This is a genomic window from Janthinobacterium lividum, from assembly GCF_034424625.1.
Taxonomy (GTDB): domain Bacteria; phylum Pseudomonadota; class Gammaproteobacteria; order Burkholderiales; family Burkholderiaceae_D; genus Janthinobacterium; species Janthinobacterium lividum.
Genome location: NZ_CP139976.1, coordinates 3,025,241 through 3,080,947, shown reverse-complemented (window position 1 = coordinate 3,080,947; position 55,707 = coordinate 3,025,241). Strand labels below are relative to the sequence as shown.

Genomic DNA, 55,707 nt, shown 5'->3' with positions numbered 1-55,707 from the left:
ATTGCCTCGCCCCAGCCGCTGGGCCAAATCGACTTTGCCACGTTGCAGAACGTCTTCGATCTGAACGTGCGCGCCGCCATCCAGGTGACGCAGCAATTCGTGGAGGCGATGAAGCAGCGCCGGTATGGCCGGATAGTCAATATCTGCAGCCGTGCCATCCACGGCAGCGTGAACCGCACGGCCTATTCCGCCGCCAAAAGCGCCCTGGTCGGCTGCACGAGAACCTGGGCCCTGGAATTGGCCGAACACGGCGTGACGGTCAATGCGGTCGCGCCAGGCCCCGTGGAAACGGAACTGTTCCGCAAGACCCGTCCCGTCGGCAGCGAGATGGAACGCCAGATTCTTGCAACAATCCCGATGCGGCGGCTGGGACAGCCCGATGAAATTGCCGCCGCTGCCGGCTTCCTGCTATCGGAACAAGCCAGTTACGTGACAGGTCAGGTGCTGGCGGTGGATGGGGGCGGCAGCTTGGGTGGCCGCGCCTGACAAGTCAGAATCAGCAGCAAGGCCAGCGCCAGCATGGCAGAGGCGCTGCCCAGGGCCACCGTCACGCGATGCGCCAGCAGCGGCGCGCCCGCCAACTGGCCAGCGCCCAGGCCGGCCACGGCCACCAGCGTCGCCAGCCCCAGCGAACTGCCCAGCTGGTGCGCCACGTTGACAATGCCTGAGGCGGCGCCCGCATCCTGCGCCGGCACGCCAGCCACGCCGGCCGCCGTCAGGGGACTCAGGGCCATGCCCTGCCCCGCGCCGATCAGCAGCATGGGCAAGGCCACGCCCAGCCAGTAAGCCGTGCCCGTATCGACGCGGCTCAGCCATGCCATGCCCAGCAGGGTCAAGCCCAGTCCCATGGCCAGCAGGCGCGCATTGCCCAGGCCACGCGTCAAACGCGGCACGCACAGTGCCACGCCGAAGTTGACCAGGGTCATGGGCAGGAAAGCCAGGCCAGTCAATGATGGCGGATAGCCGAGCACCACTTGCAAAAATTGCGTGCTGAAAAAGAAAAACCCGATCATGGCGCCCAGGAACAATACCCTGGCCCCATACGCGGCATTGCGCTGCGCATCGGCAAACAGGCGCAGCGGCAGGACGGGCTGCGCGGCGCGCCGCTCGATGAAGATGAAGGCGGCCAGCAGCAGCACACCCGCCGCCAAGGCACCTTGCGTCAAGGCATCGCCCCAGCCGGCGCCGGCCGAGCGGATCAGGCCATACACGAGGGCCGACAGGCCGAAGGTGGAACTGGCAGCGCCGGCCACGTCGAACTGTCCCCCGCTGCGCGCACTTTCCGCAACGAAACGGCGCGCAGCCACCAGCATGACGGCGCCAATCGGCAGATTGATGAAGAAACCCACCCTCCACGACAGCCATTCGGCCAGCACGCCGCCCAGCACCAGCCCCACGCTGGCGGCGATCCCCGCCACGGCGCTGTACAGGGCGATGGCCCGCGTGCGTTCGCGCCCCTCCGCAAACGTGGTTTGCAGCAAGGCCAGGGTCGACGGCGCCAGGATGGCCGCGCCCACGCCCTGGATGGCGCGCGCGGCAATCATCATGGCCGGCGACCGCGCCAGACCGATGGCCAGCGACGCCAGCGTGAACAGCGCCAGGCCCAGCTGCAACAGGCGGCGCCGGCCATACGCATCGCCGGCGCGCGCGGCCAGCAGCAGCAAGCCGCCAAACGTCAAGGTGTAGGCGCTTTGCACCCAGGCCAGGCCCGTATCCGTAAAGCCCAGTTCCTGGTGGATTTTCGGCAAGCCCGTCAGTACGATGGACGTGTCGAGCACGATCATCACATAGCTGACGAGGATGATGGCAAGGATGGCCGCCTTGTGCGGCGCGGCGGGGATAGCGGAATCGGGAGCAGTTTTCATGCCTACACTGTAAGGCTGGCGCATTACCATGAATAGATGCTAAAGTCCGCATGAACTTATTAGCGCAACTAATGAATTGGAAAGACATCCGCCATGGCACAAACCAACTTCAACGACATCCTCGCCTTCGTGGCCGTGGCCCGCGAAGGCAGTTTCACCCGCGCGGCAGCCAAGCTGGGCGTGTCGCAGTCGGCCCTGAGCCAGACCGTGCGCGCGCTGGAAGAACGGCTCGACTTGCGCCTGCTGGTGCGCACCACGCGCAGCGTCTCGCCCACGGAAGCGGGCGAACAGCTGCTGCGCACGGTGGCGCCCCGCTTCGACGAGATCGAGGCGGAACTGGCCCTGCTCAGCGAGCGGCGCGACAAGCCGGCCGGCAACATCCGCATCAGCGCGGGAGAACACTCGGCGCTGACGGTGCTGCAGCCGGCCATCGCCCGTTTGCTGCCGGACTATCCCGACATCAACATCGAAGTCGTCGTCGACAACGGCATGACCGATATCGTGGCCGCGCGCTGCGACGCTGGCGTGCGCCTGGGCGAGCAAGTGGCCAAGGACATGATCGCCATGCCCATCGGTCCCGATTTCCGCATGGCCATCGTCGCTTCGCCCGCGTATTTCAGCCGCCATGCGCCGCCCGCCACGCCGCAGGACTTGATGGCGCACAACTGCATCAACATGCGCCTGCCCACCCTGGGCGGCCTGTTTGCCTGGGAGTTTGCCAAGCATGGGCAGGAACTGAAAGTGCGGGTGGAAGGGCAGATGATCTACAACAACATGGCCATGCGATTGCATTCGGCGCTCGATGGACTGGGCGTGGCTTGCATGGCCGAAGACGTGGTGCTGCCCTATGTAGCCGATGGCCGCCTGGTCCGCGTGCTGGACGACTGGTGCCCCACGTACGCGGGCTACAAGCTGTATTACCCGAGCCGGCGCCACCCTTCTCCCGCGTTTACCTTGCTGCTCGACACCTTGCGCTATCCCCGGGTTTGAGCCAGCGCAATCCCGCACCGGGCATGCGCAGTCACCAAACGAACACGCGTTTACCGTGCGGCTGCGCAGGACTATAGTGGCATCTTTCCCACCTGTTCAAGGATCGCCATGAAACTCTTTTACTCGCCGGGCGCCTGCTCGCAGGCACCGCACATCATCCTGCGCGAAACGGGGGCGGCCTTCACCCTCGTGAAGGTCGACCTGGGCCAGCACAAGACGCAGGAAGGCGGCAATTACTACGAACTCAATCCGAAAGGCCAGGTGCCGCTGCTGGCGCTCGACGATGGCACGACCTTGAGCGAAGGCCCCGTCATCGCCCAGTACATCGCCGAACAGGCCGGCAGACAGGACCTGCTGCCGCCCGTGGGCAGTTTTGCGCGCTACAAGGTGCTGGAATGGCAGAACTACATCACGTCCGAGCTGCACAAATCGTTCAGCCCCCTGTTCGATCCCCGCATCGACGCCGCCACCAAGGCACTGTTCATCAAGCAACTGGGCAAGAAATACAAGTGGGTGGACAGCCGCCTGGAAGGCCAGGCTTACCTGACCGGCGACACGTTCACGGTCGCCGACGCCTACCTGTTCGTCATCACGGGCTGGGCGCCAGGCGTGGGCGTGGATTTGTCCGCGCTGGCGCAGGTGCAAGCTTTCCTGGCGAGAGTGGGCCAGCGCGACAGCGTCAAGGCGGCGCAGGCAGCGGAAGCATAGACCCGGGCGTCTTAAAAGCAGTGTTGCGGGGCGGGGAAAGACCGCTCCTTGACGGCGCCGACATAGGCCGTGAAAGCGCCGCCGATGCTGGCCTGCCCCGTCATGAAGTCGCGCACGAAGCGCGCCTTCTTGCCGGGAAACACGTTGAGCATATCGTGCATGACGAGGATCTGGCCCGAGCAATCGGGCCCGGCGCCGATGCCGATAGTGGGAATGGCCAGCAGTGCCGACACTTCCCGGCCCAGCATGGCAGGGATGGCTTCGAGCAGCAGTAGCGCAGCGCCAGCCGCCTGCAGGGCCAGTGCGTCGGCTTTCAACACCGCCGCGCCTTCCGCCGTCTTGCCCTGCACCTTGAAGCCGCCCAGCTGATGCACGGATTGCGGCGTCAAGCCCAGGTGGGCGAACACGGGTATGCCCCGCTCGGTCAGGAAACGCACCGTGTCGCACAACCAGCTGCCACCCTCCAGCTTGACCATATGTGCGCCCGCCTGTATCAACTGGACGGCGTTGGCATACGCCGCTTGCGGCGTGGCATAGCTGCCGAACGGCATGTCGGCCGCCAGCACGGCCGTACGGTTACCGCGCGCCACGCTTGCCGTATGGTAAGCAATGTCGGCCACGCTGACAGGCAAGGTCGTGCCCTGCCCCTGCACCACATTCCCCAGCGAATCGCCGACCAGCAGCAGCTCCACGCCACAAGCGTTCATCAGGGTAGCGAAACTGGCGTCATAACAAGTCAGTGCGGCAATCTTTTGCCCCGCATCGCGCATTGCCAGCAAGGCTGGCGCCGTCAACGGCTTACTGTGCAGCAAGTGTGCATTGTGGTCTGGCGCGGGCATGCTTTCTCATTTCATTAAGTTAAGTTTTTTCGGACTTGCCGTGCATCACCATGATGGTTTGCTGCATCAGCGCGCACAAGGTTTCCTTGCCATCGCGCACGGCGAACACTTCGGCTTGCGTGACGATCAGGGTGCGCCCAGGGCGCACCACCTTGCCGCGCGCGATCAGTTTCTCGCCGTCGGCGGGCGCCAGCAAGTTCATCTTGTATTCCACCGTCAGCACGGATGCGCCGTCAGCCACCATGGTCATGGCCGCGTAGCCGGCGGCCGAGTCCGCGATCATGCCCACCACGCCGCCATGCACGAAGCCATGCTGCTGCTCGATGCCGCTCCAATGCGGCACATGGATTTCCGTGCTGCCATGCGCCACCACGGGCAGGCTGGCCTGGATCAAGGTCATGGCGTTCTGCAAATCAAAACTGGCGCGAACTTTGTCGGCGAATTGCGGATCGGGAAGTCGGGTCATGGCGGACTGCTTTCTCAAGTGAACAGGGAAAAATGACTACGGCTCCACTCTACCCTGCTTCTGACGCGCTGCGAACAACAGCGTCAGCGGGCCGCTTGCACTGACCAGCACGATGCCAGCCAGCACCAGCGCCGCGCCAAGGAGAAACGCCATCGATACATGCTCGTCCAGCAACATGGCGCCCAGCAGCACGCCGAACAGCGGCGTCAGGAAGGAAAAAATGCCCAGGCGCGATGCCAGGTAGCGGCGCAGCAAATGAAACCACGCCAGCAGGCTGGCAAACGAGACGATCACGGACTGGAACACCAGGTTGCCGATCACCAGGGGCGTGGCCGCGAAGTCCAGCTGGCCGAGCAACGCTGCCGCGCCCAGCAGCAGCACGCAGCCCGCCGTCAACTGGTACAGCACCACCTGCGTGGCAGGCACGTGCGCCAGGCGTGAACAGCGCACCACCAGGGTCGTCGCGCCCCAGGCCGCGCCAGCGGCCAGGCACAGCAGGTCGCCCAGCAAGCCGCGCGGGTTGACCGGCGCGCCCGCTGGCGCGGTGCCGGGCAAAAAGGCGACGACGATACCGGCAAAGGCCAGCGCTACGCCAGCCCATTGCAGCGGGGCCAGGCGCTCCGACGCCAGCCTGAAATGCAGGCCCAGCGCCACAAACAGCGGACCCGTGTAGAGAAACACCACGGCATGCGCGGCGCTCGTATATTGCAATCCAGCTCCCAGCAGCACGTATTCGAGCGCGAACAGGCTGCCGGCCAGCAAGCCCGGGCGCCAGGCGGCGCGCGCTTGCGCCAGGTTTTCGCGGCGCGCCAGCATCAGCAGGCCCACCAGCATGGCCGCCAGGCCCGAACGCAGCGCGATCTGCAGTACGGGCGCCATGTCATGCGCGACCGCCTTGATACCCACCTGCTGCAAACTCCATACGAGGCACAGCAGGGTCATGACGACCACTGCCTGCCCATCCATTGCCTTGCGCGTTTCCACAGTATTCCTTCAGATAGTCGGCAGCAGGTAGTATGGCGGGTGCAGCTTTTCTTGATATAGTGAGAAACCGACAGCACCTCGCGCAATACAGCCACCCGCAAACATTTTCATGCCCGCTACCAAACACTTGCTGACCGCGCCCTACAGCGGCGCCCTGCCCGCTCCCATCTGCTTTCGCAGCGCAGCCATGCCCGCTGCGGCCATGTATCCCAGCCACAGCCATTCCTGGGGCGAATTCGTCTATGCGCTTGGTGGCGTGGTGGAGGTGCTGGTGGCAGGAAAACACTATTTGGTGCCGCCCCAGTACGGCATCTGGCTGCCGCCGCGCGTGGCGCATACGGGACAAAACCGCCATCCCGCCTTCCACAGTTCGCTGTATGTAAGCGAAGAACTGTGCCGGGCGCTGCCTCCCGCGCCCTGCGCGCTGGCCGTCACGCTCTTCGTGCGCGCCATGCACGAGCACTTGCGCGCCCACCCACCCGGCTTGCCGCAGACTATCCATGAAGAGCGCCTCTTGCAGGTCTTGCTGGACCAGCTGGCGCGCGCCACGCCCGTGGGCAGTTACTTGCCCAGCTCGGATGACCCCATGCTGGGCAAGGTACTGGCCATGCTTGACAGCAACCCCGGCGACCACCGCCCGCTGGCCGCTCTGGCACAGGCTGTCAACACCACCGAACGCACCCTGATGCGCCGCTGCCAGCGCGACCTGGGCATGAGCTTTGCCCAATGGCGCGCGCGGCTGCGCGTCATCAAGGCCATGGCCATGCTGGAAGCGGGCCAGACAGTCGAAAGCATCGCGTTCGACCTGGCGTATGCCAGCTCCTCGGCCTTCATCACCATGTTCCGCAAGGTGACGGGAGAGACGCCGGACGAGTACCGGCGGCGCAGCACCTAGCCGAACTCGTCCTTCCCCCGCAAGCGTGCCCGCTGTGCGAAAATGCCCGCCTCTGCCATTGCCGGATTCCGCCCATGCCGCACGCTGTCCTCGCTACCCTTGCCACCCTTTCCGGGCGCGACGCGCGCCGCATCGCGCGCCATGCGCCGGCGGCCGACGCCGCCCGCTTCCTGCATCCGGCCCAGCAAGCCTTGCTGCACCGGCGCGGCTGGCTGACGATGCTGGCGCCGCGCAGCGCGGGCGGCGCCGAGCTGCCCTTGCCGCAAGTGGTGCGCCTGGAAGAAGCCGTGGCTGCCATCGATGGCAGCATGGGCTGGGTGCTGACCCTGTGCGCGGGCGCCGGCTGGTTCGCAGGCTTTCTGGCGCCCGACATGGCGCGCGCCATCATCGGCACGCCCCGGGTCTGCCTGGGCGGCAGCGGCGCTGCCACCGGTGATGCGGAAGAAGAAGGCGACGGCTACCGCATCTCGGGCAGCTGGGACTACGCCAGCGGCGCGCCGATGGCCACCCACTTCACCCTGAACGCCAGGCTGCAGCGCGATGGCCAGCCCCTGCTCGATGCGGATGGCAAGCCGCGCATCCGCGCCTTCCTCGTGCCCGCCGCGCTGGTGCAACTGGTGCCCTCGTGGAACAGCATCGGCATGCGCGCCAGCGCCTCGCACAGCTACCGCATCGATGGCCAGTGGCTCAGCAAGGAACATGGCTTTGCGATCAGTCCCGACACCGCGACGGCCGACGGCCCCCTGTACCGCTACCCGTTTTACTCGCTGGCCTACGTGACCCTGGCCGCCAACGTGGCCGGCATGGCCGCGCATTTCATGCAGCTGGCAGAGGAATGCATGCGCCACCGCCGCCATGCGCGCGCCGGCTTGCCGCTGCTGGACGTGCCGGAAGTAGCCGCATTCCTGCAAGGCAAGCAAGACGCCTGCGCTGCCGCCCGAGCCCGTTTTTACGCCGTGCTGGACAGCAGCTGGGCGCAGGTGGCGGGCGGCGCGGCCCTCGACGCGGACGGCATGCAGGCCGTGCAGGCCAGTTCGCTGGACCTGGTGGCCGCGTGCCGCGCCGCCGTCGATGGTCTGTACCCTTATTGCGGCCTGTACGCGGCCCGCGAAGACAGCGCCATCAACCGCGTGTGGCGCGATTTCCATACGGCCAGCCAGCATTCCTTACTGCTGCCCTGACGGCCGCAGCTTCAACGGTTCGACAATCGTCAGCACCACCAGGAAGGTCAGGCAAGAAATGGCCGCCATGAAGCCGAAGACATAATCCCAGCCGTAGTGGTCGAGCAGCATGCCGACGATCCACGGCGTGGCGGCGCCGCCCAGCTGGCCGCCCATGTTCACGACCGCATTGGCAACGGGGAATTTTTCCTTCGATACGAATTGCATCGGATACACCATGTAGGCGGAAAAACCTATGCTCAGCAGCACGCCCGTGAGGAACAGCAGCGCGCCGTATTGCAGCGGGTCGGCTGGCGCATGGATGAGCAAATACATCATGACGGCCGTCGACAGGGCGGAAATGAGCATGCCGGGTTTCCTGCGCTTGTCGAGCACGCGGTCGGCCAGCAAGCCGCCGAGGATGTTGCCGAAGACGGCGCCTACCCACGGTGCGGCCGCCACCATGCCCATGTTCATGATGGAAAACTGCTTTACCGTCAGCAAATACGTGGGGATCCAGGCCAGCAGCACGCTGGAAATGCCCAGCTGACAGCAATAGCCGAGCGCGCAACCGAGGATATTCCACGAAGCAAACACGCCACGGCTGGTGCTGACGATGGGCACCGCGCGCACGCGGATCAGCCTGTCGAGCCAGGGCATAGACCGCGACGTGGCCGCCGCGCCGGTGCTGCTGCCATCAAGCGCCTTTTCTTCGATGACGGCCAGTTCTTCGGCATTGACGAAGCGGCTCTCCAACGGCTTGTTGGTCACCAGGAAATACCAGAAGATGGCCAGGATTACGCCGGGCACGGAAAACCAGATGAACACTTCGCGCCAGCCCCAGGCGGCGATGATGGCAGCACCGAGGATCGGCGTGATGACGGGGCCGAACTTGACGGCGGACAAGAACAGACCCGACGCCGTGCCCTTCTCGCGCGAAGGAAACCAGTGATTGATAGTGGTCGTCACGCCGATCGGCAATGGTCCTTCGGCCAGGCCCAGGCCGATGCGGCACAGTTTTAATGACAGCAAGGAGCCCACGAGCCCCGTCAGTCCCGTGGCAATCGACGTGAGGATCATGGAAATCGTAAACACCTTGCGCACGCCAAACTTCGACAGCAGCCAGGCGGAAGGCAGTTGCGCCAGCGCATAGGCGACGAGGAACAGGCTGACGAGGCCGCCCGCGTCGGTATTACTCATTTCAAATTCCTTGCGCAAGAACGGCAAGACCACGCCCAGGTTGGCGCGGTCGGCGGCGGCAATCGTGTAAACGATGAAAAACAGGGCCGCAACGACCCAGCGGTAGCGCGTGGGACGCGATGCGACGGGCGCCGCAGCCGAGGCGGTGATGGTGGTATGCATGGGGTGTCTCCTGGTTTTTATAGTGGTGTTCGCGTATCAGCCCAGCTGCAGCCGGCGCAGCGTCTCGTCCAGGCCCAGCAGTTCGACGGTCGTGGCGCCGTCTCGGATCTGCTGGCGGAATTGCGCTTCCTTCTCTTCGCGCTGGCGGCTTTTCAGCAGCACGTCGTCCACCTCGTGGCGCCGCACCACCACCACGCCATCCTGGTCGCCGACGATGATGTCGCCGGGATCGATGCCAACGTCGCCGATGGTGATGGTCACGTTGAGGCGCCCCGGCTGGTGCTTGCCCGTGCCCTTGATCGACAGGCCCCTGCTAAAGACGGGAAAGCCGGCCTGTGTCATGGCGGCCGCGTCGCGCACGGCGCCGTGGATCACCAGGCCGGCCAGGCCGATCCGCTGCGCTTGCTCGGTAAACACGTCGCCCCACACGCCCGCTTCCATGAAACCCTTGGCGTCGACCACCAGCACGTCGCCGGGCCGGGCCTTGAGCATGGCGTAGTGCAGCATCAGGTTATCGGCCGGCCGCGTATCGACGGTCAGGGCGGGGCCGGCCAGGCGCATGCCGGGCGCAATCGGCTTGATGCCGCTGTCGAGCGCGCCTTTCGCGCCCTGCGCTTCATAGATGGTGGCCGCGCCCAGCTGGCGCAGGGCGTGCAGGGTGGCAATGGAAACAGTCTGATCCATGGTGTGCTTTCAGGTAAGTGGGGAAGATGACTTGCTTCAGGCGGCGGGCACGGGCTTGCGCTGCAAGGTGTGATAGCCGAACTGGCGCCGCGCGTCGCGCAGGGACATGCCGTCCAGCGCGGCGGCGACGATGGCGTGTTCGACCGCCTGCATGGCCAGGGCGCGCTGGAACACCGCATGTGCCCTGCCCGCCGGCACGATGACGACGCCATCCTGGTCGGCCACGACGATGTCACCTGGCGCCACGCGCACGCCGGCCAGGCTGACGGGGGCGCCGACGGCGTCCACCTGTACCCGGTCCTTGCCGGTGCGCATGAAATGTCCCAGCGCAAACAGCGGGTAGCCGGCGGTGTCCGCTTCCGCCGTGTCGCGGCACACGCCATCGATGACCGTGCCCGCCACGCTGCGGTGCGCCGCCAGCTGGCTCATGATGCCGCCCCACACAGTGCAATCGCCGCGGCCGGTGTTATCGAGCACGGCAATGGCGCCAGCAGGAATATCGTCGAGGTAATCGCCCACCGTGCCGGGGCACTGGCTGTCGATGGGGGCGAAACGCACGGTGAAGGCGGGGCCGAACAGGCGCTGCGGTCCGGCCACGGGAACGATGCCGGGCACGCTGCCGGGCAAGCCGAAATAGTCGAGCGCGTCCGACACTTCCGCGCTGCTCAAGCCCCGCGCCTGCGTGAATACACTGTCTTCCATGAAACGTCTCCAGATCTTGTTGTCGTGGAACTCAGTTTCATATAAAGTGTTTTCAATATCAAACATCGATTATTGACTCTTAAATCAATAAAAATGAACTTAAGACAGTTGCGGTATTTTTGCGAGGTGGTGGAAGCGGGCAGCGCCGCGCACGCGGCCGAGCGCCTGCACGTGGCGCCGACGGCCATCAGCATGCAGCTGGGGCAGCTGGAAACCCACCTGGGCGGCGAGCTGTTCGACCGTTCGCGCCGACCCATGGAGCCGACGCCGCTGGGCCGGTTTTTCTATCCGCGCGCCAAGGAGCTGCTGCAGCAGACGGCGCGCCTGGACGACGAGGCCAAGGGGCTGGCGACGGGCAGCCACGGCTGGCTGGGCATCGCATTTACTCGCTCGGCCACATTTTCCGTGCTGCCGCGGGCCATCCGGCAATTTCGCGCCGCCTATCCCCAAGTGCAGCTGGACCTGGTCGAGGCGCTGTCCGAATACCAGCCGGCGCAGCTGCGCCAGGGGCGCATCGATATTGGCCTGTCGCGCTTCATCGGTCCCTGCGAAGCGCCGCCCGACCTGTGTCACGCGGTCACACTGGACGACCCGCTGGTGGCCGCCCTGCCCCTGCACCATCGACTGGCGGGACGGACATCGCTGCGCGCAGCCGAACTGGCGGACATTCCCTTCATCCTGTATCCGAAAGATCCGATCAGCCCGTTTGGCCAGCAGATTGTCGCCGCGCTGAAGGCGGCGGGCGCCGAGCCGGCCGTGGCGTATTCAGCCGTGGAAATCTACACCGCCCTGTCGCTGGTGGCCGCCGGCCTGGGCGCCACTCTTGTGGCCCGCTCGATCGCGGAAAACAACCGCACCGATGTGGTCTTCTTGCCCGTGGACGATATCGCCACCAGCACCACGGTGGTGGCCGTTACGCGGGCCGATGAAAAAAGCCGCCTGGTGGCGGCTTTCCTGGAGATCCTGGCGCCCGGCGGGCAGCCCTGACTATCTGAGGTAGCTGTCATCCGCCACCTGCTCCAGCCACGTCACCGCCGTGCCATCTTGCGCCTCCGCAATCGCAACATGCTGCATGGCGGACGTGGCCGTGGCGCCATGCCAGTGCTTGACGCCGGGCGGTATCCACGCCACGTCACCGACCGCCAGCGCCTGCAGCGGGCCCTGCCAGTGCTGCACCCAGCCACTGCCTTGCGTGACGATCAGGGTCTGACCCAATGGATGCGTATGCCAGGCCGTGCGGGCGCCGGGCGCAAAGGTGACGATGCCGCCGCCCACGCGGGCCGGAGACGGCCGCTGGAACATGGCGTCAACTTCGACCGTGCCCGTGAAATAGGCGGCGTCGCCCGTGATGGTGGGCATGGCGGCGGCGCGCGTGACGGTGACGGCGGCGTGCGTGGCAGCGGCCTCGGCAGACGCGGAGGCAGAAACGGCCCCGGCGGGCAGGCAAAGCGGCAAGAGTGCCGCGGCGTATCGATGCATGTGCGTTTTCCTTTCTTGCCGGTAAGATCGGCTCCCGGAATGGGCGTGCCGCCGGGCAGCCGGCTTCGCCTGTCCTGGCCATACAAGCTTAACAGCGCTGGCCCGCGCTGATTAGCGGCGCAAAGCCACTAGGACCTATAAGCTGGGCTGATGAATGGACCGATGCGCGGCCGATGCGCAACTTGTTTCGCAGGAAAGGCAGGCGGACGCCATGCAGGCCGCATTGCCTGATAATATGCAGACATTGCTACTTCTCGCTTCCCTACCCATGCACGTCAACACGCTCAGCAGCCTGGCGCAACTTTTGGCCAGCGCCGAAACGGAAACCCTGGCCTTTCCCACCAGCATCAATACGGCCTTACTCCTGCAAAAGGAACTGGCCAACCCGGATTGCCACTCGGCCGATATCAGCCGGCTGCTGCTGTGCGAACCGACCTTGTCGGCGCGCGCCGTGGCGCTGGCCAATTCGGCCCTGTTCTCGCCCGGCCATACGCCCGCCATCACCAGCGTGCGCGCCGCCGTCGAGCGGCTGGGACACCGTAACCTGTATTCGCTGGCGACGGCGGCCGTCATCCGCCAGCTGAACGCGGGCATCCGCGACGACGCCTTGCGCGCCCGCGCCACCCAGTTGTGGGCGCACACCGTGCACGTGGCGGCGCTGGCGCATGGGCTGGCCAGCGCCGTCACGCATACGGATGCCGATACGGCGCTGTTTGCCGGCATCGTGCATGAAGTGGCCGGCTTTTATTTACTGGCCCAGGCCGACAAGACCCCGGGCCTGTACGCCCACCTGGAAACGCAGATGGCGTCCGCCCTGGAAGTGATCGGCCGCGCGCTGATGCGCCAGCTGGGCGTGCCGCAGCCGGTGGCCGATGCCGTCAATACCTTGCCCGGCTCGACCATCATGCTGCCGCCCGAGGGCTTGCGCGACACCCTGCTGCTGGCCAAGGCGCTGGCACCCGTTCCTTCGCCACTGCCGCAGGCCGGCATCACCGTCAGCGCGCAGCTGCAAGCCTACCTGGAACACGATCCCGTGCTGCAGGCGCTGCGCACGCAGCCGTCGGCCGAAGCAAAGGGCCTGATCGAGGTGCTGCTCAGCTGATGGCCGATCTGCTATGATGGCGCAGGCCGGGATGGACCCGGTCCGCTTTCATTGATGTCCACTGGAAAACTGCCTTGACTACCTCCTTACGCATGCTCGGCCTGGCCGCAGCTCTGACCATGGCGTGCAACGCCAACGCCGACAGCTTCGTTTCCTCGGCCTCCAGCGCCGGCTCCCAGTCGAGCGGCAGCATTTCCGACTCGCTCAACGGTTCGAGCAACAGCTCCTCGCGCGACAACAAGGTGGCCAATGGCCCCTACCGCATCATTGACGTGGCCGCCGTGCCGGGCCGCGACGGCATGACGCGCCTGACCATGCAGGCCGACGCCACGGCAACGCCGCTGGTGCTGGACTTGCCGCAAGCGGCGCTCGACAAGCAGCAGCTGGCGCAGGGCGACGTGGTGCATGCGCAAAACCGCGCCTACGGCATTGAATTCTCGCGCAACGACACGCGCGCCGCCTTCTTCCTCGTGCTGGCCGACGACTGGTACGGCGAAATGGCCACGCGTCCCGTCAGCCTTTGATTCGTTTTATCCCGCGCCGCCCGGCGCTGATGCTGGGCGTTTGCGCCATCTTCAGCATGGGCGCCGCCCAGGCGGGCACCTCGCTCGCCTCCTCGCGTTTTTGCGACCGCGCACAGGAACTCACGGCCACGGAACAGGATCGCCTGTTGCGCTTTGCCGCCGTCGTGCGCGAGGAACTGGCCGCCAGCGAAGGCAGCGTGGCCCTGATCAGCCGCTCCGGCCTGGACCTGGCCCGCTTCGGCATCCGCTATTCGCATGCGGCACTGGCCTGGCGCCACGACAACGACAGCGGCTGGTCCGCGCGCCAGCTGTACTACGCCTGCGACGAGGGCCGCCCGCGCATCTTCGACCAGGGCACGGCCGGTTTCGCCATGGGCACGGAAAACCCGGCGCTGGGCTACATCTCGCTCGTGAAACTGCCGGCCGAAACCGTGCCGCACCTGCGCCGCGCCCTGCTCGACCCCGTGCGCGTGCAGCAGTTGCTGGCGGGCCGCTACAGCGCCAACGCGTATGCCTTCAGCCTGAAATACCAGAATTGCAATCAGTGGGTGGTGGAATTGCTGGCCTCGGCCTGGGGTGAGCTGGCCGCCGGCAGCGACTTGCGCGCGCGCGCCCAGGACTGGCTGCGCGCCGCGCCCTATGCGCCCGCCCCCGTGGACGTGGGTGCGCGCTGGCTGATGCTCGGCTCGATCTTCGTGCCCCTCGTGCACATGGACGACCACCCGCCGGAAGCCATCGGCACGATGCAGCTGGAAACGAGCCTGCCGGCCAGTCTGGAAGCATTCGCGCGCCAGCGCCTGCCCGCCAGCGAGCGCGTGGAAATCTGCCACGACGGCAAGCGGGTGGTGGTGCATCGGGGCTGGGAACCGATCGCCGACGGCTGCGTGCCCGGCGCAAACGACCGGGTCATCGCCCTCGACGATACCTAGCGCAGCATTCCCCAGGCAGACTAAGCGGCCAGGGCCGCTTCGACGTGATCCAGCAGGCGCGCTGATTCGAGCCCCTGCCCCATCTGGCGGGCCACCTCGCCGCACGCCAGCTTGACCTCGGGCGCGGCGAGCAGGCGCGCCAGCTGCCGCTGCATGCTCCCCGCCGACAGGCGCCTGGCCAGCAAGACATCCCCCACACCGAGCCGTTTGGCGCGCCAACCATTGTCGAACTGGTCGTACGCGAACGGCACGATCAGTTGCGGGATACCAGCGCGGAAGGCGTCCGCGCTGGTGCCGATGCCGCCATGGTGCACCACGGCCGCCACGCGCGGCAATAGCGCCGCAAACGGTGCGTGCGCCTGCCACATGACGCTGGCCGGCATGCGCTGCGGCAGTTGCGCCGCATGGGGCGTGAGGAACAGGCCGCGCCGTCCCAGCCGCCGCAAGACTGCGAGGGCGATGCTGAAATAGCGCTGCGCGTGCTGGTGCCCGGTACCGGGCGTAAACACGATGGGCGGCTCGCCCTCGTCCAGAAAACGTTCCAGCTCCGGTGGCAGCGCTGCAGCGCCATGCATGGCGGCGCCGGTGAAATCGGCTTGCGCGAAGTGCGGCGGCCAGTCCGCCTGCGGGGCGGCGAACCACGCGGGAAACAAGCCGAGCGACGCGTCCGGCGCGGCCAGCATGTGTGCAAAAAAAATGCGCTTCCGGCGGCAAGCCGTGCTGCGCGCGCGCCGTTCAGGCCAGGCAGCATGACCGGATCGATCATGCCGCGGTGGATCATGCGCCACAGTGCCTGGCGCCAGGCCAGCGGCACCCAGGCGGGAATGCGCAAGGAGCCGGCTGTCAGGAAATCATGGCTGCTGCACAGGTTCGATGGCGCCAGATACGCCGCGACGATGCGCAAGTCCGGCCGCGCGGAGCGCGCCAGGGCCGCCATCGGCACGAGGATGGGATGGCACAGCACCACGCAAGCCTCATCGGCCGGCAAGCCTTGCACGACGTCGCGCACGGCGCCCAGGTGCGGCACGAGGCCATTCCACACCACACCCCAGCCCTTGCGCTCATCCCACAGGCCGGGGTCGCCCAGCATGGCCTGGCCCTCTTCCTCGCTGCCGAAGGTGCGATATGGCAGCCGCGAGGCTTGCGCGGCCGCTTCCTGCCAGCCCGGCACCAGCAGCAGCACGCGCCGCCCCCGTTGCTGCAAACCCTGCGCCAGTGCGATAAACGGCTGCATGTCGCCGCCGGTGCCGCTGCTGGCGACGATGACGAGCGGCGTGGTGGCGACCTGGCCCGCCAGCAGATCAGCTCGGGGCAGCATCGAGCGCCTCGCCGATCGCATAGAAGCGCCCGCCGGCGATGTAGTGCAGGCTGCGCCAGGATGGATCGGCCTGTTCGAAATGCCAGTGCCCGTCGCGGAACACGCGCGTGTCGGCCCAGGCGCCCACCACCTCGCCGATGAACAGGTCATACGCAGTCTGGTTGTGCGCTTCGGGGATCAAACGGCAGGCCAGCCAGGCGGAACAGCCAGCCACAAACGGCACATCAACGCCGTCCATGTGAAACAGCTGCACGCCAGCGCGCGCCAGTTTATCGGGCTGCGCATCGAGGCTGTGCGTGCCGACGGCGTGGGTCAGTTGCAACTGCGCCGCCGTCGGCACCTGGATGACAAACGTGCCGCTGCCTTCGACCAGCGCGCGCGTGCGCGTTGCCTTGTCCAGCACCACGGTCAGTTTCGGCGGCGCGAAATCGAGGGCGCAGGCCCAGGCGGCGGCCATTACGTTATCGATGCCGCCATGGCGGGCCGAAACGAGGATGGACGGGCCGTGATTGAGCAGGCGGTAGGCTTTTTCCAGCGGCACCGGGGCGATATGGTGGTCAGCGGCTTCCATCAACGCCCCCGGCGCGCGGCAGCGGCAAAACCATATCCCACTGGTCGAGGCCGGGTCCGATGCCATCCGGCGTCACCTTCACGGCCACGAAGCCGAAGCGCGCATAAAAACCCTGCGTGTGCTGGCTGGTATTCATGGTCACACTGGTCAGCTGCGGCATGGCGCTGATCGCATCGAGGCGCGCCTGCGTCAGTGCCTGGCCCAGCCCCAGGCCGTGCAGATCCTGCGCCACCATGCCCCAGGACAGGCTGGCGGTCATGCCGTCCGCCTCGATGGCGTGGCCGCCGCAGGCGACGATGCGCGCGTTACCATCGATGACGCGCTCGATGACAAGATAGGGCTGCGCCGCTGCATCGATCCAGGCGGCAAAGCGGACGCGCTCCGAAGGGTCGAAAAAGCGCGGCGTATTGCCGTCGAAGAGGGCCAGGCAGGCGTCGCGGTCGCTGGCCTGGTAAACACGTACTGTCTGCATTGTCTGTACTCGCAAGTAGATGAACGAGAATTATACGGGGGCGCGTTCACAAAAGGTGCTCGGACGTCACCATGTGCACGCCCGGCGCGGCGACAATCGCCGCTTCCAGCAAGGCGCTGGCGATGCGCGGCGCGGGATTGATGCGCCAGCGGCGCGGCAGCACCGGAGCCAGCACGCGCAGGATGCGCAAGGCGGCGCCCTCGCCCGCCCGCGCCTCATCGCGTTCGCCGCCGATCAGGCCCGGCCGCACGTGCGTGAGCGATCTGAAACCCAGCACTTCCAGGTCGCGTTCCAGCTCGCCCTTGACGCGGTTGTAGAAGAAACGCGAGGCCGCGTCGGCGCCGGCGGCGGAATTGAGCGCATACGTGGGCGTACCGGCCGCCAGCGCCAGACGCGCCGCAGCCAGCGGATAGTCATGGTCGACCCGCCGGAACGCCTGCCGCGTGCCCGCCACCTTCATGGTCGTGCCCAGGGTACAGATGACGGCGTCCGCCTGCCACCAGGGCGCATCCGTCGGCAAGCGGTCGAAATCGACAAGGGGCGCGTCCAGCTTGGGATGCGCCGGCAAGGCTTTGCGCACGGGCGCGACGATGGCCGTGACGCGCGCATCACTCAGCGCCAGGCGCAGCACTTCGCGGCCCACCAGGCCAGTGGCACCTATCAGTATCAGTTTCATTGCTTCTCCCCGCATGCTGGACGCCACACGATACAGCATCGGGCGCCCAGCCAGTGCATCAGGCGCCCGCGTGCGTGTGATAGATCTTGCTGACGATGGTCCACTCGCCCTGCACCTTGAGCAAATTGAAAAAGTCGGTAAAGCGGAAACCCGAGATATCGTCCGTATCGACGCGCGCGCTGGCCGCCGTGCCCACGATGTCGACGCGCACGATGGCCGCCTTCGCCTGCGGCGATGGCCGGAAGGCGCTGTCGATGATCTCGAACAGGCCTTCGATGGGCCCGCCCGTCAGTTTATCGCCGCCATCGACGCCGAAAATGGTGGCCTGGCTGCTGAAAGCCGGACGCATGATGCTGCTGTCGGCCTGTGCGCCGCCCGCATTGTATTGATTCAGCACGGCGACAATCGCCTGGTAATCCTGCACATACGTGGTGTTGTTCATGTTGCGCTCCTTGGGTGGGTAAAAAAGAAATCAGAACTGGCTGGCGGGCCAGTCGGTGTAGCCGTTGGCGCCACCGCCGTAATACGCCTCGCGCGGCGCCACGGCCAGCGCCACGCCATGGCGCAGTCGCGCCACCAGATCCGGGTTGGCGATGAAGGGACGGCCAAACGCCACCGCATCGACCTTGCCTTGCGCGCGGCGCGCCTGCGCCAGCGGCAGGTCATAGTGGTTGTTGCCGATGTAGGGGCCGTTGAACAGCGCCCGCAGCGCATCGAGGTCGACGCCATCGGGCACATCGCGCGAGGTGGCCGTGGCGCCCTCGACGAAGTGCAGGTACGCCAGTCCATGCCGGTTCAACTGTTCGATCAGGTAGCCATAGGTGGCCATCACGTCGCTGTCGACCGGCGTGTTGCCCGCGTCGGGCGTGACGGGAGACAGGCGGATGCCGACCCGCGCCGCGCCCCACACGTTCACCACGGCGTGCGTTACTTCGAGCGTCAGCCGCGCGCGGTTTTCGATGCTGCCGCCATAAGCGTCCGTGCGCCGGTTGGTCGAGTCCCGCAAGAACTGGTCGAGCAGGTAGCTGTTGGCCGAATGCACTTCGACGCCATCGAAACCGGCGCGCAGCGCGCATGCGGCCGCATGCGCATACTGCGCGACGACCCCGGCGATTTCCCCCGTTGCCAGCGCGCGCGGCATGGACACGGGCTGCATGCCGCTGGCGGTGTAGGTGCTGCCCTCGGCCCGGATGGCCGATGGCGCGACGGGCGCGGCGCCATCGGGCTGCAGGCTGGCATGCGAAAACCGTCCCACATGCCACAGCTGGCAAACGATCTTGCCGCCGGCCGCATGCACGGCATCGGTGACCAGCTTCCAGCCGGCCACCTGCTCGTCCGTCCATATCCCCGGTGTCAGAGCATAGCCGCGGCCCTGGGCCGAAATATTCGTCGCTTCGCTGATGATCAGGCCGGCGCTGGCGCGCTGGGCGTAATACTCGGCGTGCAAGGCGTTCGGCACGCCATCGTCGCCCATGCGGCTGCGCGTGAGCGGCGCCATGACGATGCGGTTGGCCAGGGCCAGCGCGCCCAGATCGACCGGGGAAAATAAATCGCTTTCATGCTGTTCGGTCATCGTATTGCTTTCATGTTAAGTCAGAAAAAAACCGGAAATAACTGACCGGTCGTCTAGTTAATAGTCAAAAAAACGGCTACGACAGCAGCCGTTGCGTGGTCGCCATGGCAGCGTCGAACGGTCCGCCGCTCCTGGCCACCTTGACCATCAGGGACGCGCCCAGCCACAACTGGTAAAGGGATTCGGCCAGCACGCGCGGCGGCGCCGGCGTCGTCGCCGCCGCCAAGGAACCGTCGAGATGGCCCGCTTCCACGCACTGCGTCAGGCGGTCCAGGATGGCGCCCGTACCGTGCTGCAGCACGACGCCCATGTCCACGGACAAGTCGCACACTTCAGCGCCCAGCTTGACCACCAGGCACTTGCCTTCCGGCGCGCTGCTGGCCTGCGTCGCGCGCCAGTAGTCAAAATAGGCCAGCAAACGCTCGCGGGCATTGCCAGGCCCCGCCAGCAAGGCGTCGACCGTCTGCAGATAGGTGGTGAAATAGTCATCGAGCAAGGCTTGGCCAAACTCTTCCTTCGACTTGAAGTAATAGTAGAAGGAACCCTTCGGCACGCCGGCCGCCGCCACCAGTTCGGCCAGGCCCACGGCCGTATAGCCCTTCTCGGCCATCAAAGCCTTGGCGATGTCGATCAGGTGCTGGCGCATGTCGGCGGAAGATTTTTTGCTCATGCAGCCAGTATAGCAAAAAATCTGACCGGTCGTCTAGTAAACTATCTTCCCCTCTGACATCACCCCAGGCGCAGCGCCAGCGCGGCCAGGGTCACCAGCAGCACGGGCACGGTCAGCACGATGCCGACGCGGAAATAGTATCCCCAGGAAATGTGGATGTTCTTGCTGTCGAGCACATGCAACCACAGCAAGGTGGCCAGGCTGCCGATAGGCGTGATCTTCGGGCCCAGGTCGCTGCCGATGACGTTCGCGTAGATCATCGCCTCGCGCACGGCCCCCTGCGCCGTCGTCGGGTCGATGGCCAGCGCGCCGACGAGCACCGTCGGCAGATTGTTCATCACGGACGACAGCAAGGCCGTCAGCACGCCCGTGCCCATGGCCGCGCCCCACACGCCGTACTGCGCAAAGTGGTTCAGCATGTCCGTCAGGTAAGCCGTCAAACCCGCATTGCGCAAGCCGTACACGACCAGGTACATGCCCAGCGAAAAGACGACGATGTGCCACGGCGCATGGCGCAGCACGTGGCGCGTGGAAATCACGTGGCCCTTGCCGGCCACGCCCAGTAACAGCGCGGCGCCCACGGCGGCGATCAGGCTGATGGGCACTCCCAGGTGTTCTTGCGAGAAGAATCCCACCAGCAGCAGCGCCAGCACCAGCCAGCCGGCGCGGAAGGTGCCCAGGTCGCGGATGGCGGCGTCCGGGCGCTTCAGCTGCGCCACTGCATAGTCGCGGGGAATATCCCGGTGAAAAAAGAGCAGCAAGGCCCCCAGGGTGGCGGCCACGGCGACGACGTTGACGGGCACCATCACGGACGCATATTCGGCAAAGCCGATCTTGAAGAAATCGGCCGAGACGATGTTCACCAGGTTCGACACCACCAGCGGCAGGCTGGCCGTGTCGGCGATGAAACCGGCCGCCATCACGTAGGCCAGCGTGGCCTTGGCGGAAAACTTCAGCGCCCGCAGCATGGCGATGACGATGGGCGTCAGGATCAGCGCGGCGCCGTCATTGGCGAACACGGCGGAAACGAGCGCGCCCAGCAAGACCAGCAGCACGAACAGTTTTCGTCCGCTGCCCCCGCCCCAGCGCGCCACGTGTAGCGCGGCCCATTCGAAGAAGCCGGCCGCGTCCAGCAGCAGGCTGATGATGATCACGGCGATGAAGGTGCCGGTGGCGTTCCACACGATATGCCAGACGACGGGGATGTCGCCCCAGTGGATCACGCCGGCCAGCAAGGCGACACAGGCGCCGATGACGGCGCTCCAGCCGATGCCCAGGCCGCGCGGCTGCCAGATGACGAGGATTAAGGTGGCGAAAAAGATCAGGAAAGCGGTGAGCATGCGGTGAGGTTCCGTTCGATGCGGCGTCGCGGGCACCATGCGCCGCAGCCTGCGTATGTCAACAATATTTCCATAATACTGGAATTATTGAATCAAAGCAAAGCTGCGGCGCATTTTCTTACTTGAGCGCGATGGCGATATCCACCAGTCCCACCGTGCCGTTGCCGATGACGGACGCCGCCGGAGTGGCCGCGCCGCCGCTCAGCACTGCCGCGCCTGTCGCCAGGTCGATGCGGTACAGGGAGCTCGGACCCGTGGCGGCAGTGCGCAGGGCCGCCAGCGCCAGGCCGTTGGCGCCGCCCGCGATATCGAAGCCCACGTCGCCCGCCGCAGCCACGCCCAGCAGCCCCACATTGACGAGGGTACCGTCATTTGGCGGATTTTGCAGGGCGAGACTGGCGCTGGCTGTGTCGATATCGAACAGCATGGTGGCCGTCGTGCCGGCAAAGCTGTTGCTGTAGGCCGCCGCCGTGACCACCGGCGTCGCGCCTGCCCGGTTGACGGCGCCATCGGTGGTGGTGGCGCCCGTGTCGACATTGATGCGCAAGCTTTGCCCCGTGCTGCCGATCACGCGCAGACGGTCGGCGACGGGATTGAAATCGACGCCAAAGGCTGTGCCGGCGATGGCCGTGTAGGGCGCGCTGGCGTCCGCCGCATCGGCGGCCAGCGTCGCCTTGACCGTGGCCGCGCCAGTGGCCGGATCGATGGTGACGATGCGCCCCGCCGAGGAGATGCCGTACAGCAGGCCATCCTTGGGACGGATGTCAAAACCCAGCAGGCGTTCGCCCGCCGCCAGGCCCGTGACGGCTACGTTGGCGTCCAGCGTGTTCGGCGTGGCCGTCTTGAAGGTGACGATACGGGCGTCGTCCGTCAAGCCATAGGAGATGGGCGCGGCCGGCGCTTTCAAGGCGATGCCGCGCAATTCTTCCGTCACGCCGATGGCCGCCACCAGGGCCGCCGGGGCGGTGGTCGCCGCCAGGTTCAGGGTGTACAGGTTGCGCACGCCGGCCACCGTCATGACGGCGTAGCCCGTATTCGTGCGCGCATCGATGTCGAAACCGGCCACGCCGGTGGCCGCCACGCCCAGCGGCACGGCACTGGCCAGGGTGCCGTTGTTGGGCGGATTTTGCGTGTACAGGGTGGCGTTGGCAGCGTCGATGACAAATAAAGTGGTACTGGCCGTGCCGGCGAAGCTGTTGGTATAGGCGGCGGCCGTGATGGCGGTGCTGGCCACGCCGCCGTTGATGCTGCCATCCGTCGTGGTCGCGCCCGTATCGACATTGATGCGCAGGCTTTGCCCCGTGTTGCTGACGATGCGCAGGCGGTCGGCCACCGGATTGAAATCGACGCCGAATTCCGTGCCGGCCAGCGCCGTGTACGGCGCCGTGGTGTCGCCCGCATCGGCCGACAAGGTGGCTTTCACGGTGGCGGCGCCCGTCACGCCATTCAGGGTGTAGATGCGCCCCGTGCTGCCGACGCCATACAGCTGGCCATCGGCGGGACGGACATCGATGCCCAGCAGGTTTTCGCCGGCCTGCAAGCCCGTCACGGTGGCCGTGGTGCGGATGGTGGCTGGCGTGGCGCGGTCGAACGACAGCAGCTTGTTGCTGGCGGTGAGCACGAAGACATCGCCGGCCACCACCACGGGCGGCGGTGGCGTGACGACGACATCATCATGGTCATCGCCGCCGCAAGCGGCGAGCGACATGGCGACGGCGGAAACAAGCAGCAGCTTGGCAAATGGCAAGGTCGGTAATATCGGCATGATCGTGGCCCCTGAAAGAGTGGAAGTGCCGCTCGTGCCGCCGTTGCGGTGAGCGCACCCCTTTACTACGCGCCGTGCCGGCGTTTGGATGCAGTGGCACAAAAAAAGTTATTTCGGCTCGATTTATGGTTGTGTTTAGGCAACTTTTTCGGTGTATAGTCTTTGGCAGGAAAATCAACAACATGGAGCGGACCGTGGCAATCGTGTATCAGACAACAAAGTTGGAGGAAGCGCAGCTGAGCGTGGCACTGGTGGAACGCAGCCAGGCTGACCTGCTGGTGCGCCGCGTGGACAGCATCGGCCAGGCGCAAGGCGACGCCCTGTGGTACATCACCCATGACCGCCAGAGCGCCACCGTCATCGTGCGCTTCACGTCACCGAATACGGCGCAGGTAAAAGTCTGTCTTGTCGACGACGACGGCGAGGAGGGTTGGCAAGGGCGACGCCCGCGCAATATCCACCTGTAGCGCATGAAGGCCCGTGTACACTGACTTGAAGGAAGCATCGCCATGGATTTGATCTTGCTGGAACCCGGCAACCCGGAACTCGTGTTCGGCAAGACGCCGGACGGTGGCAGCGCCGGCATCGACGCCATCTGGCGCGATGCCGGCGCCCTGCAGGACCTGGGCCCGTGCATCGAGCTGGTCTCGCTGCACCAGGGCATGAAACAGCAGGTGACGACGGACGTCAGCAATTCGGCGCGCACGTCCGGGCGGCCCGTGATCACGGAATTTACCTGCGTCAAATATGTCGACCAGACGTCCATCAAGCTGTATGAACTGTGCCTGCGCGCCGAGCCACTGGGCAGGGGTGCGGCCCAGCCGACCAGGCTGTACATCGCCCGTTATTCGAGCGGCAAGACGGCCAACATCATCACCATTGCCCTGCGCGACGCCCTGATCAGCGAAATCCAGCTGCAAACCCATCCCGACGACATGCCCACCGAGCAGTTCAAGCTGAGCTTTACGGAAATACTCTGGAGCCACAGCGTGCAGCAGGCGGATGGCCAGCCCGGTACCCAGTACACGACAGGCTGGAGCCTGGCGCGCAACCGCCCTATTGGGGCGTTTACAGCGTAACAGACGGGATAAACGCATGGACGACGCTGCAAATTCGCCTGACATCGCCGGCATCAGGAACGCCGGCCTGGTGCTGCTCCACCCGTTCCTGCCAGCAATGTTCCAGCGGCTGGACTTGCTCGCCACTGGCGGCGATGGCAGGCCGCAGCTGCGCGGCGAACACGGCGCGCACGCCGTTCACTTGCTGCAATACCTGGTCGATGGCAGGAGCGATGCACCGGAGCAGCAATTGCTGCTGAACAAGCTGCTGTGCGGCCTGGAACCGGACTTCCCTGCTCCACCCGTCGACCTCGGCGAAGAAGAACGGGCCCTGTGCGAACAAGTGCTGGCCGCCGTGATGCGCCATTGGCCAGCGGTGGGACAAACCTCGCCCGAGGGATTGCGCCAGGTCTTTCTGCAGCGCGAAGGCCGACTGCAAAAAGGCGACGGGAAATGCACGCTGGCTGTCGCGCGCAATCCCTTCGATGTACTGCTGAGCCGTTTGCCGTGGAACCTGGCTGCCATCCGGCACCCGTGGATGCCGCAACCGCTGTTGATCGACTGGCCCGGCGCGTAGCCTGGCAAGCCCACGCCCGGCTGGCCGCCCCCCCCGCAAGGCGGGCTACTCCGCCAGCCCTCCCCCCAGCGCCTTGTACAGGGCCACGGACGACTTGAACTGGTCGCGCCGCACGTCGAGCAGGGTTTGCTGGGCCGCATACGACTGGCGCTGCGCGTCGAGCAATTCCAGGCGGCTGTCCTGGCCCGCGTCGTAGCGCAGCTGCGACAGCCGCTGGCGCTGCTGCGCCGCGACCACTACGCGCTGCTGCGCATCGATCTGCTGCGCATACGTGGCGCTGCCGGCCAGCCCGTCGCGCACGTCGCGGAAGGCCGCCTGGATGGCCTGCTCGTATTGCAGCACGGCCACGTCCTTGCGCAGGCGCGACAGTTGCAATTCCGCGCGCAGCTGGCCGCCCTGGAACAGCGGCTGCGTCACTTGCGGCGCGAACGACCAGCTTCGCGCGCTGCCACGGAACAGGTCGCCGAGCTCAGGGCTGGCAAAGCCCAGCGACGCCGTCAGCGACAGACGGGGGAAGAAGGCGGCGCGGGCCGCGCCGATTTCCGCATTCGCCGCCACCAGCGCGTATTCCGCTTGCAGGATGTCGGGACGGCGCGCCAGCAAGTCCGACGGCAGGCCGGGCGGCAGCTGCGTCAGCACGGGCTGGCCATCGAGCGGCCGGCCCGCCGGCAAGTCCGTTGGCAACGGCGCGCCCAGCAGCAGTTCCAGGCTGTTGCGGGCCAAGGCGCTGGCCCGCTCGCGGGCCTGTACGTCCGCTTCCGCCGTGGCCGCCTGTCCTTCCGCTTGCGCCACGTCCAGGCCGCTGCCCTGCTGCGCGCCGTGCAGGTGCTGCGTCAGGGTCAAAGCCTGGCGCCAGTCAAGCAGGGTTTGCCGCGCCAGTGCCAGCTGCTCCTCGGCCAGCCGCTGTTCCAGGTACGCATCGGCGACGGCGCCGATCAGGGCCATGTGCGCGGCGCGCTGGCCCTGCTGCGTGGCCAGGTAGCGCGCAAACGCCGCGTCCGACAAGGAGCGCAGGCGGCCGAACAGGTCGATCTCGAACGCGCTCATGGCGATGCCTGCAGTGAACTGGTTCTGGGTCACCGCATCGGCGCCGCGCTGGCGCACGCCGCCGGCATTCGCGCCGATGGCCGGATAGCGGCCCGCATCCTGGATCTGGTACTGCGCCCGCACGGCTTCCACGTTAAGGGACGCCACGCGCAAATCGCGGTTGTTTTCCAGGGCGATGTCGACCAGGCGCTGCAGGCGCGCATCGAGCAGCATCTGGCGCCAGCCCAGGTCGGCCGCAGAATCGACCATGCCTGGCGCGGCGACCTCGCCATAGCTGGCCGGTATCGGCGCCGCCGGCTTGACCAGCGGCGGCGTCAATGAACACGCCGACAACAGCCCGGCGATCGGTAACAGATGAAACCAACGCATTACAACTCCCCTTCCACCGCCTTGACGGCGATGCGATTACTGCGTTTGTTGAAATAGCTGCCCATCTTGTCGACGGCGCCCAGCACCACGACAAAAAACACGGGCACGAAAAACACGGCCAGCACGGTGGCGGTAATCATGCCGCCGAACACGCCCGTGCCGATCGCATGCTGCGTTTCGGCGCTGGCGCCCGTGGCCAGCATCAGCGGCACGACGCCCAGTGCAAAGGCCAAGGACGTCATCAAGATCGGACGCAAACGCAAGCGGGCCGCTTCCACCGTCGCCTCGACCAGTCCCTTGCCCTGCGCCTGCAGCTGGCGCGCATATTCGACGATCAGGATCGCATTCTTCGCCGACAGGCCGATGATCGTGATCATGCCCACCTTGAAGAACACATCGTTCGGCATGCCGCGCAACATCACGGCCAGCACGGCGCCCAGCAAGCCCAAAGGCACGACCAGCATCACGGACACGGGAATGCTCCAGCTTTCATACAGGGCCGCCAGCACGAGGAAGACCACCAGCATCGACAGCGCCATCAGCATGGGCGCTTGCGACGCCGATTCCTTCTCTTGCAGCGACTGCCCCGTCCACGCCAGCGCGAAGCCGGGCGGCAGCTGTTTCACCAGGCGCTCCATTTCCAGCATGGCGTCGCCGCTCGATACGCCCGGCGCCGCGCTGCCTGAAATGCGCGCCGCAGGATAACCCTGGTAGCGCACCAGTTGCAGCGGCGACTCGCTCCACACGGGGCGCACCAGTTCGCCCAAGGCCACCATGCCGCCCGCGTTATTGCGGATGCGCAGGGCCAGTACGTCGTTCAACTGCATGCGCGACGGCGCATCGGCCTGGATGATCACCTGCTGCATGCGGCCCGCATTCGGGAAATCGTTGACATAGGTCGACCCCATGGCTGCCGTCAGCATGTCGGCAATGGCCGTAAACGACACACCCAGCGCTTCCGCCTTGGTGCGGTCGATATCGAGGCGCACGCTGGCGCCCGGCGGCAAGCCGTCCGGATACACGCCCGCCACCTTGCTGCTTTGCGCGGCCAGGCCCAGCAGCTGGTTCTGCGCCGCCTGCAGGGCGTTGACACCCTGGTTGGCGCGGTCTTGCAAGCGCATGGAAAAGCCGGACGAGTTGCCCAGTTCATCGATGGCGGGCGGCATCAGGCTCATGATCACGCCCTCCTTCGCCTGCGACATGGCTTCCTGCGCCAGCGCCACTTCTTCCTGCGCCGTGGCGCCGTTGCGCTGTTTCCAGTCCTTCAGCATGGTGAAGGCCAGGCCAGCATTCGGTCCAGCGCCGGAAAAGCTGAAGCCGAGGATCGACTGATTCACTTCGATGCCGGGCCGCGTGGCCACGTGTTGCTCGTACAACTTGACGACATCGAGCGTGCGCTCCATGGTGGCGTCGGACGGCAGCTGGATCGAAGTGATGAAGTAGCCCTGGTCTTCTTCCGGCAAAAAGGCCGAAGGCAGCTGCATGAAGGCCACGCCCAGGGCCGCGACGATGGCGCCATACACGACCATCGAACGGCCCGCGCGTTTGAGCATCGCCACCACGCCCTTTTCATAGCGGGCCGTCATGCGGTCAAAACAGCGGTCGAACCACAGGAAGAAGCCCTTCTTGTCATGGTCGTGCGGACCAATCGGTTTCAACATGGTGGCGCACAGGGCCGGCGTCAGGGTCAGCGCCAAAAAGGCCGAGAACAGGATCGACACGGCCATGGCCAGGGTGAACTGGCGGTAGATGGCGCCGACGGAACCGCTGGCCAGCGCCATCGGGATGAACACGGCCGTCAGCACCAGGGTGATGCCCACGACGGCACCGGTGATTTCGCGCATGGCCTTCGACGTCGCCTCCTTCGGCGACAAGCCTTCGGTCGCCATCAGGCGCTCGACGGCTTCCACCACGACGATGGCATCGTCGACGATGATGCCGATCGCCAGCACCATGCCGAACATGGTCAGCACGTTGACGGAATAGCCGGCCATCAGCATCACCGTGAAGGTGCCCATCAGGGCAATCGGCGCGACGATGGCGGGAATCAGCGTGTAGCGTATCTTTTGCAGGAACAGATACATGACGAGGAACACCAGCACCATCGCTTCCAGCAGGGTGACGACGACCTTTTCGATCGAGATCTTCACGAACGGCGCCGTATCGAACGGCACCGAATACTTGATCCCTGCGGGCATCGTGTGTGCCAGTTCGGCCATGCGCGCGCGCACGGCGCTGGCCGTCTGCACGGCGTTGGCGCCCGGCGACAGCATGATGGCGGCGCCCGAAGCGGCCTGGCCGTTTTCGCGGATACTGAAATTGAAGCTTTGCGCGCCCAGCGACACTTTCGCCACGTCGCCGATCGTCACTTTCGAGCCATCCGCATTCGCGCGCAAGACGATGGCGGCAAATTCGGCCGGCGTTTGCAGCTGGCCCTGCACCGTCAGCGGAATCGTGACGCGCTGGCCGTGCACGGCGGGCGAATCGCCCAGGCGGCCCGGGGCGATCTGCGCATTTTGCTGCGCGATGGCGGCCGTCAGCTCGCCCATGGCGATGTTGTACGACACCAGCTTGGCCGGATCGACCCAGATGCGCATGGCCCGCTCGGAGCCGAACAGCTGCACCTTGCCCACGCCGGGAATGCGGCGCAGTTCTTCCGTCACGTTTCGCGCCAGGTAGTCGCCCAGCGCCACTTCGTCATGCTGGCCATTCTCGGAAATCAGGCTGACGATCATCAGGAAGCCGGACGATGCCGACTCCACCGTCAAGCCATTTTGCCGCACGGCTTGCGGCAGGCGCGGTTCGATGGCTTTCAGGCGGTTTTGCACGTCCACCTGCGCCATTTCCGGGTTCGTGCCCGGCTGGAAGGTGACGGTGATCGAGGCCGAACCCGAGGTATCGGTGGACGACTCGAAATACAGCAGGTGCTTGACGCCCGACAGTTCGCGTTCGATCAGACCCACCACGGAATCGTTCATGGTTTGCGGCGTGGCGCCAGGATAGTTGGCGCTGATGCTGACGCTGGGCGGCGCCACCGAAGGGAAGCGCGCAATCGGCAATTGCGGTATGGCGATCAGTCCGAACAGGACGATGAAGACCGCCACCACCCACGCAAAGACGGGGCGGTTGATGAAAAATTGAGGCATGTCGTTACACTTTCAATATGTACGGGTCAGCGCACGGCGCTGACGGCAGGTGCGGCGGCAACGGCTGCGGCGCGCTTCCATGGCTGCGGTGCGGCGGTGGCGCCCGGCTGCAAGCGTTCCTGGCCTTCGATGACGACGGTTTCGCCAGCCTTCAAGCCGCCGTTGACCACGTACTGGTGGTCGATCACGTCGCCCACGCTGATGGGTTTAAGACTTGCTTTGTTCGTGCCATCGAGCACCCAGGCCTGCGCCTGGCCGCCGCTGCTGTGCAAGACGGCTTGCTGCGGCAGCAGCACGCCATCTGCCTGCACGGCGCGGGCGATGCGGGCGCGCACGAACATGCCCGGCAGCAGCTGGCGCTGCGGATTGTCGACCAGCACGCGGATGACGGCGTCGCCCGTGCCCGCATCGACGCTGATGCCGGAGAACAGGATGCGGCCCGTGACGGGATGCGGCTGGCCGTCCGCGCCGAGGATAGTCACGGGCAGCTTGTCCGCGCCGCCGGTGCCGGAGGCTTGCAGCGCGGCCAGCGCGGCGGCCGGCTGGCGCACGTCGACATACACCTTGTCGATCTGCTGGATGCGCGCCATCGGCGTGGCATCGGCCAGGCCCACGAGCGCGCCTTCCGTCACCAGTTCGGAGCCGATGCGCCCGGCAATGGGCGCCTCGATGCTGGCAAAGGCCAGGTCCAGGCGGCGGCGCGCCAGGGCCGCGCGCGCCTGGGCCACGGTGGCCACGGCTTGCTCGCGCTGGGCCACGGCATCGTCATACGCCTGGCGGCTGATGGCGTCCGCTTCCACCAGCGGCTTCAACCTGTCGGCCTGGCTGCTGGCGCGGTTCGCCGTGGCCACCGCATGCTGCAGGGCGGCGGCAGCCGAATCGACGTCCGCCTGGAATGGCGCCGGGTTCAGCTGGAACAGCTTCTGCCCCGCTTTCACTTCGGCGCCCTGCTCGAACTGGCGGCGCAGCACGATGCCGCCCACTTGCGGGCGGATGTCGGCCGTGCGGAAAGCGGCCACCCTGCCCGGCAATTCATCGCTGAGGACGACAGGTGCCGCTTGCAGCTTGAGCACCGTAACGGCGGCGGGCGGCGCGGCGCCTTCTTCCGGCGCGGGTTTGGAACAGGCGGCAAGGCTGAGCAGTGCCGCGGCGATCAACATGTTTTTCTTGGTGAGGTGGCTCGGATGCATGGTCTTTCTCTATGGCAGATCCCAACCGGCGGTCCGGTCGACAGATAACAAGAGCATAGAAGGCCAAGATGGATGTTCCGTCAAAGAAATGTGGAGATTCGATGGAGACGGCGAAGAATGCTAGACTATTTATATGAACTATCATCACAGCGCCAGCCAGCCCTCCTTCCTTGCCACCACCCCGCCTTCCGCCCTCGTCCTGATCGCCGAAGATGAACCGCAAATCGCCCGCATCCTCGCCGGCTACCTGGAGCGCGACGGCTACCGCACGGCCTTCGCGCACGATGGCCAGGAAGCGCTGCAGCAGCACCTGGCGCTGGCGCCGGACCTGCTGCTGCTCGACGTGCAAATGCCCAGAGTCGATGGTTGGGGCGTGCTGGCGGAAGTGCGGCGGCGCGGCGAGACGCCCGTCATCATGCTGACGGCGCGCGACCAGGATGCCGATAAACTGGCCGCACTGCGCGTGGGCGCCGACGACTACATCATCAAGCCCTTCAATCCGGCCGAAGTGGTGGCCCGCGTGGCGGCCGTGCTGCGCCGCTCGCGCGTGCGCCACCATCCCGTCGGCGGCCAGCGCCTGCGCTGCGGCCCCATCGAGATCGACCAGGAAACCTATGTGGCCAGCGTGCTGCGCGAAGGCGCGCCCGTGCCTTTGAGCCTGACCTTGACGGAGTTCCGCCTGCTGGCCCACCTGGCGCGCACGCCGCGCCGCGTCTGCAGCCGCCTGGAATTGCTGGAGTCGTGCATGCCCGAGAGCAATTCGATGGAACGCACGGTGGACAGCCACGTCAGCAAGCTGCGCAAGAAGCTGGAAGAAGCGGGCGTGATGAACATGCCGGCCAGCCTGCGCGGCGTGGGCTACCGCCTGGAAAGCGACCTCTGATGCGCTTCACAGGCTTGAACCGGCAGATCGTGCTGTCGATGTCCGTGCTGATGGTCATCAGCATCCTCGTCATCTGGATTTTTTCGTGGACGTTTTTCGCCGTCGTCTTCAAGATCGACCCCAATATGCTGTCCGAGCCGGACGACTGGTCGCCGACGACGGTGGAATGGCTGTGGATACTGTCGATTACCATCTTTGGCTTGCTGCTGGCCGCGTTCTTCGCCATCAAGCTCGCGTCGCGCATTTTAAAACCGATCAATTCCGTGATGGACAGCGTGCGCCGCGTGGCGCATGGCGACCTGTCCGCGCGCGCCTTCGCCGGCGACCGCACCCTGGGTGAAACGGCCATGCTGGTCGACGATTTCAACAGCATGGCCGAGCGCCTGCAGCGGGCGGCCAAGGAAAGCGAGACGTGGAATGCGGCCATCGCGCACGAGCTGCGCACGCCCGTGACCATCCTGCGCGGCACCCTGCAAGGCGTCGTCGATGGCGTCTTCAAGCCAGAGGAAGTGCCGTTTTCCAGCCTGCTGTCGCAAGTGGAAGACTTGGGCCGCCTGATCGAGGACTTGCGCACCCTGAGCCTGGCCGACAGCGGCCACATGCAGCTGCGCATGGCATGGACGGACCTGACGCTGGAAATCGAGGAAGTGCGCCGCCTGCTGGCGCCGGACATGGAAGCGGCCGGCTTTGCCCTGCAACTGCACCTGTCCGACCATCCCGTCTGCTGCGACGCGGCGCGCATCCGGCAAATCGTGCTGGCCCTGCTCGACAACGCGCGCCGCTATGCGCATCCGGGCCTGCTGCGCGTGCGCACCCGCGTGCAGGCCGGCCAGTACTACCTGAGCGTCGAAGATGCAGGCCCCGGCATTGCCGAGGAACTGGCGCCGCACGTGTTCGAAGCATTCCGCCGCGGCGACAGCGACAGGGTCGACCTGAACGCGGGCAGCGGCCTGGGCCTGGCCGTGGTCGAAGCCATCGCGCGCGCGCATGGCGGCAGCGCCGTCTGCACGCGTGGCAAGGCGGGCGGCAGCCTGTTCACCATCAAGTGGCCGGTCGAGCACGCCGCGCCGCCGCACGCCGGCTGACTATATCGCCGGCGCGCGCAGCATGTCGACAAAGGCGCGCAGCACGGGCGGCATCTGCCGCCGGCTCGGGTAGTACAGGAAGTAACGGGGCGGCGGCGGCAGGCAACGTTCCAGCACGCACGCCAGGCGTCCCGCCGCGATATCGGCGCGCGCATCGGCTTCGTACACATACGCCAGTCCCGCGCCATCGCGGGCCGCGCGCAGCATCAGTTCATCGTCATCGAACACCAGCGGCCCGCCGACGGCGATGCAGACACCCTCGCCTGCCTGCTCGAACTCCCACGCATACTGGCGCCCGCTGGGAAAACGCCGGCCGATGCAGGCGTGTTCCAGCAGCGCGCGCGGCGTGCTTGGTGCGCCGTGCGCCGCCAGGTAGGCGGGCGACGCCACCACCACGAAAGGTTGCGGCACGCCCACGGGCACGGCGATCATGTCGGCCGCCACCTGCTCGCCGAAGCGGATGCCCGCGTCAAAACCGTCGCGCACGATATCGATCATGCCGTCATCCGTCACCACTTCCACCTGCACGCGCGGATAACGGGCGACAAAACCGGCCAGCATGGGCGCCAGCAGCAGCCGGGCGGCCGGACGGGGCACGTTCAGGCGCAGCTTGCCTGCGGGTACATCCTGCAAGGCGCTCAAGTCCTGCAAGGCATCATCAATTTCGCGCATGGCCGGCGCCAGCCGCGCCAGCAACTGCTGCCCCGCCTCGGTCGGCGTGACGCTGCGCGTGGTACGGTTCAGCAGGCGCACGCCCAGGCGCTCTTCCAGCGCCCGCAGCGCATGGCTGAGGGCGGAAGCGGACACGCCCCGTTCAAGGGCCGCCTTGCGAAAGCTGCGCAGGCGGGCGACGGCGGCAAAGGCCGTCAATTCGTTGAGGTCAGCCATTATTCATGAGTTATATTCAGCAATACATGCAGGATTAGCCATCTTATCGCATGCTGTTGCTTCATCCATACTCCTTGCATCTTTTTTTGAAGAGGAGTGAAAAATGGAACACAGAACACTGGGCAACTCCGGCTTGCGCGTCGCCCCCATCGGCCTGGGCTGCATGGGCATGAGCTTTGCCTACGGCGGCGCGGACGAGGCCACCTCGCTGCGCGTGCTGCACCGCGCCGTGGAACTGGGCGTGACCCTGATCGATACGGCGGAAGTCTACGGCCCCTACGCCAACGAGGAACTGGTGGGCCGCGCCTTGAAGCAACTGCGCGGCAAGGTCAGCATCTCCACCAAGTTCGGCTTCAAGATCTTGCCCCATGGCCAGGGTGTGGAACGCATAGCGGGCGTCGACAGCCGCCCCGGACACATCGTCCGGGCCGTGGAAGCGTCGCTGTCCCGGCTGGGCATCGACTGCATCGACTTGCTGTACCAGCACCGCGTGGACCCCGCCGTGCCCATCGAAGACGTGGTCGGCGCCATGGCGGATCTGGTGCGGGCCGGCAAGGTGCACCACCTGGGGCTGTCGGAAGTGTCGGCCGCCACCCTGCGCCGCGCCCACGCCGTGCATCCGATTGCGGCGGTCCAGTCCGAGTATTCGCTGTGGAGCCGCGATGTGGAAGCCGAGGTGCTGCCCGCTTGCCGCGCGCTCGGTATCGGCTTCGTGCCCTACAGCCCGCTGGGCCGGGGCTTCCTGACGGGCCAGCTCGCATCCAGCGCCGCGCTGGCGCCAGACGATTACCGCCACAGCCTGCCCCGTTTCCAGCCGCAGGCGATGGAAGCCAACGCGAAGCTGGTGGCTGAACTGCAGCGCCTGGCGGCGGCGCGCGGCGCCACGGCGGCCCAGCTGGCCCTGGCCTGGCTGCTGGCGCAAGGCAGCGATATCGTGCCGATACCCGGCGCCCGCAGCCTGGCGCACCTGGAAGAAAATGTGGCCGCCGCGCGACTCACCCTGAGCGACAGCGAGCTGGCCGCCATCGGCGCCGCCATCGCGCCCGCCGCCGTGCATGGCGCGCGCTACCCACAGCATGAGCTTGCCATGCTTGGCCTGTAGACAACCGTGCCTGGCTCGGCTATACAAGTTCTTTTGCCCGCAGCACTTGAAATGCCTGAATCCGCTATCATTTCCAATCTGAACTATTCATTATGAAAGGGATTTATATGTCCGCACTGCTCGAAACACTGCAATGGCGCTACGCCACCAAGAAAATGGACCCGACGAAAACGGTGCCGCAAGACAAGGTCGAGCGCATCCTGGAAGCCGTGCGCCTGACGGCCAGCTCCAGCGGACTGCATCCTTACGAAGTCTTCGTCGTGACGAATCCGGCCCTGCGCGAACAGATCAAGCCGCATGCATGGAACCAGTCGCAAGTGACGGACGCCTCGCACCTGCTGGTGTTTGCCGCCTGGGACAATTACACGGCAGAACGCATCAACGCGCGCTTTGACCTGGTCAACACCGTGCGCGGCTTCAGGAATGAAGGCTGGGAAGCATACCGCCAGCAAATCCTGGCCACGTATCCGCAACGCGATGCGGAAACCAACTACCAGCACGCGGCGCGCCAGGCATATATCGGCGTGGGCACGGCCCTGATCGCCGCGGCCCAGGAAAAGGTCGATTCGACGCCGATGGAAGGGTTTGATCCAGCCAAGGTCGATGAAATCCTGAAGCTGCGTGAAAAAGGTCTGCGTTCCGTCGTCATGCTGCCGCTCGGCTACCGCGCCGACGCAGGCGACTGGCTGGTGGACTTGAAAAAAGTGCGCCCTGCGCGCGAGCAATTCATCACCGAGCTGGCGTAAGCGCCTCGCCCGTGATTGAAAAGCGGATGTCCTGACCGGCATCCGCTTTTTTTTGTCCGTTCAGGCCGCTTGCGGAAAACGCACCGTCACCTGCAGGCCCCGTCCCTCGCCCCCCTCGGCCAGCGCGATATCGGCCTGGTGGTGCTCGGCGATGTGGCGCACGATGGACAGACCCAGGCCGCAGCCCCAGGCGTCGTTGCCGTCGGGGCGGAAGAAGCGGTCGAACAGGCGCGCGTGGTGCTGTTGCGGCACGCCGGGACCGTTGTCGGACACGCGCAGCAGGGGCCGGCCCTCTTCCACGGCCGCCTGCAAGTCGACCCTGCCACCCTGCTGCGTGTAGCGCAAGGCGTTGTCGATCAGGTTATTCAGCAACACTTGCAAGCCATCGGGATCGGCCTGTACCAGCACCCTGGCCGGCAACGTTTCCACCACGCCCAGGTCGATCTCCCGGCTGTCGGCCAGCGCGCTGTGGTCGGCCACGGCCGCTTCCAGCAATTGTCCCAGGTCCACCGTGTGCAGCTGGCTGGCCGCCAGCGCCGTTTCGTGGCGCGCCAGGCTGAGCAACTGACGCACGAGGTGCGTGCTGCGGTCCAGCCGCTCATGCAGCCGCGCCAGCGCCACGCGGCGTTCTTCCTCGCTGGCGGCCCGCTCGGCCACCTGCAGCTGCAGTTTCAGCGCCGTCAGCGGCGAGCGCAATTCATGCGCCGCATCGGCAACAAAGGTGCGCTGCGCCGTCAGCGCCGCTTCGAACTGCCCCATCAGGCTATTCAACGCCAGCGCCACGGGCCGCAGTTCGGGCGGCATGTCGTCGGCCGCCAGCGGCGTGAGCGTATCCGGCGAACGGCCCGCCACAGATTCGGCCAGCCGGTGCAGCGGCGCCAGCGCCCGCCCCACGACGGCGACGATCAGCAGCGCCAGGATCAGCGCGAACACCAGCAGGGGCGCGCCGGCCCGCATGGTCATCTGCCAGGCCAGCTGGTCGCGCACGGCCTGCGCCTGCGCCACCTGCACGTAGCGGCCGCGCCGCGTTTCGCCGTACAGACGCCAGTCCTCGCCGTGCAGCACGACATCAGCAAAGCCGGCCAGCGCATAGCGCGGCAGTGCCGGCTGGCCCTGCAGGACGGGCAATGGCTGGCCGTCCTCGTCCCAGGCCTGCAGCACGAACGCTTCTTCCGGATCTTGCGCGGCGGCCAGGCCCGTCTGCGTCTCGAATTCGTCGGGCAAGGCCACGGCCAGCTGGCGCAGCTGCAGATCGGCCAGTTCATTGGTTTCTTCCAGCAGCGAACGGAACAGCGAAATGCCGGCGCCGAGCACGCACAGCAAGGTGGCGGCCAGCAAACCGAGCAGCAATTGGCGGCGGATGGTCAGCACGATGCTACCCGCATCTTGTAGCCCACGCCGCGCACGGTCTGGATGCAGTCGGCACCGAGCTTCTTGCGCAGCTGGTACACGTACACATCGACGGTATTACTTTCCACTTCGCAATCCCAGCCATACAGCTTTTCGCTCAGCTGGCGCTTCGACACCACCTTGCCCGGATGGTCGAGCAAGGCGCGCAGCACGGAAAACTCGCGCGGCGGCAGCTTGATCAGCTCCCCCTCGAACGTGACCTCGTGGCTGGCCAGGTCGAGGATCAGCGCGCCGTGCTCGATGACGGAGCGCGAACGGCTGACGCGGCGGCGCAGCAGCGCGCGGATGCGCGCCAGCAGCTCGTCGAGGTCGAACGGCTTGACCAGGTAATCGTCGGCACCACTGTCGAGTCCGTCAACGCGGGCCGGCGTACCGTCGCGCGCCGTGATGATCAGCACGGGCAACTCGGCGCCCCGCGCACGCATGGTGCGCAGCACGTCCATGCCTTCCTTGCCGGGCAAGCCCAGGTCCAGCAGCATCAAATCGTAGGCGAAACCGGCCAGCGCCAGCTCCGCATCGTGGCCATCGCGCACCCAGTCCACGGCATAGCACTCGCCGCGCAAGCCCTCGACCAGGCTTTCCCCGATCATCGGATCGTCTTCCACCAGCAACACGCGCACGCGGGCCTCTCAAGGTCTTGAAAAAGCCACCATCTTACCTTGACTGGCGCCGCGCCGCAGGGACTGCCGCGGTGGCCTTACCTGGACCCGGACCCGCGGAACGGTGGAATATTGCCTTCTTGCGGAAACAGGGCCACGCCTTTCGCATGCGGTACCGCCGCAGCGAGCGCCTCGCCAGGCTGGGCCGCTTGCGATACCGGCAGAAAAGCCAGCAGGGATAGCGCGCCAACACAGAAAATAGCCTTGATTTTCATATCATTCCTTAAAGGTTGCATAGAAAAATATCGGATCAATACATTATCTTATATATTGATAAACAGGCAATACCGATCCAAGATACCTGCGTGCCGGCAACAAGTCAATCTGCACAGCAACTGAATTGCCCGGCCTGGCGCCCGATTTCACGCCAGCGTGACTATGTGCGCATTTGGCGCATTTTTTATGCGGTATATTTTCCTTCCCTCCACGCATCTGGAAAGGCCCGCCATGTCCACCCCCACCCAAGATACCGTCATCGTCAAGGCGGCGATTTATCCGCCCATCGGCATTGCCCGCGTGGGCAACAGCCCCAGCGAGTACTTTCTGGGACCGGAGGTGCCGGAACCGGCGGCGCGGCCGGCCGGTTATTACCGCGATGCGTCCGGAGCCATCAAGCGCCAGGCGGCCAGCTTTCGCATCTACGGCCTGAACGCGGCCGGCGTGGCGGTGGCCGAATTGAACGCCAGCAATGCCGACATCGAATGGTCCGTTACCCTGGCCAACACGAAGGCGGCGTGGTACCAGTTCCAGATCGCGCTCGATATTCCCGAGGCGAATGTCACCCAGCCCTCGTTCCTGCGCAACATGGCCGTCACCGACCGCGCGCAATTGTCCATCACGCCGGGCGAGCGCAAGATCAGCGGCAGCGACAGCCAAGGCGTGGCCTTCGACAGCGGCCGCTTCATGGGCACGCCCGTCTACCTGGGCGAATTGCGCACGGATGCCATGGGACGGCTGATCGTGCTGGGCGGCCATGGCAAGTCGGCCTCGTGGAATGGCGCGCGCGCCATCACCTTTGCCAACAACGAAGGCTGGCATGACGACACGGCCGACGGCCCCGTCTGCGCCAAGGTGCACTACCAGGGCCATGCCTTGCCCGTCGACATGGCCTGGGTGGTCGTCGCGCCGCCCGACTATGCGCCGCAGCAAAAGTCGGTGCGCACCATGTGGGACTTGATGCGCGACTTGTTTGTTTCCGAAGGCAAAATTGCCGCGCCTGCCGTTCCCTCGTTCCAGGATGATATCCGCCCCATTTTCGAGCGCCTGTCCAACCTGCAATGGGTGAATGCCGGCTTTGCGGCCGCCTTTGGCTGGGACGGCAGCACGCCGTTCAGCCGCGACGAATGGATGGCGCGCCTGGCTAGCCCGTCCGAAAACCGCAAGGAGTGGCGCAACGTCATCTATAACCAGTTCCGCCAGTTCGAGCGCGACGCCTGGGCGCCGTCGCCGTGGCCGTGGCTGTATGGCGATGCGATGGCCATCCCGCCGGCAGACACGCCGCGCCAGAACTGCGCGCTGAGCAATCTGCAGTTGCGCTTCCTCAAGCAATGGGCCGACGGCAAGTTCACGGACGACTATGCGCCCGGCAAGACGCCGCCGCAAAGCCTGGCCGACGTGGAGCTGGCGCAGCAACCGGACACCCTGCTGCGCGCGGCCATGGAATTCTGCCTGGCCGACGCCTTCCACCCCGGCTGCGAAATGACCTGGCCCATGCGCCAGGCCAGCATGTACAGCGCGCCGTTCCGCCTGGCGCACCGGCCGCCGGGCTGGGTGGAGCCGGACTACGGCGCCGTCTTGACACCGGACAATATCAGCAGCCCCTGCTCGGCGCAGATCGCCGGCGGCGTGACGCGCTGGATGGCCGTGCCATGGCAGACGGACACGGCCAGCTGCCGCTCCGGCTACCAGTCCGACTACGATCCCTACGTGCCCACCTTCTGGCCCGCGCGCGTGCCCAACCAGGTGATGAGCAAGCTCGCCTACGACACGGTGATGAACCGCGAAGTTCCCGTCGACGACCGCCTGGCCGCCTTCGCCCGGCGCGCCGCGTGGATACGGCCGCTGGGCAACATCAGCTATGAAGAGCAGATCAACAACATGATCGCCGACCTGGCGCAAGTGGGCGTGGTGGAAGTACGCCCAGGCCCCACGGACGTGACGGGCTTCCCCGCCTTCCTGCAGGTGGAAAACCTGCCGCAGCCGATAGCCGGCAAGCACCAGTTGCGCGCCGCGGCGGGCATACCGGACGAGTTCGTCGACGTCGACCTGGAAGGCACGGAAAAAGCACGCCATCTGCAACGGCACCGCTTGTGACCCTGCTGCAGGCCGACGTGCTCATCGTTGGCGCCGGTCCGGCCGGCGCCACGGCCGCCCTGAACCTGGCGGGGCGGCACCGGATCTTGCTGGTCGACCGCCTGGCCGCCCCGCTGGCGCGCATCGGCGAATCGCTGCCGCCGGCCGCCGCGCGCCTGTTGCAGGACATGGGCTTGCTTGACGCCTTCCTGCAACAGGGCCATGCGCCCTACCACGGCAACCGCGCCTGGTGGAACGGCGCCTGGACGGAACACCACTTCCTCAGCGATCCCGACGGGCACGGCTGGCACCTGGCGCGCGGCACCTTCGACCTGTGGCTGCGCGACGAGGCGCGCCGGCGCGGCGCCGCCCTGCTGGCCTCGGCCAAGATCGTGGGCATCGTACCGGACGATGCCGGCTGGAAAGTACGCCTGGTAACGCAGCACGGCCTTTGCGAAGCGGCGGCGCGCATCATCATCGACGCCACGGGACGCAACGCCCGGCTGGCCCGCAGAATCGGGGCGCGGCGCCAGCGCAGCGACCGGCTGGTATCAGTATGGCAATACGGGCAGGATCGCACGCCCTCCGCGCGGGGCTTTGCCCACATCGAGGCGTGCGAAGATGGCTGGTGGTACAGCGCGCCCCTGCCCGGCCAGCGCCGCGTGCTGGCCCTGCATACGGATGCCGACTTGCTCGACACCAACATCTTGCGCGATGCCGGCTGGCTGGAAGCGGCGGCGCGGCGCCTGCCCGCCACGCGGGAATTGCTGGAGCAGCAAGGCTATGCGGCCGAGACACTCGCCATGTCCACGCCCGCGCATACGGCGACCCTGGACGCCGGCGCCGGCCCAGGCTGGTTCGCCGTCGGCGACGCCGCGCTGAGCTTCGATCCGCTGTCATCGCAAGGCATCTTCAACGCCCTGTACACGGGCCTGGCCGCGGCCGAGGCCGCCGACCGCACGCTGCACGGCGACGTGAATGCCTATCATAAATACAATGGGGAACTGACAGCCATCGGCGCGGCGTACGAACGCCACCTGGCGTACTGCTACGGCCAGGAAACGCGCTGGCCATCAGCGCCGTTCTGGCGCCGGCGCAGGCCGGCCATGCAGGCAAGCTGAGCCTGACGCAGTTATAGTTCGAGCAAGATTGCGCGCCATTACGGCCGCATCGTCAGCACCCCGATGACCAACGCGCGCATGCCCAGGTCAAACTCGGCCTCGATGGCCATGTCGTCCGCGTCCTGCCATGCTTCGCCGGCCGGCGCATACACGGTGTCGGCCAGGGCCACGCAGTGAAACGCCACGGTCGACAGCAGCCAGCGGGCGCGCTCCAGCGGCAGCTGGTAGCCGTGCGCCACCTGCGCCTGGTGGGCCTCGATACGCGCCAGTATGGCTGGCGGCGTCGCTTTCCGGCGCAGCAGATAGGGCGCCAGGCCGGGATGCAATTTGACCAGCTGGCGCAGCGAAGCGCTGAAACGCAGCAGATACTGCTCCAGGTCATCCTCTCCGGGCGCCGGCAATTGCCAGCGTTCAAAAATCTCCGCGGCCACCAGCAGCTTGAGCGCGGCCAGGTTCGCGACGTGCTTGTACAGCGCCACGTGGCTGACGCCGAGCAAGGCGGCCACGCCCGTAAAGGTCATGGCGGGCAAGCCCATGGCGATGCCGGCGTCGGCAATGCGCGCGCGCGTGATGCTGGGGGGACGCCCGGGGCGCGGTGTATCGGTGGCGATAGTCATCATTATTTTCCGTGGCGGCAGCTGCGTTGTCGTTTTTCAGCAATTAGTTTAGCATAATGAAACTAATTACCCAAGACACAGGAGTACTTACATGGCAACACCCCCAGAACCGCAATCCGGCAGTCCCTTGCGCAACGCCGAGCATGACCGCGGCCTGCATGCAGTCACGGCCACCGTCGCCGCCATCGCGCGCCCCGTCCCCAGCGTGCTGCGCGTCGCGGCCAGTCTGGCCCGCTCGGGCGACGATCCACACTGGACGCTGCCCAACGTGGCCTTCCGCATCCATCTCGACGGCGCCATCGATGGCGGCGAGTCGCGCATCTACACCGTGCGCAGCTATGACGCGGCGGCATCAGCCTTTACCTTCGATATCGTGCTGCATGCACATGCCAGCCCCATGATGCGCTGGGGTGACAGCGTGCGCGTGGGCGACGTCTTTCGCCTGACGGGGCCGCGCCCGCAATTCACCGTGCCAGGAGGCGGCGAACGCAAGCTCGCCCTCTTCCTCGACGAGACGGGCATACCCGCGCTGTATGCCATGTTGCAGCAATGGCCCGCCAACGCGGCCGGCATCGGCTGGGTGGTGACCGATGATGAAGCGGCGTTCCAGGAATTACCCGAGGTGCCTGGCCTGGCATTGCAGCGTCTCGGCACGGCCCACGTGGCGCCGGAGGGGCCGCTGGCCGCCCAGGCCAGGGCGTTACAAGATCCGCACGGTTACGCGATATGGGGCGCGGGCGAACGCGATGAAATGCGCGCCATCCGCCAGTACTTCCGCATCGATGCAGGCCTGGACAAGGAACAGGTGCTGGTGGCCGGCTACTGGAAGCGCGGCGTCAGCAATACGCACATCGACGCGCGCCGCAAGCACAGCTTCGAGCAGCTGATCGCCAATGGCGGCACCCTGGCCGACTTCGACGACCTGGCCGTCGAAGTGTGAGCCGTGCCGGTCGCGGCGCGCGCTAGCGGGCGGCGAAGTCGAAGCGCCACGCGTCCTGGCTGCGGTGCAAGGTCACGTCCACTTCGGTAACCGAGACCGGCATCGCATACTGCGTCATGTCCTGGAAGCTCTCCAGGCTGTAGGTCTGGCCCGCTGCTGGCCGCATGGCGACCACAAAATAGAGGCTGGGCAGGTATTCGAAACCGACCGTCATGTTGGCGTCGACATCGGGCATGGTCGCGACCGGCCGGTCGTTCACGTACCAGTTGCAGCTGAATGGGATGAATGGGCTGGTCTCGTTCATGACGCCGCATTGTGCCGGCGTCAGCTTCGATTGCGCCAGCGAGGCGGCGGCCGGCTGCAGCAGCGGCGACAAGCCATGCGGGCTCACGGCCGACAGCAGCTGGCCCGGCGCGATGACCTGGCGGCCCGAGACGATGGTGTTCCCGGTGATGCCGAAACTGTTCACGTCGGTCGAGATCCTGTCCTCGTAGTGGAACGATTCGGTGGCGCCGGCCGACCCCGTCAACACTTGCCAGGCATGACTGTGGTAATGGCCCTGCGGGTTTTGCAGCTTCAGGAAAACCAGCACGGAGTTGCCTTGCAAATCGTCTGTTTCCACGTTGTAGCGGACGTTGAATTGAATGCCCATCGCTTGTTCCCTGCCTGGAATCTGCACGAACTCAGGAAAGACAGCGCCGGAGGACGAGTCCGCGATTTCCTCCGGCGCCGGTTGTCACTGCTCATGCCCTGGCTGATGCAGGGCCTGGGCACGCTACTCGCGAACGATTACTGCGCCAGGTAGCGTTCCGAACGTGGGCCGTACAGCAAGCCATTCGGCACGCCGGCCGACAGCATGCGCGCATTTGCCGTGCCGGCGAGCGGATGGCTGGCATCGGTACTGGTGTTGATGATCTGCTTGACGGCCGCCGTCACCAGCATGCCGACCAGGCCGCCGCCACCGCTGTTGTTGCCTTCGTTGCTCGATGCGCTGGCCGCGCCCTGCCACAGCAAGGCGCCCGTCTTCAGGTCGACCAGCTTGGCATCGACCGACACCACCGTCACGCTGTCGATCACGGCGTACGTCGTGCCGTACTTGGAAATCGTCACGTACAGGCCCGCATCGGCGCCAAAGATCTCGTTGAGCTTTTTCGCATCGACGCCGTGGATATCGGCGGCATTCGTCAAGCCGTTCTGCTTGAAGGTTTCACCGACCACGGCCACCGGCAGCACATAGTATCCCGCTTCGGCCAGCGGATACGTCACTTGCGCGTAGACGCTGTTGCCGGCATTAACTTCCGGCGAGTTGTTCAGCGGCGGCAAGACCACGATCGAGCGCGGCTTGGCCGCCTTGAAGGCCGTGTAATCATACGCGGCCTGCTTGGTGGCGCAACCGACCATGAAGATGGCAGGGCCCAGGCACAGGGCCATTTTCAACATGCGCGACATCATAATTTCTCGCCTTTTTTCATTTTACCCAACAGGAAGTCCATGTACGGCGTCGATTCCGGGAACAGTTTTTTCTCGTCTTCGAACTGTGCTTCAACTTGCTCCGGTTTGCCCGCGATCGAGTACAGCATGCCCAGGTGGGCATGGAAACCCGGCGGCGCGTGGTTACCCTTCGCGCCGATCACCTGCAAGTCTTTTTCCATTGCAGCGATCTGCTGTTCAGGGCTTTCACCCTTCAGGTATTCGTACACTTGTGGCTGGTAGCCTTCCCATTGGTACAGGGTCTTCGATTGCGTGGCGCAACCGGTCAGGGCGGCACAGGCGAGCAGCGCCAGCAGGGCCGCGCCCTTGTTCATCATTGTTTTCATGGGATACCTTATTGTTTGCGCATTGCGCCCGCTTCGACACCAGCCACCAGGCGCTCGACCGCTTCGCGCATGGCCAGGTCCAGCACCTTGCCGTTGAGGGTGGCGTCATAGCTGGCGGTGCCGCCAAAACCCAGCACTTCGCGGTTCGACAGGCTGTATTCGCCGGCGCCGGCGGCCGAAAACACGACTTCAGACGTAGCGATATTGACGACGTTCAAGGTGACCTTGGCATAGGCCACTTGCGTCTTGCCGCGGCCCATGATGCCGAACAATTGCTTGTCGCCCACTTCCTTGCGGCCGAATTCGGTCACGTCGCCCGTGACGACGAAATCGGCGCCCTTGATATTCTGGCCCTGCTTCTTGAACTCGGCTTCCTGCTTGAGTTCCGCCATGTTGTCGCGGTCGAGCACGTTGAAACGGTTAGACGTTTGCAGGTGCGCGATCAGGATCGTTTTCGACTGGCTGCCCAGGCGGTCGACGCCATCGGAAAAGATGCCGCGCATGAAGTTCGAGCGGTTGTCGAACTTGCCGACAGCGATCAGGGTGCGTGGACCAACGTAGGGACGGGCTGCACTGGCAACCGTGGGGACTGCCACGGCTTGCGAGGTTTCGGAAGCGCAGCCAGCCAAGGCCGCGCCGATCAGCGCTGCAATCAACAACGCGCCGGGTTTATTCTTGTTCATAGTGCCCTTATGATATGGAGGATCAGGAGCAACCTGCGAAATTGATTTTAGGCAAGTTAATTTCCTAATTGCAATTATATGGTATTGCATGTCTCACAATTCTATCCAAAAGTAACAATAACAAGATTGCATTATTGCCAGTGCTGTTCAGGCGGTGCCTGCTTGACTTCTCAAGGCCAATTCATTAACTTGACAGTAAAAAACGGTCAGCGTTGAAGGCCGTATGCCACTGCCACCGACAGACCTTGCCCGCCGGCCTGCCCTACCCGGCGCCCACTCCACTGCAGCTTTTCACATACATGGGTCTCCAGGCCATGCCGACACACGATCATTCCCCGGCCCATCCGCTGGCCACGGCGCTGGCGCTTTCGCTGGGCGCGGCCGTCGCCCTGGGCCTGTCGCGCTTTTCCTATGGCTTGCTGCTGCCGCCCATGCGTGCCGACCTGGGCTGGTCCTACCTGCTGGCCGGGGCCATGAACACCTTCAATGCGCTCGGCTATTTTCTCGGCGCCCTGGCCACGCCGGCCCTGATGCGCCGCCTGGGCGTGTGGCGCTTGCTGATCATCGGTTCCTTGCTGGCCAGCATCTTCATGCTGATGTCGGGCCTCGTCAGCGACACGACCACCCTGTTCCTGCAGCGCGTGTGCGCGGGTGTGGCCAGCGCCTTCATGTTCATCGCCGGCGGCGTGCTGGCGGCGCGGCTCGGGTCCATGCACAGCCAGCGCGCCGGCTTTTACATCGGCCTGTACTATGGCGGCACGGGCTTTGGCATTGCCTTGTCTGCCCTGCTGGTGCCGGCCGCGTTGGCGTCCGCCCGGGAACACGGCGCCGCGCACGCCTGGCAATGGCCCTGGTTGGCACTGGGCATCGCCTGCCTGCTGGCCACCGCCATCATGGCCTTGCCGGCCAAGGCGATCAGCGAAGCGCCGCGCGTCCTCGACACGCCGCGGCGCTTCGCCTGGCGCGACTTTACCCCCAGCCTGGCCGGCTACTTCATGTTCGGCGTCGGCTACATCGGCTACATGACCTTTGTCATCGCGCTGCTCAAGCAGCAAGGCATGCCGCCCACCCTGGTCACCGTGTTCTACACTTTATTGGGCCTGGCGGTGGTGGCGTCGTCGCGCATCTGGGCGCGCATGCTGGACCGCTACAGGGGCGGCGAATCGCTGGCGATATTGAATGGCGTGCTGGGCGTGGTGACCATCCTGCCCGCGCTGACGAGCTTCATACCCGTCGTGTTCCTCTCCGGCCTGGTCTTCGGCGCCGTATTCCTGTCGGTGGTAGCGTCGACCACGGCCCTGGTGCGGCATAACCTGCCGCAGCAATCCTGGACAGCCGGCATCAGCGCCTACACGACGGTCTTTGCGCTGGGGCAGATCGTCGGCCCCATCGTGGTTGGCTGGATCGCCGACGGCCCGGCCGGACTGGAACGGGGCTTGATCGCCTCCGCCATCGCCCTCTTCATCGGCGCGGTGCTTGCCTCGCGGCAAAAGGCGCTGGCGCCGGCCGCATAGTAGACTACAGGCATAGCCCCCCACCCTCGAGGAAAGAAGACGATGAACACCGATGCACGAAAAATCCCCGCAACGATGGATGCCGAAACGCTGGAATTCGTCCAGGGCCTGTTTGCCCTGGTACGCGAAGGCGATACGCAGCAACTGAGCGCCATGGTGGTCCAAGGCGTGCCAGTCAACTTCCGCAACGAAAAAGGCGACAGCCTGATCATGCTGGCCAGCTACCATGGCCACCTGGAAACATCGCGCCTGCTGCTCGAAGCGGGCGCCGACGCCAACGTCCCCAACGACCAGGGCCAGACGCCGCTGGCCGGCGTGGCCTATAAAGGCTACCTGGACATCGCCGCGCTGCTACTGCAGCACGGCGCCAGGGTGGACGGCGCCAGCCCGGACGGCAAGACCCCGTTGATGATGGCAGCCATGTTCAACCGCCTGGCCATCCTCGACCTGCTGCTGCAGCACGGCACCCGCATCGATGCCGTGGACAGCCGCGGCATGACTGCCATCTCGCTGGCCAAGAGCATGAACGCGCAAGAGACCCTGGCACGGCTGGTCAGCCTGGGCCAAGCGGAATAAACAGGGGCACTGTCTGCCAGTAATCGCGCGACAGCATCGCGGGGGATGGCGCGCGATTACGACCGACAGAGCATCGAACTCTAAGTACCTGCCGCCATCCTTGTCTAGAAAAATGAAGATGCTTCATTTCTACTCCAGATAGTAGCAGCGCATCAGGAACATCAATGGGATCGTACATTTTACTTATCTAATTTAAAGATAGTACACGCCCATCGGCAAAGCGGGCTTTCCTGATTTTCTGGATTTTCTCGTACTTTTAAAAAGATCAATTCTTTCGGGCTCAGTGATCCCAAGTGCCTTTCCTACTCTATCCATTTCTTTTGAAAAATCCATAAAATCTGACCAACTCAATCCCGCTGTTGCAAATAAAATAACCCGCACTGTTATAGTCGCAGTAATCAGCATCAACCATAATGGAATATTCCCAAAAAACCCATTCCAAGAGTAAGGATGTATAATCCTATGCAAAAATACCCACTACATATTAATAGATGATATTTTTTGCGGTGGTGCCACGTTCAGAATGTGGCTGCATCCATATCTTGTTTTCCTTTACATCAACGACTGCGACAGCGATGAAGTCATTGCCTTTTTGATAGCCGACAAGCTGAACCTCGTCCCCGGCTCGAAAACCAACTTCCCAAAAACTCCCGCTAACCCACTTGCCGCCCACGCTCATGCTGAAGCCTGTGACAGGATCTCCGTCACTTGTGGCCGCCTGCGCGCTGTGAACGGCGCCGGGCTCGCCGGCAGCAGCTTGCACAATCGCCGTCAAGTCGGATATTTTCCTGAATGATTCAGCACTCTTCAAATACTTCACATGCATGTCGAAGGTTCTTAAATCCTCAACAACACCGCTGAGCAACTTATAGGACAATTCATGCATATAGTTTTTCGATCACTGAGTTGCTAATATCTCCCAGCAATGCCATCAATTTCGTGCAGGAAGTGGCTAAGAATTTCGAATTGTCAGGCAGATTAAATTTTGTATTTCGACTTGTGCTTTTTCAGCGCCAGCTCACAATTGGTTGAAAAAAAACCATTGCCATTATTCTCAAAAAAAGTAATTCCACCTCTCGCATCAAACACATCCGGCCTTGGAAAACCATAAGCGACAAATATTTTCTCAGCATATATTGAATAGTCACGCATGGTCTTATATGTCCAGTATTCAAAAGGAAAACAGAAAAGCGGAGGTAGCAATAATATTGCGCCACATGCAGTAATTAAATCCTCTTTTCTTTCCTGCGATACATCAATAAATAAGAAAAATCCGGAAAATAAAACAATCCAAACAAACAACGTCATATTTCTTGCAAATCTCATGCAATTCCAGAAAAATGCGCGTTCTCCGCAATACGCATTCAGAGGCATCAATAACAGGCTATCCTCAATGCGAAGCAAACTGTGCACGTGCAGGACATCACCTCTCCTTGCTACCACCAACCTGACTAAATCGCCGTCCTTGATCTTGTCCGCATCGGCAAAAACACCACACACTACTTCTCCATTGACCAGTCCCGCAAAATTATGCATATCTTCGCCATCGTACAAACTTAGCATGGCTGAAGTTGCCAATGTCCCAGGCATGCCATTGATGACGGCCGCGACGCCACCTGCCAGATTCTTTTCCGCAAGGCTTCTTTCTATTTTATTAAGCAAATTCACATTTGTTGCAGCCATATGAAATTCTGTAATCTTTCCTTCCACCATAAAGAAATCTTCGTCGGAAGATGTATTTTCATTATTCTCTTCAGCCACCATGCGCTTCCTAACAATTATGCTTGAACCATCTTTAATGTCTTCTGCAATTGCATTAATTTCTCAACAGAATCAAATGACTATCCGCTAAGCCATTCTTATCTTTTCCTCCATTTTCATGCTTGAAACCGGTTCGCCAATTCGTCATTGCTGATCTATATCAGATATCCATCTTCAATAAATGATGGAAAGGCGCGACGTATCGGCAGACCATTCATCGATCAACTGGTAGGCGATTCGATTCCTGTCGCGCATCGAAAAGATGGCCTGCCAACACGAGCTTCCGGTCGGCTGATCTGACCGATGGATGAAATTTACATCAATATCTAAGGTGTCTGCAAATATCTCTACATAGTAGCACCCTCGCGCTTAAAGATAATACACACCCATCGGCAAAGCGGGCTTCCCTGACTTTCTTGATTTTCTCGTACTTTTAAAAAGATCAATTTTTTCCGGCTCAGCAATAACTAGCGCCTTTCCTACTCTATTCATTTCTTTTGCAAAATTCATAAAATCCTTCCAGCTTAATCCAACAGTTACAAACAAAATAATTGGATTAATAAAGGCCGAGCAAATCAAAACAAACCAAATTGGAAATCCAGTAAAAAATCCCAATAAAATTTCAAAAATACACAATCCAATAAAAGAATATCCACAGCATTTTAAAAGATGATATTTTTTTGCAAGTGTTCCACGTTCACAATGTGGCTGCATCCATATTTTTTCTTCCTTTACATCAACGACTGCGACAGCGAAAAAATTATTGCCTTTTTCATACCCCACAACTTGAACCTCGTCTCCGTCTCTAAAATCAACCTCCCAAAAACTTCCGGTAACTAACTTGCCGCCCACATTCATAGTGAAGCCTGTGACAGGATCTCCGTCACTTGCTGCCGCTTGCGCACTATGAACAGCTCCTGGCTCACCCGCTGCCGCCTGAACTACCGCGGTCAAGCTGGACATTTTTTTGAATGACTCGCCATTCTTCAAATAATTCACGTTCACGTTAGACGTTTTTAAACCACCAACAATTCCACTGATTAGCTGATAAGATAATTCATGCATATTTTTCCTCATGATATTTTTTGATAAGCATCTCCAAGTTTTTCCAATAATACCTGCGGATTTTTTGTACCTTTTACCTTATCCCTCCCAAAAGGACATGTCTCACACCATTCCTTTAAGGAATTTGGCACTACTAGCCATATAATTAGAGTAACAGCCAGCCCCACCATATTAAGGCGAACTGCCCAAGTCATGCTAAATAACCGGTAATATAAAAGTCTCGTTCCTGTCCATTGTACAATTTTCTGACTACTAGTTTTTAGTAGCGGTGCCGCGTAAGACAAACTCGAAAGCAATCCGAATGTAACCGCAATAAATTGCACCACGGATTTTAAAAAGTAAAGAGCTGCAAGATTGTAATTTTCCTTATCCAAATACTTTCTTCCAGTTTCCGCCTCTTTAGCAGCCGAGTAATAACCGGCTACTGTACTTAAAACTCCGCCATAAACTTTTAAATATTGAAATGTCACCGATACTTTATCACCAACTAAATGTTTTGCCGCATTGGCGCCAATATCAAGAATCGCGGCAGTCGTCGAGCATATGGCAGCACACAGTTCACCCAAGGTTTTTTTATCATCCTTGAATTCCCAGGCAATTTTTACCAAATTAATAATTTCAAGTGTCGCGACAAGCAACGATAAACGATTTTCTTTCAGCGCTGTAGGGCCTTTAGTAGTATCTTCCTTTACCTCCATCCATTTCTTTTCCAGTGCTGCATATTTTTCGCTTTTTAAATCATTCCCCGATCCAATGAAGCTTTTTGCTGTCGACAAGCGACGTACAATATCGGCTCTGGCTAAACCTTCCTGCCTCGCCTGAATTTCTATTGCGCTGATGATGCGACCAGGTTCAACTCCGGCACGCGCCATCATCAAACCTCGAACAGCATATTCAGCGGTGGAATCTGCGCCTCTCTTCAAAAAAGGCCTGAACAGCAAATCTCCAATTGTCATGAACAAGCGATCAAGATCCACCACCTTTATGACCTTAATACCTTCGGAGGCATCTGCGGCTTTCAGCAAGGTATTTTGCATGGTATTGACCTTCTTGTAGATATCGCAGGCCTTTCTGATATGCACGGCCAAAAAGTCCATACTGGCCTTACCGACCTCACTGAAACTTGTTCCTGCTTCTGCCAGCGCAGTATTAAATTGTTCACCAAGCGCTTTCTGATTTAAAGACAGAGCTCGCCAAAGAAGATTCGGCTCATGCGCCTTCATTTCTTTGACCCATTCGGTAATTTTATTCTGTCCTTGAATACTTGAATTCATGCCGTTTATTGCGCTACCAATCTTATCCTCAAAGGCAACGCCATCTTCGATACTTTCCTCATTAAATTCGCTCAAGTAATTAATCAATAATTTTGATTCCAACCACATGATCAGATCATGTGTTCTTTCGTCGATAATATTTTTTGCGTCATCCAGCATCGCATCATATCTCTTCCGGAAGTCCTGATAAGCTCCAGGCTCCAGCATCTCCTCATACTTCGCCCAAGATAGTTCTTTTTCTTTGGCGATCATCGCTGGAGAATTTTCTCTTCTCCTCGCAATAAAGCTGTCCGCATCGGCTTTTACCTTGGCCATCTTGATGCTGCGCGACGGCTCCGGATACGCATTTGCATCATTAAGACGCGCACTAAAACCCATGGTAACCGGCACTTTCTCCCGAGCCCATTGGTCCAACAAATCACATACTTCGGTTTCACGGCCTCTTTGCGGTTCCGCCAGTTTTAATGCCCGATCACGCCGCTCCTGCGTGGAGCTTATTTGAGGAGCATTATTTCGCGTGTCTTCCTGATGCTGCTCTTCGTTCGCAACGGCCGTATTTTCCAGAGTTTTTCTGACGCCTTCTATACCTTGCAATGCAGTCAGTTCCAGCTCTCGTTCTTCACTGTATTTTTTTATCCAACCTGCAGGTTCATTCCGGAAGCCGTTGAGCTCATGGGTAATGCCAAATGCATCCCATAGGGCGATAATGACAGGAGCATTACCCTTGGTATTTTTTCCCTCACCGACTGTTTTCATCAATCCAGCCAGTTTTTCGCTTTCACCCTTTCTCAGGTGCAAAGCATGGCAAGTACTTTCCATTTTCAGTTTTGTAGCGTTGTAGCTACCATCCACCTTGCTCATTTCGCCAAGTGGCAACCCGCTGAGACTTATTGAATTGAAATTCTCTTGATACTCAATGACCTTTTCGATATTTTTCTTGGTAGCGGGAAGGCCGTGTCGGTAACCTCCAGCTGTCACCCATATCGAAGGTAAAAAAGTTTGCATACGTTTGTCGCGCAATTTTTCGTCGCTGGCAAACAAAGTGAAAGTTTCTTTACTCCATGCATGGTCTGAAAATGCCAGCCAGACTTTGCCACATTTTTCGGGTTTTTCGATTGATATGATTGAAGCAGGTATATTATGCCCGTCGCGCGAGCAGGCCGGCTCAACGCTAATTGGCTTGAGACCGCTGTTAAAATATTGTTTCCACAATGTCCCTGCCTCAGAGACGCTATACACTTCCCATTTGATTTGACTTCCACGCGCATGTTTTTCATAAAAAAGATAGACAAAACCTTTACGCAAGGTGCGTAATGCATACTTGTGATACTTGAGTTTCACATCCGTGACTTTATTTCCTAGCGGATCGGGTAGTGTTGCATCAACATCATTTGGCACAACGGCATATCGAACAGGCAGAATAGCCAGTCCTGACTTATTGCAGTTTTCGCATTCTGGGTTTTTTGGATTAGTACAAGCCATAAATTTTCCTGAGGGTCTTTATCTTATTTTTTTAGAAAAATAATCTTGTAATTGATCAGCAGGGCATCCAGTCACCTCTTCGAGTGCACCGCCATAAAATTCGCCGGCGCCGGTCATGCTCCACACTGCCTGTAGACGCTGATCATCATGGAAATCACTGCCAAGCTGCAAAACATGCAAAGCAAATAACTCACGGTCTTTTTTATCGACGATGCCATAGTGCGTCGCGCGTGCCAATGCTGAAAAAATCGCCTGTTCCCATTGCTTCGGCCCAGATTCTCCCCACGTTAGCCACGCGGCATGAAGCGTGGAATAATCATTCACTTGCGCCCACTGCGATGAACTCAAGATCAGCCGCTGTTCAAGCGCGGCATGAGGAAAAAGCGCATGGGTGTCATCCAGACCATGTCGCATCAGGTTTTGCTGCCGGTCAAATGCGATCACACTGCTTACTGGCCCCAGCATCTGACGCTGCTGTTCGACAGTCATCGCCGGCCATAACCATTCGCGGACACCCGGGTCATGGAATCTGAGCAATTTTTCCAGGCCTTGAACTGAATGAATATGGCAATGGCTGGCCCAATGGCGCGCTATGTTTTCCGGCGCTTCGTCACTGATAACCCATCCAGCGATCGCTTGACCGTTACCAGCCCACAGACTGTCCTTTGTCCAAGAGTTCCAGGCAAGTTCGACACTCATTTTGAATAGTTCAGCGCCGGCATATTCATCCAGCGCCAACTCGATCAGATATGGCGCGAACTGCTGATCGAAACGGGGATGTGCAATGGGCACGACTATTTTTCGTTGCTGCACAATCGCATGCGAAGAAAACGGATCTCCTTGTGCAGGATTTACCCATAACAAACATCGGTCATTTGCCGTTTCATGAAATTGTTTATGGAGCAGTTGAAGTGGTGCTTCCCATGCTTGGCTGACAATGACCTCGACCGTCGATTCCATACAAATTCCCCGAGCTACAATGTTTGTGATCCGGCCTGAGTGGCGCTGGCATTCTTACTTGCTTGTTCACACCCCTTGATCTCACCCACCGGCAATTGCTTTACCGCGCTACTGCTGGCCGGCCCCGTGAGCTCCTTCATGCCGGCCTTGAATTCCATCTTGCCGGGCCCATGAATCTCGATATTGCCGCCTTCGAGCTTGATATAGGCGCCCTGCACCGTCATCAGCACATGCTGCTTGCCGTTGATGTTGACGCTTTTGCTGACGCTGGCAACGGTCACGGCCTTGTCTGCGGTTAATTTTGTTTCATCGGACTGGCTCTGGCTGCTGACCTTGCCGCTGGCCGCGTGCAGGCGAATGCCCGTTTCCTGGTTGGGTTTGTCGGGCTTGCTGGCCTTGCCATAAGTAAACAGGCTGATGCCGGAACTGATCGCATGGAAATGGTTGCCTTGCGCGCCGAAATTGATATCCTGCCCTGCCGCGATGCTGCTGGTATTGCCGGCGGCGAAAAGGGCGTTGAGCGGCGTGGTCGCGGCGATGCCGGCCGGACTGGACAATTGCAGCTGCGGCGCGCCATAGGCCGTTACCTGGCCATCGCCCGTGCCCGCCGTGCCCTTGAGCATTTCGATGCTGTTCGCCAATTGCTTCAGCGCCGGCAGCGTATCGGGCGCCGCTTCGGCCTGGCCTTGCCCACCGCCTAACACAGCCTTGTGCTTTTGCGCCGTCTCGGCAAGCGAAGTCAGCAGGGCCAAGCTTTGTTCGATCTGGGCCGTGGCTTCCTTGGTATCCATCTGCGTGCCGCTGGCATTGGTGCGCCCGTCGGTCGATAGCAGCAGCCCCTGCCCCGCACGCAGCGCGGCGCTGTGCTCGGTTTTCAGTTCCGCGCCGAAGCCGGCAGCGGCCAGCCGCTGGTTGTCCGTCTGATGGCGCAAGTGTCCCAGGTTCAGCTCGGCAGTGCCCTGATGTGCGCCGGCATGGCGCTGCAGCGCCACGCGTGGCTGGCCCGGGCTGTCGTCGAATACCAGCTGGCTGTACGCCGCGCCGCCCTGCTGGCTCGCTTGCATGGCCTGGCTCTTGATGCCGGACAGTGCGGCCGGGTGGGCATGCGCGCCCGCTTCCCCTGGAAACCAGGCCGGCGCATTGCCGGTGGCCGGCCCGGCGCCATGGGCCACGCGGTTATTCTGGGCGTCGGCCGTGCCTTGGCCGTTGTAGACGGTACCGATCACGAGCGGTCGGTCGATATTGCCTTCCAGGAAATCGATCAATACTTCCTGGCCGATGCGCGGCAAGGCATGGCCGCCCCAGTTGGCGCCCGCTACCGGCGCCATCGTGGAGGCGACGCGCACCCAGGTGCCGGCACTGTCGTCGCCTGGCGCGCCGGTATGCTTGCCGCCTTGCGGATGGTCGAGGCGGCTGTGGCTCATGACGCCGCGCTGCCAGTGAAATTGCACCTTGATGCGGTGGTCGCGGTCGGTGTGAATCACGGCGCCGCCCGGCCCCACCACGACGGCCGTCTGCTGGCCATGCACGGTCGGGCGCGGATGCAGCAGCTGGCCATGCTGGTCCTTGCCGCTGGCGCGATAAGGAATATTGCTGCGGATGGCATCGATGCGGTTGCGGTACAGGGGCCGCTCGGCAATGGCGCCCAGCAGCGCGGGCATGCGGTGCAGGCTGCCGGCTTGCTCCTTGCGGATGGCCGTATCGAGCAAGCCCGTCTTGAGCGTCTGCACAATGGACGACTGCAGATCCGCGCTCAAGTTGTTGTGCATCAGGTGGACCGTGCGCACGATCAGGAAGCTGCGCTCGTCGTCGCTGCCCGCCTGGTCGAACACCGGCTGCCCCTGCAAGCTAAACGTGGTGCCCGGCGACAAGGTACGCACGGTACCGGCCGCCACGTGGACTTCCTTGCCCGCTTCCAGCGCCTGCAACTGGTTGCGCGCGATGCGCTGGCCCTGCTCGCGCGAGGCATAGGCATAGGCCCCGGGCGCGTCGCGGCTGAGCAGCTCCACGCCCTGCACCGGACCTGCCGCGCTGGCAACACGCTGGTCGAGCGAGCGGTAATCCCAGCTGCCCATTTCGATGGCATTGGTCTGCTGGCGCAATTCGGTGCGCCAGCGGTCGATGCTGTCAACCTTCATGACGGCGCCCGGCTGCGTGAAATTGATGCTGCTCTGGGCATTCGGCTTGAACGCGCCGTTATGGTCCGCGATCACCAGGCAGTGGCTGCCCAAGCTGGGGCTGCCGGGATCGCCGCCGTGTTCGTAGTAATAGAACAGCCCTTCCTCGTGCATCAGGCGCTGCGCGTAGGCCCAGTCGCTTTCCTGGTACTGGGTGCTCAGGCTGCGCTTCGGGTATGCCGCGCGGTCGAGGA

At 63.2% G+C, this 55,707-nt stretch carries 56 protein-coding genes (2 of these 56 only partly in view); 21 read left to right on the top strand and 35 right to left on the bottom strand.

All coding sequences use genetic code 11. The features are described from left to right. On the top strand, nt 1-486 hold the 3' portion of the coding sequence (locus U0004_RS14020; RefSeq protein WP_070256449.1) for an SDR family oxidoreductase. Its footprint begins 234 nt before the window's first position; 486 of the gene's 720 nt are visible here — the last part of the coding sequence; the start codon falls outside the window, past its left edge; the stop codon is at nt 484-486. On the opposite strand, the gene U0004_RS14015 is transcribed toward U0004_RS14020, so the two are convergent. Further along, on the bottom strand, nt 438-1,865 hold the full coding sequence (locus U0004_RS14015) for an MFS transporter (protein WP_070256451.1): 1,428 nt from the start codon (nt 1,863-1,865) through the stop codon (nt 438-440). The genes U0004_RS14020 and U0004_RS14015 overlap by 49 nt on opposite strands. Nucleotides 1,866-1,958: 93 nt before the next feature. On the opposite strand from U0004_RS14015, the gene U0004_RS14010 reads away from it, so the two are divergent. Together U0004_RS14010 and gstA are read left to right on the top strand one after the other, a co-directional pair. Beyond that, nucleotides 1,959-2,855, top strand: coding sequence for a LysR family transcriptional regulator (locus U0004_RS14010; RefSeq protein WP_070256453.1), 897 nt, complete (start codon nt 1,959-1,961; stop codon nt 2,853-2,855). A gap of 108 nt (nt 2,856-2,963) precedes the next feature. Further along, a complete protein-coding gene (gstA, locus tag U0004_RS14005) occupies nt 2,964-3,563 on the top strand; it encodes a glutathione transferase GstA (protein WP_070256455.1) in 600 nt (199 codons plus the stop codon). An 11-nt stretch (nt 3,564-3,574) separates the two neighbouring features. Here gstA and panB read toward each other — a convergent pair whose 3' ends face one another. From panB to U0004_RS13990, 3 genes are read right to left on the bottom strand one after another with little or no spacing between them, the layout of a single operon-like run. Next, nucleotides 3,575-4,402, bottom strand: a complete 828-nt coding sequence (gene panB / locus U0004_RS14000) for a 3-methyl-2-oxobutanoate hydroxymethyltransferase (protein WP_070256457.1) — start codon at nt 4,400-4,402, stop codon at nt 3,575-3,577. Between the two features lie 19 nt (nt 4,403-4,421). Then, nucleotides 4,422-4,868, bottom strand: coding sequence for a PaaI family thioesterase (locus U0004_RS13995; protein ID WP_070256458.1), 447 nt, complete (start codon nt 4,866-4,868; stop codon nt 4,422-4,424). Nucleotides 4,869-4,904: 36 nt separating this feature from the next. Beyond that, a complete protein-coding gene (locus tag U0004_RS13990) occupies nt 4,905-5,852 on the bottom strand; it encodes a DMT family transporter (protein WP_070256460.1) in 948 nt (315 codons plus the stop codon). A 109-nt stretch (nt 5,853-5,961) separates the two neighbouring features. Between U0004_RS13990 and U0004_RS13985 the strand changes: the two genes are divergently transcribed. Further along, complete coding sequence (locus U0004_RS13985) at nt 5,962-6,747, top strand: AraC family transcriptional regulator (protein ID WP_070256462.1); 786 nt, start codon at nt 5,962-5,964, stop codon at nt 6,745-6,747. Between the two features lie 74 nt (nt 6,748-6,821). Beyond that, entirely contained in the window at nt 6,822-7,928 is a 1,107-nt protein-coding gene (locus U0004_RS13980; RefSeq protein WP_070256464.1) for an acyl-CoA dehydrogenase family protein, read from the top strand. On the opposite strand, the gene U0004_RS13975 is transcribed toward U0004_RS13980, so the two are convergent. From U0004_RS13975 to U0004_RS13965, 3 genes are read right to left on the bottom strand one after another with little or no spacing between them, the layout of a single operon-like run. Then, the gene (locus U0004_RS13975; protein ID WP_070256466.1) at nt 7,914-9,269 is read right to left on the bottom strand and encodes an MFS transporter; all 1,356 of its coding nucleotides are present in this window, start codon (nt 9,267-9,269) and stop codon (nt 7,914-7,916) included. The genes U0004_RS13980 and U0004_RS13975 overlap by 15 nt on opposite strands. 36 nt (nt 9,270-9,305) lie before the next feature. Next, nucleotides 9,306-9,953, bottom strand: coding sequence for a 4-carboxy-4-hydroxy-2-oxoadipate aldolase/oxaloacetate decarboxylase (locus U0004_RS13970; protein WP_070256467.1), 648 nt, complete (start codon nt 9,951-9,953; stop codon nt 9,306-9,308). A gap of 36 nt (nt 9,954-9,989) precedes the next feature. Then, on the bottom strand, nt 9,990-10,655 hold the full coding sequence (locus tag U0004_RS13965; RefSeq protein ID WP_070256469.1) for an RraA family protein: 666 nt from the start codon (nt 10,653-10,655) through the stop codon (nt 9,990-9,992). 93 nt (nt 10,656-10,748) lie between these two features. On the opposite strand from U0004_RS13965, the gene U0004_RS13960 reads away from it, so the two are divergent. Further along, a complete protein-coding gene (locus U0004_RS13960; protein WP_070256471.1) occupies nt 10,749-11,642 on the top strand; it encodes a LysR family transcriptional regulator in 894 nt (297 codons plus the stop codon). On the opposite strand, the gene U0004_RS13955 is transcribed toward U0004_RS13960, so the two are convergent. Further along, the gene (locus tag U0004_RS13955) at nt 11,643-12,134 is read right to left on the bottom strand and encodes a (R)-mandelonitrile lyase (RefSeq protein ID WP_070256473.1); all 492 of its coding nucleotides are present in this window, start codon (nt 12,132-12,134) and stop codon (nt 11,643-11,645) included. It lies immediately after the preceding gene. A 235-nt stretch (nt 12,135-12,369) separates the two neighbouring features. On the opposite strand from U0004_RS13955, the gene U0004_RS13950 reads away from it, so the two are divergent. The 3 genes from U0004_RS13950 (at nt 12,370) to U0004_RS13940 (ending at nt 14,689) form a co-directional block, all read left to right on the top strand. Next, nucleotides 12,370-13,236, top strand: coding sequence for an HDOD domain-containing protein (locus U0004_RS13950; protein WP_167468655.1), 867 nt, complete (start codon nt 12,370-12,372; stop codon nt 13,234-13,236). A gap of 92 nt (nt 13,237-13,328) precedes the next feature. After that, on the top strand, nt 13,329-13,760 hold the full coding sequence (locus tag U0004_RS13945; RefSeq protein ID WP_034788152.1) for a hypothetical protein: 432 nt from the start codon (nt 13,329-13,331) through the stop codon (nt 13,758-13,760). A gap of 29 nt (nt 13,761-13,789) precedes the next feature. Further along, nucleotides 13,790-14,689 (top strand): DUF2145 domain-containing protein, encoded by a 900-nt coding sequence (locus U0004_RS13940; RefSeq protein WP_070256572.1) that lies wholly within the window; start codon nt 13,790-13,792, stop codon nt 14,687-14,689. Between the two features lie 20 nt (nt 14,690-14,709). Here U0004_RS13940 and U0004_RS13935 read toward each other — a convergent pair whose 3' ends face one another. The 10 genes from U0004_RS13935 to U0004_RS13890 all read right to left on the bottom strand — a co-directional run bounded on the left by U0004_RS13935 (nt 14,710) and on the right by U0004_RS13890 (nt 23,074). After that, the gene (locus U0004_RS13935) at nt 14,710-15,057 is read right to left on the bottom strand and encodes a glycosyltransferase (RefSeq protein ID WP_167468654.1); all 348 of its coding nucleotides are present in this window, start codon (nt 15,055-15,057) and stop codon (nt 14,710-14,712) included. Then, nucleotides 14,943-16,007 carry a glycosyltransferase gene (locus U0004_RS13930; RefSeq protein ID WP_167468653.1) on the bottom strand — a complete coding sequence of 355 codons (1,065 nt, stop codon included), beginning with the start codon at nt 16,005-16,007 and terminating at the stop codon, nt 14,943-14,945. Before U0004_RS13930 ends, U0004_RS13935 begins: the two co-directional genes overlap by 115 nt. Next, complete coding sequence (locus U0004_RS13925; protein WP_070256475.1) at nt 15,991-16,578, bottom strand: flavin reductase family protein; 588 nt, start codon at nt 16,576-16,578, stop codon at nt 15,991-15,993. The genes U0004_RS13930 and U0004_RS13925 overlap by 17 nt, the downstream gene beginning before the upstream one ends. Then, nucleotides 16,565-17,050, bottom strand: coding sequence for a GNAT family N-acetyltransferase (locus U0004_RS13920; RefSeq protein ID WP_070256477.1), 486 nt, complete (start codon nt 17,048-17,050; stop codon nt 16,565-16,567). Before U0004_RS13920 ends, U0004_RS13925 begins: the two co-directional genes overlap by 14 nt. A 46-nt stretch (nt 17,051-17,096) precedes the next feature. After that, nucleotides 17,097-17,726 (bottom strand): Rossmann-fold NAD(P)-binding domain-containing protein, encoded by a 630-nt coding sequence (locus tag U0004_RS13915; protein ID WP_070256479.1) that lies wholly within the window; start codon nt 17,724-17,726, stop codon nt 17,097-17,099. A gap of 58 nt (nt 17,727-17,784) precedes the next feature. After that, the gene (locus tag U0004_RS13910) at nt 17,785-18,168 is read right to left on the bottom strand and encodes a nuclear transport factor 2 family protein (RefSeq protein WP_070256481.1); all 384 of its coding nucleotides are present in this window, start codon (nt 18,166-18,168) and stop codon (nt 17,785-17,787) included. 30 nt (nt 18,169-18,198) lie between these two features. Next, complete coding sequence (locus U0004_RS13905) at nt 18,199-19,299, bottom strand: alkene reductase (RefSeq protein ID WP_070256483.1); 1,101 nt, start codon at nt 19,297-19,299, stop codon at nt 18,199-18,201. A 76-nt stretch (nt 19,300-19,375) separates the two neighbouring features. After that, a complete protein-coding gene (locus U0004_RS13900; RefSeq protein WP_070256485.1) occupies nt 19,376-19,969 on the bottom strand; it encodes a TetR/AcrR family transcriptional regulator in 594 nt (197 codons plus the stop codon). A 59-nt stretch (nt 19,970-20,028) separates the two neighbouring features. Continuing rightward, complete coding sequence (locus U0004_RS13895) at nt 20,029-21,309, bottom strand: arsenic transporter (RefSeq protein WP_070256487.1); 1,281 nt, start codon at nt 21,307-21,309, stop codon at nt 20,029-20,031. A 118-nt stretch (nt 21,310-21,427) separates the two neighbouring features. Then, nucleotides 21,428-23,074 (bottom strand): DUF4394 domain-containing protein, encoded by a 1,647-nt coding sequence (locus U0004_RS13890; RefSeq protein ID WP_070256489.1) that lies wholly within the window; start codon nt 23,072-23,074, stop codon nt 21,428-21,430. Nucleotides 23,075-23,268: 194 nt separating this feature from the next. On the opposite strand from U0004_RS13890, the gene U0004_RS13885 reads away from it, so the two are divergent. From U0004_RS13885 to U0004_RS13875, 3 genes are read left to right on the top strand one after another with little or no spacing between them, the layout of a single operon-like run. After that, nucleotides 23,269-23,541, top strand: coding sequence for a DUF6150 family protein (locus tag U0004_RS13885; protein ID WP_070256573.1), 273 nt, complete (start codon nt 23,269-23,271; stop codon nt 23,539-23,541). A gap of 42 nt (nt 23,542-23,583) precedes the next feature. Beyond that, nucleotides 23,584-24,153, top strand: a complete 570-nt coding sequence (locus U0004_RS13880; protein WP_070256491.1) for an Hcp family type VI secretion system effector — start codon at nt 23,584-23,586, stop codon at nt 24,151-24,153. A gap of 16 nt (nt 24,154-24,169) precedes the next feature. Further along, entirely contained in the window at nt 24,170-24,709 is a 540-nt protein-coding gene (locus U0004_RS13875; RefSeq protein WP_070256493.1) for a contractile injection system tape measure protein, read from the top strand. A 45-nt stretch (nt 24,710-24,754) separates the two neighbouring features. Here U0004_RS13875 and U0004_RS13870 read toward each other — a convergent pair whose 3' ends face one another. Genes U0004_RS13870 through U0004_RS13860 form a run of 3 tightly spaced genes read right to left on the bottom strand, consistent with a single transcriptional unit; the run spans nt 24,755 to nt 30,461 of the window. Further along, nucleotides 24,755-26,125, bottom strand: coding sequence for an efflux transporter outer membrane subunit (locus tag U0004_RS13870; RefSeq protein ID WP_070256495.1), 1,371 nt, complete (start codon nt 26,123-26,125; stop codon nt 24,755-24,757). Further along, a complete protein-coding gene (locus U0004_RS13865; RefSeq protein ID WP_070256497.1) occupies nt 26,125-29,271 on the bottom strand; it encodes an efflux RND transporter permease subunit in 3,147 nt (1,048 codons plus the stop codon). The genes U0004_RS13870 and U0004_RS13865 overlap by 1 nt, the downstream gene beginning before the upstream one ends. Before the next feature lie 26 nt (nt 29,272-29,297). Further along, complete coding sequence (locus tag U0004_RS13860) at nt 29,298-30,461, bottom strand: efflux RND transporter periplasmic adaptor subunit (protein ID WP_070256498.1); 1,164 nt, start codon at nt 30,459-30,461, stop codon at nt 29,298-29,300. 133 nt (nt 30,462-30,594) lie between these two features. Between U0004_RS13860 and U0004_RS13855 the strand changes: the two genes are divergently transcribed. After that, the gene (locus U0004_RS13855; protein WP_070256500.1) at nt 30,595-31,344 is read left to right on the top strand and encodes a response regulator; all 750 of its coding nucleotides are present in this window, start codon (nt 30,595-30,597) and stop codon (nt 31,342-31,344) included. Continuing rightward, nucleotides 31,344-32,429: an ATP-binding protein gene (locus U0004_RS13850; RefSeq protein ID WP_070256502.1), complete on the top strand. Its 1,086-nt coding sequence runs from the start codon at nt 31,344-31,346 to the stop codon at nt 32,427-32,429. Before U0004_RS13855 ends, U0004_RS13850 begins: the two co-directional genes overlap by 1 nt. On the opposite strand, the gene U0004_RS13845 is transcribed toward U0004_RS13850, so the two are convergent. Further along, nucleotides 32,430-33,317, bottom strand: coding sequence for a LysR family transcriptional regulator (locus U0004_RS13845; protein WP_070256504.1), 888 nt, complete (start codon nt 33,315-33,317; stop codon nt 32,430-32,432). A gap of 103 nt (nt 33,318-33,420) precedes the next feature. On the opposite strand from U0004_RS13845, the gene U0004_RS13840 reads away from it, so the two are divergent. After that, a complete protein-coding gene (locus U0004_RS13840) occupies nt 33,421-34,419 on the top strand; it encodes an aldo/keto reductase (RefSeq protein WP_070256506.1) in 999 nt (332 codons plus the stop codon). A gap of 107 nt (nt 34,420-34,526) precedes the next feature. Next, a complete protein-coding gene (locus U0004_RS13835) occupies nt 34,527-35,165 on the top strand; it encodes an NAD(P)H-dependent oxidoreductase (protein ID WP_070256509.1) in 639 nt (212 codons plus the stop codon). 60 nt (nt 35,166-35,225) lie between these two features. Here the strand turns inward: U0004_RS13835 and U0004_RS13830 are convergent, their stop codons facing one another. Together U0004_RS13830 and U0004_RS13825 are read right to left on the bottom strand one after the other, a co-directional pair. Then, nucleotides 35,226-36,536 (bottom strand): ATP-binding protein, encoded by a 1,311-nt coding sequence (locus tag U0004_RS13830; protein ID WP_070256511.1) that lies wholly within the window; start codon nt 36,534-36,536, stop codon nt 35,226-35,228. Then, the gene (locus U0004_RS13825) at nt 36,530-37,195 is read right to left on the bottom strand and encodes a response regulator transcription factor (protein ID WP_034788094.1); all 666 of its coding nucleotides are present in this window, start codon (nt 37,193-37,195) and stop codon (nt 36,530-36,532) included. The genes U0004_RS13830 and U0004_RS13825 overlap by 7 nt, the downstream gene beginning before the upstream one ends. Before the next feature lie 486 nt (nt 37,196-37,681). Between U0004_RS13825 and U0004_RS13820 the strand changes: the two genes are divergently transcribed. Then, nucleotides 37,682-39,547 carry a LodA/GoxA family CTQ-dependent oxidase gene (locus tag U0004_RS13820; RefSeq protein WP_115057471.1) on the top strand — a complete coding sequence of 622 codons (1,866 nt, stop codon included), beginning with the start codon at nt 37,682-37,684 and terminating at the stop codon, nt 39,545-39,547. Beyond that, on the top strand, nt 39,544-40,647 hold the full coding sequence (locus U0004_RS13815) for a tryptophan 7-halogenase (protein WP_070256512.1): 1,104 nt from the start codon (nt 39,544-39,546) through the stop codon (nt 40,645-40,647). Before U0004_RS13820 ends, U0004_RS13815 begins: the two co-directional genes overlap by 4 nt. 38 nt (nt 40,648-40,685) lie before the next feature. On the opposite strand, the gene U0004_RS13810 is transcribed toward U0004_RS13815, so the two are convergent. Further along, on the bottom strand, nt 40,686-41,267 hold the full coding sequence (locus U0004_RS13810) for a TetR/AcrR family transcriptional regulator (RefSeq protein ID WP_231958217.1): 582 nt from the start codon (nt 41,265-41,267) through the stop codon (nt 40,686-40,688). Nucleotides 41,268-41,355: 88 nt separating this feature from the next. Between U0004_RS13810 and U0004_RS13805 the strand changes: the two genes are divergently transcribed. Continuing rightward, entirely contained in the window at nt 41,356-42,204 is an 849-nt protein-coding gene (locus U0004_RS13805; RefSeq protein ID WP_070256513.1) for a siderophore-interacting protein, read from the top strand. 22 nt (nt 42,205-42,226) lie between these two features. Here U0004_RS13805 and U0004_RS13800 read toward each other — a convergent pair whose 3' ends face one another. From U0004_RS13800 to U0004_RS13785, 4 genes are all read right to left on the bottom strand, one after another. Continuing rightward, nucleotides 42,227-42,856, bottom strand: a complete 630-nt coding sequence (locus tag U0004_RS13800) for a hypothetical protein (RefSeq protein ID WP_070256514.1) — start codon at nt 42,854-42,856, stop codon at nt 42,227-42,229. A gap of 137 nt (nt 42,857-42,993) precedes the next feature. Next, on the bottom strand, nt 42,994-43,656 hold the full coding sequence (locus U0004_RS13795; RefSeq protein WP_034788080.1) for a DUF799 domain-containing protein: 663 nt from the start codon (nt 43,654-43,656) through the stop codon (nt 42,994-42,996). Then, complete coding sequence (locus tag U0004_RS13790; RefSeq protein ID WP_231958215.1) at nt 43,653-44,021, bottom strand: DUF4810 domain-containing protein; 369 nt, start codon at nt 44,019-44,021, stop codon at nt 43,653-43,655. The genes U0004_RS13795 and U0004_RS13790 overlap by 4 nt, the downstream gene beginning before the upstream one ends. Nucleotides 44,022-44,029: 8 nt before the next feature. Next, complete coding sequence (locus tag U0004_RS13785) at nt 44,030-44,704, bottom strand: CsgG/HfaB family protein (protein ID WP_034788077.1); 675 nt, start codon at nt 44,702-44,704, stop codon at nt 44,030-44,032. 314 nt (nt 44,705-45,018) lie between these two features. Between U0004_RS13785 and U0004_RS13780 the strand changes: the two genes are divergently transcribed. After that, nucleotides 45,019-46,218 (top strand): YbfB/YjiJ family MFS transporter, encoded by a 1,200-nt coding sequence (locus U0004_RS13780; RefSeq protein ID WP_070256577.1) that lies wholly within the window; start codon nt 45,019-45,021, stop codon nt 46,216-46,218. 42 nt (nt 46,219-46,260) lie between these two features. Continuing rightward, nucleotides 46,261-46,794, top strand: coding sequence for an ankyrin repeat domain-containing protein (locus tag U0004_RS13775; RefSeq protein ID WP_070256515.1), 534 nt, complete (start codon nt 46,261-46,263; stop codon nt 46,792-46,794). Nucleotides 46,795-47,278: 484 nt separating this feature from the next. Here U0004_RS13775 and U0004_RS13770 read toward each other — a convergent pair whose 3' ends face one another. The 6 genes from U0004_RS13770 to U0004_RS13745 all read right to left on the bottom strand — a co-directional run. Then, the gene (locus U0004_RS13770; protein WP_139144144.1) at nt 47,279-47,680 is read right to left on the bottom strand and encodes a hypothetical protein; all 402 of its coding nucleotides are present in this window, start codon (nt 47,678-47,680) and stop codon (nt 47,279-47,281) included. Nucleotides 47,681-47,772: 92 nt separating this feature from the next. Continuing rightward, nucleotides 47,773-48,558 (bottom strand): hypothetical protein, encoded by a 786-nt coding sequence (locus U0004_RS13765; RefSeq protein WP_070256519.1) that lies wholly within the window; start codon nt 48,556-48,558, stop codon nt 47,773-47,775. A 366-nt stretch (nt 48,559-48,924) separates the two neighbouring features. Continuing rightward, complete coding sequence (locus U0004_RS13760; protein ID WP_139144145.1) at nt 48,925-49,620, bottom strand: putative type VI secretion system effector; 696 nt, start codon at nt 49,618-49,620, stop codon at nt 48,925-48,927. A gap of 8 nt (nt 49,621-49,628) precedes the next feature. Beyond that, nucleotides 49,629-52,376: a T6SS effector BTH_I2691 family protein gene (locus U0004_RS13755; RefSeq protein WP_139144146.1), complete on the bottom strand. Its 2,748-nt coding sequence runs from the start codon at nt 52,374-52,376 to the stop codon at nt 49,629-49,631. 18 nt (nt 52,377-52,394) lie between these two features. Continuing rightward, nucleotides 52,395-53,336 (bottom strand): DUF4123 domain-containing protein, encoded by a 942-nt coding sequence (locus U0004_RS13750; protein ID WP_070256523.1) that lies wholly within the window; start codon nt 53,334-53,336, stop codon nt 52,395-52,397. Between the two features lie 14 nt (nt 53,337-53,350). Continuing rightward, nucleotides 53,351-55,707, bottom strand: partial view of a type VI secretion system Vgr family protein gene (locus U0004_RS13745; protein ID WP_115057470.1) — the 3' portion only. 448 nt of this gene lie beyond the right edge of the window; 2,357 of the gene's 2,805 nt are visible here — the last part of the coding sequence; its start codon lies beyond the right edge, outside the window; the stop codon is at nt 53,351-53,353.

What these genes read in the sequence shown, in the direction of transcription:
- U0004_RS13950 (WP_167468655.1), top strand. Translation starts at nt 12,370, where the DNA reads ATGCAGACATTGCTACTTCTCGCTTCCCTACCCATGCACGTCAACACG.
- U0004_RS13985 (WP_070256462.1), top strand. Translation starts at nt 5,962, where the DNA reads ATGCCCGCTACCAAACACTTGCTGACCGCGCCCTACAGCGGCGCCCTG.
- U0004_RS13900 (WP_070256485.1), bottom strand. Translation starts at nt 19,969, where the DNA reads ATGAGCAAAAAATCTTCCGCCGACATGCGCCAGCACCTGATCGACATC.
- U0004_RS13810 (WP_231958217.1), bottom strand. Translation starts at nt 41,267, where the DNA reads ATGATGACTATCGCCACCGATACACCGCGCCCCGGGCGTCCCCCCAGC.
- U0004_RS13820 (WP_115057471.1), top strand. Translation starts at nt 37,682, where the DNA reads ATGTCCACCCCCACCCAAGATACCGTCATCGTCAAGGCGGCGATTTAT.
- U0004_RS13850 (WP_070256502.1), top strand. Translation starts at nt 31,344, where the DNA reads ATGCGCTTCACAGGCTTGAACCGGCAGATCGTGCTGTCGATGTCCGTG.
- U0004_RS13955 (WP_070256473.1), bottom strand. Translation starts at nt 12,134, where the DNA reads ATGCATCGATACGCCGCGGCACTCTTGCCGCTTTGCCTGCCCGCCGGG.
- U0004_RS13965 (WP_070256469.1), bottom strand. Translation starts at nt 10,655, where the DNA reads ATGGAAGACAGTGTATTCACGCAGGCGCGGGGCTTGAGCAGCGCGGAA.
- U0004_RS13970 (WP_070256467.1), bottom strand. Translation starts at nt 9,953, where the DNA reads ATGGATCAGACTGTTTCCATTGCCACCCTGCACGCCCTGCGCCAGCTG.
- U0004_RS13785 (WP_034788077.1), bottom strand. Translation starts at nt 44,704, where the DNA reads ATGAACAAGAATAAACCCGGCGCGTTGTTGATTGCAGCGCTGATCGGC.
- U0004_RS13780 (WP_070256577.1), top strand. Translation starts at nt 45,019, where the DNA reads ATGCCGACACACGATCATTCCCCGGCCCATCCGCTGGCCACGGCGCTG.
- U0004_RS13870 (WP_070256495.1), bottom strand. Translation starts at nt 26,125, where the DNA reads ATGCGTTGGTTTCATCTGTTACCGATCGCCGGGCTGTTGTCGGCGTGT.
- U0004_RS13865 (WP_070256497.1), bottom strand. Translation starts at nt 29,271, where the DNA reads ATGCCTCAATTTTTCATCAACCGCCCCGTCTTTGCGTGGGTGGTGGCG.
- U0004_RS13790 (WP_231958215.1), bottom strand. Translation starts at nt 44,021, where the DNA reads ATGAAAACAATGATGAACAAGGGCGCGGCCCTGCTGGCGCTGCTCGCC.
- U0004_RS13930 (WP_167468653.1), bottom strand. Translation starts at nt 16,007, where the DNA reads ATGCTGCCCCGAGCTGATCTGCTGGCGGGCCAGGTCGCCACCACGCCG.
- U0004_RS13940 (WP_070256572.1), top strand. Translation starts at nt 13,790, where the DNA reads ATGCTGGGCGTTTGCGCCATCTTCAGCATGGGCGCCGCCCAGGCGGGC.
- U0004_RS13755 (WP_139144146.1), bottom strand. Translation starts at nt 52,376, where the DNA reads ATGGCTTGTACTAATCCAAAAAACCCAGAATGCGAAAACTGCAATAAG.
- U0004_RS13805 (WP_070256513.1), top strand. Translation starts at nt 41,356, where the DNA reads ATGGCAACACCCCCAGAACCGCAATCCGGCAGTCCCTTGCGCAACGCC.
- U0004_RS14010 (WP_070256453.1), top strand. Translation starts at nt 1,959, where the DNA reads ATGGCACAAACCAACTTCAACGACATCCTCGCCTTCGTGGCCGTGGCC.
- U0004_RS13760 (WP_139144145.1), bottom strand. Translation starts at nt 49,620, where the DNA reads ATGCATGAATTATCTTATCAGCTAATCAGTGGAATTGTTGGTGGTTTA.
- U0004_RS13960 (WP_070256471.1), top strand. Translation starts at nt 10,749, where the DNA reads ATGAACTTAAGACAGTTGCGGTATTTTTGCGAGGTGGTGGAAGCGGGC.
- U0004_RS13855 (WP_070256500.1), top strand. Translation starts at nt 30,595, where the DNA reads ATGAACTATCATCACAGCGCCAGCCAGCCCTCCTTCCTTGCCACCACC.
- U0004_RS13880 (WP_070256491.1), top strand. Translation starts at nt 23,584, where the DNA reads ATGGATTTGATCTTGCTGGAACCCGGCAACCCGGAACTCGTGTTCGGC.
- U0004_RS13770 (WP_139144144.1), bottom strand. Translation starts at nt 47,680, where the DNA reads ATGCATGAATTGTCCTATAAGTTGCTCAGCGGTGTTGTTGAGGATTTA.
- U0004_RS13890 (WP_070256489.1), bottom strand. Translation starts at nt 23,074, where the DNA reads ATGCCGATATTACCGACCTTGCCATTTGCCAAGCTGCTGCTTGTTTCC.
- U0004_RS13920 (WP_070256477.1), bottom strand. Translation starts at nt 17,050, where the DNA reads ATGCAGACAGTACGTGTTTACCAGGCCAGCGACCGCGACGCCTGCCTG.
- U0004_RS13875 (WP_070256493.1), top strand. Translation starts at nt 24,170, where the DNA reads ATGGACGACGCTGCAAATTCGCCTGACATCGCCGGCATCAGGAACGCC.
- U0004_RS13795 (WP_034788080.1), bottom strand. Translation starts at nt 43,656, where the DNA reads ATGATGTCGCGCATGTTGAAAATGGCCCTGTGCCTGGGCCCTGCCATC.
- U0004_RS13945 (WP_034788152.1), top strand. Translation starts at nt 13,329, where the DNA reads ATGCTCGGCCTGGCCGCAGCTCTGACCATGGCGTGCAACGCCAACGCC.
- U0004_RS13845 (WP_070256504.1), bottom strand. Translation starts at nt 33,317, where the DNA reads ATGGCTGACCTCAACGAATTGACGGCCTTTGCCGCCGTCGCCCGCCTG.
- U0004_RS13980 (WP_070256464.1), top strand. Translation starts at nt 6,822, where the DNA reads ATGCCGCACGCTGTCCTCGCTACCCTTGCCACCCTTTCCGGGCGCGAC.
- U0004_RS13775 (WP_070256515.1), top strand. Translation starts at nt 46,261, where the DNA reads ATGAACACCGATGCACGAAAAATCCCCGCAACGATGGATGCCGAAACG.
- gstA (WP_070256455.1), top strand. Translation starts at nt 2,964, where the DNA reads ATGAAACTCTTTTACTCGCCGGGCGCCTGCTCGCAGGCACCGCACATC.
- U0004_RS13925 (WP_070256475.1), bottom strand. Translation starts at nt 16,578, where the DNA reads ATGGAAGCCGCTGACCACCATATCGCCCCGGTGCCGCTGGAAAAAGCC.
- U0004_RS13835 (WP_070256509.1), top strand. Translation starts at nt 34,527, where the DNA reads ATGTCCGCACTGCTCGAAACACTGCAATGGCGCTACGCCACCAAGAAA.
- U0004_RS13995 (WP_070256458.1), bottom strand. Translation starts at nt 4,868, where the DNA reads ATGACCCGACTTCCCGATCCGCAATTCGCCGACAAAGTTCGCGCCAGT.
- U0004_RS13935 (WP_167468654.1), bottom strand. Translation starts at nt 15,057, where the DNA reads ATGTGGCAGGCGCACGCACCGTTTGCGGCGCTATTGCCGCGCGTGGCG.
- U0004_RS13895 (WP_070256487.1), bottom strand. Translation starts at nt 21,309, where the DNA reads ATGCTCACCGCTTTCCTGATCTTTTTCGCCACCTTAATCCTCGTCATC.
- U0004_RS13905 (WP_070256483.1), bottom strand. Translation starts at nt 19,299, where the DNA reads ATGACCGAACAGCATGAAAGCGATTTATTTTCCCCGGTCGATCTGGGC.
- U0004_RS13910 (WP_070256481.1), bottom strand. Translation starts at nt 18,168, where the DNA reads ATGAACAACACCACGTATGTGCAGGATTACCAGGCGATTGTCGCCGTG.
- U0004_RS13915 (WP_070256479.1), bottom strand. Translation starts at nt 17,726, where the DNA reads ATGAAACTGATACTGATAGGTGCCACTGGCCTGGTGGGCCGCGAAGTG.
- U0004_RS14015 (WP_070256451.1), bottom strand. Translation starts at nt 1,865, where the DNA reads ATGAAAACTGCTCCCGATTCCGCTATCCCCGCCGCGCCGCACAAGGCG.
- U0004_RS13800 (WP_070256514.1), bottom strand. Translation starts at nt 42,856, where the DNA reads ATGGGCATTCAATTCAACGTCCGCTACAACGTGGAAACAGACGATTTG.
- U0004_RS13860 (WP_070256498.1), bottom strand. Translation starts at nt 30,461, where the DNA reads ATGCATCCGAGCCACCTCACCAAGAAAAACATGTTGATCGCCGCGGCA.
- U0004_RS13750 (WP_070256523.1), bottom strand. Translation starts at nt 53,336, where the DNA reads ATGGAATCGACGGTCGAGGTCATTGTCAGCCAAGCATGGGAAGCACCA.
- U0004_RS13975 (WP_070256466.1), bottom strand. Translation starts at nt 9,269, where the DNA reads ATGCATACCACCATCACCGCCTCGGCTGCGGCGCCCGTCGCATCGCGT.
- U0004_RS13765 (WP_070256519.1), bottom strand. Translation starts at nt 48,558, where the DNA reads ATGGTGGCTGAAGAGAATAATGAAAATACATCTTCCGACGAAGATTTC.
- panB (WP_070256457.1), bottom strand. Translation starts at nt 4,402, where the DNA reads ATGCCCGCGCCAGACCACAATGCACACTTGCTGCACAGTAAGCCGTTG.
- U0004_RS13840 (WP_070256506.1), top strand. Translation starts at nt 33,421, where the DNA reads ATGGAACACAGAACACTGGGCAACTCCGGCTTGCGCGTCGCCCCCATC.